Raw genomic sequence first — 57,474 nt, forward strand, 5'->3', positions numbered from 1 at the left:
AAGAACACCTGGCGCGGGGTGGAGCAGTCCGGTAGCTCGTCAGGCTCATAACCTGAAGGTCAGAGGTTCAAATCCTCTCCCCGCAACCAAACTTTAAGGTCGGAAAACAAGCACTTAGCGCCCCAAGGGGCGCCGCTCGCGTTTGAGATATCCGCACTCGGTGCTACACCAGTGCTACGCCACACAGCAAAGTGCAGATACGTCTGTGTAGCGAATCCGAGGTTTGTCGCGCCGAATCTGCCTCACAATGAAGACCTGCCCGGTTCCATCGTCTGCACTGTCAGTGCTGTCAGCACCGCACGTGTTTGGTTCGAGTCTGTCTGGAACCCTAATTGAAAAATGTTAACATCATAGCGAACAGTTACTTTGCAATCACCTACTGGCCGTTCGCCTCGAGGTATCGTTTCCCTCAATGGTATTGAGCAAACTATCCAAACCCAAATCAATCAGTCTATAAACAACGGCATGAAACGAAATTTGATCTAAGACGTCGAAATAAGTCTCTACAGTTTCAAAATCAAACTCTCCTAGAACGATCTCGCGTTCTTGCCCAGTCAGATCGAGGGGGTACTCACTTGCGCTATTTTGTTTTGAGCCATAGCACTCGGCACCTTGGCGAATGATAGTCGAAACTGTATTTTCCAGCGTATCCGATTTGGTTAAACCTTTTAGTTTCTTGATGCTCGACAGAGTTTTGGGCGGCAATAGTAAGGAGACCTTCGGCTTCTTGGGGCGCATCGCAGTTTGCCCTTCCTGAGCTTCAACTAACTGCGCGAGTAAAACCTCTTCGGTCATTGGGCTGGGAAATTCTGCACACTCCATGTACGCCCCGATTAACGAAGCGCCTGAAAAATCCCATTGTCGCAAATCCTTGTAGCGCAGATCGATACCTGCCAGATCGGCGCCCTTCATTGCCGATGACGCTGGAAGGCCAGCCAAAGTCATTAACTCAACAACATCATTGGTTTTGGCGAAGACTATGTCGTCTAGTCGCTCAAACATTTAGCTCTCCCTCGCAATCGCATCTCCCAAGAGGACTTCGGAAAATTCGTCGTCAAACTCAGCTTCTTTCAATCCTATCGCCATTAACTCAGACTTTATGTATTGCTCCACAACCATTTGTCTGGGCCGTGTCAATTTGCTCCAAATGGGATACGACGCACCGACAAATTTTATGTCTTCGATTATCAGGTCTTCTACCAAGCAACGGATTTCCACCAAAAGTTCAGGAACCTCTCCGCGTTTACGATGAGGTTTAGAGTCTTTTATTCTCATCGCCGGTACTTCGATATCGAAACTTTCTCCAACTAATCGATCTCCCAATGAGGGAGATAGAACAAATCGATATCCGTTGTCTGTTTTACTTCTTAATATGTTTATAGGCTGTAACTCTTGTTGCACATCAATCTTCTTGGTGGACATAGTTGATTTTCGTTTCTCTGCCGCGCCAGACAAGTCTAATTTGCGGTCAGACAAGGAAGCCCTTCCGTCCCCCTCAAAGTGACTACCTTTGCTTTCTTCGTCACTTTGCGATGAGCTAATTTCTGGTCTCTTTTGGCGGTAGACTGAAGAGGAGATAATTTTGACCACCTTAGCGTGATCTTGGACTACATATATCTCAGCTTTTTTTAATGATAGCCGAAAGCGAACCGGGTCGTCATGGCGGCCCACTGGCGTTTCAGGATGGAACACAGCGTCTATGTAGAGATTAGCGGTTGCGTGTTGCCCATCAAACTTTGTTCGCCAAACATCCAGCCCAATCGCCTTGGCAAACACTCTTGGATTGTTATCACCTGGAACGTTTCTCATATTTCACATCTTTTCCGTACAACTCTTAAATGAGCTTACAACGGCTACTCATAATTGCGAATGTCTATCGCGTTGACCGAACAATTCTTAGCGAACAATGATTTGCACAATTCATAGTGACAGCCCGTGTTACATTGCGGTCGGATGCCATTAAGCGTTCCCTAATGCATTTCAGCCAAGCTTCGAGTCATCGAAGGATCTCTTTCCCAGCGCTAAATTTTCGCGGTAGGTTTCTTGCGCTTAGAGGGCGAACGCTGAGCGCAGCACAGCTCTGAAATACAACAACAAAAGCGCCCGATCTTAGCAACCGGGCGTCCTTCAAAATTTTGCGAATTCTGGCTTCACCGGTTGGTCAATTCAATCACCCGCATCCCCGCTTTGCCTTCACGGCTGAACGCGACGTTCACACCCTGACGCCGCAATACCGGCTGAACCCTCCGCAGCGCTGCACCAAATCGCGCCTCGGATCGCGGAAAGCTCTGGCTGTCTTCTGTCAGCGCCGGAAAGCGATCTCGCAGAACCTGCTTCAACTCGGTCGCGGTTCCGCTCCAATGTTGCCGCCCCTCCATCAGCGACAGAATTGCCAGCGCCACAGGGTTGGCCTCAACGGCGGCTTGATCGCTACGAGCGCGATTGGCCGCGTAGGAGTCCAGAAACGCCCCCTGCGTCCACCCAAGCGAATCTTCGGCAGCGACCACCCATTTGGCGAAGTCGGCCATTCTAGGGGCTTCTGAGAGGCTCACAAAGTCAATCCGGCCCAAGGCGCAGGATACCGCGTCCAACAGCGCGCCCAGAATGTAGGGTTTGGCCTTGCTAAAATCGCGGTTGAACGCGCCCAAGGTTTTGCGCTTGCCGGGTGGGATCACCGGCAGATGAACCCCAATGGCACGATCCGCCAGATCAGGCCGCGCGGCCAGATCGGGAATACCGTTCAACAGGCAGGGCCGGGTGGCATTGAACAGAACCTCGTCGCTGTCCGTATGTAGTTTCCGAGTGCCAAACCCACCGCCGGTGGCAATCCGGCAGAACGCGTCTGCCATCATCGGGCGGATGGTCGAGAGATTGTCAAAGCTCAGAACATGGTTGTGCATGGCGGCAATTACCAAATCCTGTTCGGAATTGGGCGTGCTGCGGGTGCTGGGGCTGGCAGGGTCGATCAGATCGCGCAAGGTCTGCGCGGTGGTGCTTTTGGCGCTGCCCTGTTCGCCGGACAGGATCAGGATAGGGTAGGGTCCTTTGGGGTGGAAACATCCCAGAACCCACGCCACCAGCATGCGGAAATCATCCTCGCTGTCCACGTTCAGGAAATCGCGCAACAACTCGATGCCCTGTTCGTGCCGTTCCGGTACTGGGAGTGCTTGCATGGCTGGTGAGCGCCGGAACCGGGCGGGCGAGTGGCTGACCACCTGCCAGCCCTCGGACGTGATCGCCACAGCCTGCCAGCCCGCGTCGCCGAGGTCGAGATAGACCGTCCGCCCGATTGAGGTGATGCGGCTGGACACAGGGTAGGTCTCGCCTTCGAACCGTGCCACCCCTTCCAGCATGCGGCGCTTGTCATCCAGCGCGGCATTGGACGGGGCTTTGCCCTCGGCCTTGTAGTGGGCATAGGCCAGATAGTTGCGGAAGGTCGACGATCCGACAGGCCAGTGCTCAAAGTGACCCTTGGCCCGTATCGTTACATAGGGCTCACCCTGCGGCGTGTTCCAAAGCTCAAGCCCATCCACCAGCGCCGCATTCTCGTCCCTACGTATACGTGGCGTTTCTTCCCTATGTATAGGTAACGTATACGGGTCGGGGCTTTCCTTATGATACATAGGGGGATGCGGGTCATTGGCGGCAGGCTGAACACTACTCGTCAGGTAAGCGGCGGTTGCATCCGGCAGATCACCCGCCACGCTGTTTATCAGGGCATCGATCTCACCGCGTCCCCAACCTGCGGCAATGGCATCGGCCACATCCCAACCCCTATGTATAGGTATAGGAATCAGGCCTGCTGTATCATGCGCCTGAACCAGCGCGTCATTGATCGGCAGGATCAGCGGCGTTGCCCCATGTAACGTAACGAGCTCTTCGGCCAGCTTGGCCGCATAGGCCTGCCCCGGTTCATCATGGTCAGGCCAGATAATGACAGTGCGGCCCGCCAGCGGGGAAAGGTCTGTCTTTGCCAGCGCCTTGCTGCCGCCAAAGCTGGTAGAGGCCAGATAGCCAAGGGCGGTTAGCGCATCGGCACACTTCTCTCCTTCGACCCAGATCACCGGCTGATCCGGGTGTGCCTGGGCGATCCTTTCCAGATGATAGACCGGGCGGGATTGAGGCGCTTTCCACGCCTCTTTGGTCACGTCATAGGGCAGGAAGAACTTACCTTTGCCGTTGCCCTCATAGCGATTGGCCACAAGCACAGGCGCACCTGTTTTGCTGCGGTAAATGTACTGGGTGTCAGCCAGTCCGGCTGATGGGTGGCGAAGTTCTTGCAGAGCGTTCATGCCTGCACCCCCAGACGCTGTGCCAGCGCACGGGCGGCCTGTCCTTGCTGCACCCCGTACAGATAAGCAAAGAGGCTGATGGCATCGCCGCCTTTGTCGTCCGTGGCAAAGTCTGCCCAAAGCCCGCTATCGAGATTGATCCGAAACGACCCGCGCGACCGATCTGCGCGGGTGGGGTTGAGCGCGACCCATTCGCGCCCAATGATCCGGCCATCCGGCAACCATTCGGTCAGAAGGCTTTGCAGATTGATCCGAGCCAGTTCCGCAATGGCGGCGAATTCAATGGGCTTCCAGTTACCAGTCATTTGCGACCACCTCCTGAAGACGCGCGATCTCGAATGCTTCCACATCTCCGATGCGATAGCGGACCAAGCGGCCAACTTTGACATAGGCCAGCGGATAGCGCTTTGTGCAGCGCCATGTGGCAAGGGTGGTTGTGGATACGCCAAGGCGGTCCGCGACTTGCTCGGGTTTGAGCAGGGTGTCTGCCTGTTTTGCGATCATGATTTTCTCCATCACATTAGATCAATGAAGAGAAACCTAGAGAGCGGTTGGACATGCTGAAACGCGTGAAGCAGGCCCCGAAAAAACACCTCTTACATAGGAAAATAGGCCAGTTAATTGCCACGCAATGTGGCGAAAATGTGTCTAGATCACCCTCATCACGGTGACGACGCGGGCGCGCGTTAGGCCCGGGTCGAGCTTCCGACCAATCAAGTGAATCGCGTCAACAGCATATGCCTTGTTCTGCTTAGTGGCCGGGTCGTAGCGACCGGCGTTGAAAGGGCGCATGGCGTTGCGCTCCCAGTAAGGTCGAAACGCGCGGGCCAAAGCTGCAATCGGCTGGCTGTCGGTCTTCTTTGGCCTGCGCACCCAGCGGTCCAGATCGGTTCGGTAGTAGCTGCTTGGGCTGTCATTCTCACCGAGAGCAACCGTTTTTGCTGTGGCCTGTTGCAACAGGTCGAGAAACGCCGCGATATGGCCGACAGGATCACCGGGACCAAACGCGCCTTCGATAAGGTTCACTATTCCGGCAGCGCTTGGATCGGCTGATCGTGCCAGTGTTTCCAGCGCATCGGCCAGTTTCCCCGAGCAGTTGGGTGAATCCTGCACCCGAGCAAGGTCTTCCGAAACCGCCTCAAGCTTAGCAGACAATGCGGACAGTCGGCGGTATTCCATCGCACCCGGTTTGCGTCGGCGCATATTACGACGCTCGCGGATGTAAGCCCGCACTGCCGCCTCAACCCCTTTGCTCACGTCTTCCATGTCCGGATTGGGGGCGGCCATCAGCATCTCAAGTTCGAGCATGAACCGCTTATCGTAGAGGCCGTGTAGCTCAGACAGAAAGCCATGACCCGCCATGAGGCGCTGCCAAGGCGCGGTTGATCTTGCTTCGATGTCGGGGAGGGTGTTGTCAGCCTGTTCCATAGTGCTGCTTGTTCAGGAAAAGCAAGCAAAACGCCAGAGGCTGACAGGGCTGACAGTGAAACTTGGAATTGTCCACCTTATCCGCATGCGGACAAAGGGAGGCTAGCTAGTGATCAGCCCTGCCTTAGTTAGCCCCAGCAGAAAGGCAACCAAGCAGACCTTCGCTGCGTTTGCGGCACCGAGCACCACGAACGGCAATAGCGCGTGACAAACTGGACTTTGCAAAGTTTAACGAACGACCCTTTGCGGGCAGTTGCTCGCTGCGGCATCGATCAGCTATGGGCTCGCAGTTGACCGAGGAGGCAGCACAGCATCGACCAAAAATCAGACCACGATATCCTCGTGAACGGCCCATATCCGCTCCCCGCTGCAATACAGAAGTGGCTCGCCGATCCGAAACTGGTCGATTGCGCCTCTTCTTTGATTTTCTGCCGTGACCACCGTAAGCTTACCAATGAGATAAATTGGCTTTTAGGAGCGTGGTTAGGGGGTCTCATGTCGAAAGTTACTATTGCGATTGTACTCCTGTGCACCTTTTTCGCTGGAATCTTGCCCGCAGCAGCGTCGCCAGCAGACGATGAGAATACCTTTTGGGTTGAACGATACTATCTTCACAGAGAACCAGGAACCAAAGGGGCTCGACTTCTTTTGAGGATCAATCAACTTGGCCTTATCGAAGCTTATGTTTCGCAAGAAGAAATCGACAACAACCAAGGTCCGAACAACGGTATGTTTGGTTGGGGTTTGATGCAAAACAACCCCGAATTGATTAACGAACTGATGCCAAAAGTCGGACCGGACGGGGGTAATCGCTCCGGATTGGTTCGGATGCTTCGAGACACTGGTGTCAGTATTTCCGACTTCGATGCCGCAGTTGAGAGCGAGCATACTACGCTTTTTGACGGGGGTTGGGGTTACCTCACGCAAACCGCTGTAGAAGACAAGATTGTGTACATTAGTTTTTGGAAACAAGAAGGAGATATACCGGCGGATGCTGCCGTCGTGGACAATCCTTACTACCGGAAACCATCCGTTGGGTATGTTTTTGTGGATTCGCCAACCGCTCTACAGTTCCGGGACAGCAAAGAATTCGCCAAATGCTCGCAACAAGCGCTCTTGGACGCTGGTTTCGACCCCCAAGGCGTCGATGGTGCACCGGGTAGAGGGGCGCAGGCAGCCCTCACCGCGTGGGCTGAAGCAAATGGTGTTACGGCTCCAATCTGGGACCGAACGAACTCATCCCAGGTTTGCTATCTGCTAACATCGGTTTTGTGGCGTCATGCGGGCCTGCAATCGGCGAGCCGCATTGTGTACCCCGGCATGGCGTCCGCCATGTGGGGTTCGAAGTCAGGCGGGCTTCATGATTTTGAAGGCATAAATCAGGGCATGCTGATGGACGGTGAAGACATCGCTCAAATTAGCTGGCTTGATTTCGGACCAGGTATCACCTTTTTCGCGGACGGTGACCCGAATACGAAAGTTCGAGAACCATTCCCCTTAAGCGGCACCGTTATTTTGCATGGCACCGACAGCGACCGTGCAAGCACACTCTTTAAACTACTAGAGCAAGATCCAACTAAATTGCGGAAGAACATCATCGAAAGCCAAGGGGGCGGTTGGCAGTCTGACACGTTAATCAACCGGCTCCGGAATGGAACGGAAACGATTCTATATACGGTGATAGGTGAAGTTGACGGATCGGAGGTCGTGCTGGCTGAAGCCTTTTCACCAAAATGGCAGGACAACATTCGCGAGGTAATTGTTTTCACCGACGACGGACAAGGAGGCGGACAGTTGCTTTACACTTGGTTTCAAGCAGGTTGGACCAGCGGCATTGTTCCGACTGAATTCGTTGTGGGCAAAATAAAATAGGGGCTAGCAGGCCTTTTGTAGTGCGCGCGCTAACGGACACTGTGTCGGCAGCGCAGTTGCATTTCAGGTGGCGGTGGCAAGCCTGAAGTTGCGGGTTATAGGGAGAATTTTGTGCGTCAAATTTTGGTGGCTTTAACTCTTCTGTTTTTTACTTCATCAGCGCTTTATGCGAACGACAAAGAGACCATCGCTCGCTTGGACGCCGCTTGGACGAATTGGGCAAAAAGTAATGGTATTCGAAAAGGTGCAATCCTCGTAACGCGTAACGGAAAGCCGGTTCACAAAACGGCTATTGGCACTGATCCTAGTGCAACATTCGAAATGGCGAGCCTAAGCAAGGCTGTCACAGCGAGCTGCGTAGATGGATTGGTTCGCGGTGGAAGGATCAAATACAACACTCGGGTGTCCGGCATTCTTGAAGGTCCATTTGGAGACTCTCGCACTGCCGAAGTCACGATTGCGCAACTCATAGCGCATTCGTCAGGAATTGGGCCGGACAGCACTCAGCGATCCATGGGTAACTGGTACGGAAGCGGCCAATCACGCCATGAAACCGTGACACAAACCGCCCTGGGACGCCCAAGGCAGAACGGCACCCCCGGTCGTTACTTCTATAACAACGAGAACTACGCGATCCTTGGCACGATAATTGAGAAAGTGACCAATCAGAAGTACGCGAATGTGTGCGCGCGGTCTGGAATGCAATTGTCACGAAAAACTGGCGGGTTTGCACCTTGGGGGGGATGGTCATCGACGCTCGGTGGCTACGCTGCCTTTCATTCAAAATACTTCGGTTCCCGCAAGCCAAACTCCAAAGCGAAAGTGTCTCTTGGTGGGGGTGCCTACTATGGAATGGGCACCCTTTGGCGGAGTTCGGGTTCCCGGTACAACTACTGGCACTTTGGAAAGCACTGTTTTCCGGGGCGCTTAAACGCAGGCTCGTTTGCCGCAAGTTGGCAGGGAATATGGGGCGTGTTTGTCGCTTACGACATCTGCGCAAGCGACACACAAAATGGTCAACTTGATGCCGCTTTGGCACAAGCTGTCTTTAGATGAAGTTTTTATTCGCATAGGGTGGTACGGCGGTGCTGGAACAGCGTGTCCAAAACGCCCGGAACGAAGGTCCGCTTTGGGCTGCCGACCAGACGAAGGCATCCGCAGCGCTAGACCGTTGTAGCAATGACCGGTCAGGGCTCTTTTTCGCCCTAGGTAGACTTTGAAAACATCAACTCTGTCGCCTTGTCCACACTCTCCCTGACCGGGTCTAGGTTTAACCTTGCGTAGATTGCTGTGGACTGTTGGGACCGATGCCCGAGAGACTTACCAATAATGTATCCATTGGCCCCTGTTGCTGCTTGATAGCTGCCCAGAGTGCGGCGCAAGTCGTGAATGCGCAGGTTTTCGATTCCAGCTTGTTTCAAAATACGACTCCAAGCTTTCTTTGGGTCGGCAAGGTGGCCGCTTTTGCCCGAGCCTTCAAACACATAAGGGCCGTCTGACTTCAGTTTCCGTTCGATCAGTAGCTCAACTGCCTGTTGGGGGAGATGAACTGTCAACGGGTCTGCATTCTTGGTTTCTTCGATCCGCCATGTGGCCGACTGGAAGTTGATATCCTTCCACATCATTGCCAACGTGTTCGACTTTCGCGCCCCTGTCAGCAGGGAAATCATAAAGAAATCCCGTGCGGCTTCGTTTGGTTCATTCGCAAGCGCCTCAAAGAACCGAGGTAACTCGTCAGGTTGTAAAAACCTGTCGCGGCTTTGTTCCCGAAACTTCTTAATGCCGATTGCAGGGTTCACACCCTTCCAACCCCATTCAATCGCCTTGTTGAAAATGGACCGGATACGTTCAAGCAAACGATTGGCCTGATAAAGCCCATTTTCCCTGCCAGTCTTTGCGTGAAGCCGTTCGACCTCGGCCCGCTCAATGCTAGATATCTTTCGGCGGAACCAATGCGACAGATACTTGTTCACTTCCCTTTCGTCATATTTCCACGACTTCTTATGTATCTTGGAATACTTGTCCATGTATTCGGCAAACAGCGCTCCAAAGGTCATCTCATCTCGAACGGCCCTTTTGTCCTTTTGAGGGTTAGCACCTGACGCAATGCCTCCTTTGGCCTTGGCCGCTGCCTTTCGGGCTTGTTCCACCGTCATGTCTGGAAACTTACCCAGCAACAGCCGCTCGGGTCGCCCTTCAATCCGCTTGTATAGGTAGAAGCTCTTCGATCCTGTCGCCGTTACGGCCAATATCAATCCCGCTTCACGTTCGTCATAGTAGTAATCCCGCGATCCTTTCTTGGCGGCTGGTGCTTTCAGAAGAGCGGCTTTGGTAAAGTTCAAACGGTGACTGGCCACGGTGTATCCCTGAGTTGTCTTGGTGCTACCAAAAGTTGACGGTGCTACACTGGTGCTACATCGGGAAGCAAATATGAGCAATCTACATGTACAATGAACTAGAGCTAATTTGCTCTAAAGTACTGAAAAATATGTAAAGAAATACGATCAGCAAGCTACGTCAATAATAAGCCCATGAGGCTCATAACCTGAAGGTCGTAGGTTCAAATCCTCTCCCCGCAACCAAATTCCAAACGCAGCCCGTTCGATCTACAAACAGTCCACCGGACTGTTTGCTTAACGATCAAACCTCGTCAGGCTCATAACCTGAAGGCTGAGGAGGAATAGTGGTCGATCCGGTGGATCAATCACCCGACGAACGCGCCGGACCAAAGGTTCAAATCCTACCCCGTAAACCAAACTTCTAGCTAAGAAATTAATAACTTAACGCCTTCACCGCACAATGTGCCGAACCAAAGGTGAAAAGCGCAAGCTATGGAACAACATACCCAGGCAGGCTCAGTTGGTATGTCGATCCAGTACTCCGACAGGCTCAGAAGCTCCTAGCACTGTGGTTACAAATTCGCGCGATACATAGTCGGCACCTCTGGTTTCCATCAATGCGAAATCGGTTTCCGACGTTTCGCCGATGCGGCGATGGAAGGCTGAGAGACTGGTTTGATTTAGGTACTCCCAAACGGGTCTGCCTTCTTGCAGGTCGACCTCCAAAACCTGCCCGGTTTCAGATACCGATACCAGAGCACGTTGGTTGTCTTCGCTCAATCGGACGACACCTTGTTCTTCGGAAAACAGCGTGTGCTTCGTATCGCCAGCCAATGGGAAAAGTGACGTACCAAAGCCGGAAGCTGGGTCAATTTCGAGTATGCGGGATCCACCTTGCGAGGCGAGGCCGCCAAGATTGTCGAACAAAACGAATGTACCGCGCTGGGTGACGACGGGTGAATGCTGTGCGACCATGGGGCCGACGATGACGCGATGAACAATATCGTCATATCGATCTACGATAATCAGCGAGCTTGAAGACCGCAGTGACATGGCGATATCACCGGCCTCTGCCCCCTCGATCTTGGCGGCGGTCGCTTCATTTAACTCTACAATCCCATTGATGTGGTAGGGATCACATCCTTCGCGCGCAGAGTACGCCAGCCCCATCAACCCATTCTTTAGAAATAAGTCTTCGAAGCGCACTGCACGTATTCTTTCCCCGGCTCGGTCAAGGATTTGGAAGCCTTCTTCGTAAACGGCCCCGTATTCCGAGCAATTGGTGTCGATCCGGGTTGAGCCGATGAACTGCCCCGTGGGCCGTTCCAGCTGTGCCCAGGGCAGCAACGCGTCGCTGTTATCCGCAATATGTGGCCAATGATGTCCGTGATTAATAAAGGACCAAAGAATATTGCTGTCCCGATCAATCCGCATCGAACCGATATGGTAGGGGAACATGTTTTTGGCTTGAAATGTGACAACCAGATCGCCGTTGTCATCTAAATCCACGCCTATCACGTTCACATTGTCCCGTCCGGGTTGTCCGCTGAAGCCTTCAAATTCCTGTCCGTCAAAAAGCTCTGCGCGTGGCACGCTCCAGGTGTGGAACACGTTCCCTTCCCGATCCATGATCCAGGCAACGCAACCCAGTTCGGGGCACAGCTCGGGCTGCTCATCGAAGCCGCCTGTAATCAATAGCAAATCATCGTAGTCTCGCGGCTCGGTAAGCCAGGTTGTCAAATCGTCCCGAGGAACGGAAACGTCCGACACTTTTCCATAGATGGTTTCTTTGGCTTCAAGTTTTCGCCATGCGTCAAACCCGGCCTTGGCCTGTTGCAGAATTGGAATTGGAAACCACTCGAGCTTATAGCTGACCACGCCATAGACATATGCGGCGCTTAGTATTGAGAAGCCGAACAAAATCACGGAAAACTTCTCGGTTAGAAATCGTACCAACTGCATGTGCGTTACCCATCGCAAACTTAACGTTGCAATTAAAAACCATGTCGGTTGAACTTGCGCGGAACGGCTTGTTCACAGTCAATTCACATTGAAAACGTTGAATTTTTGATGGGTTTATGTGACGCCGTGCAATCGGAAAGAATGCCATTAGTGACATAGACCAAGGGTTAGAATGAACGCGGCGTGGCACCCGGATTTTGACGGATGCCACGGGTCCTGCTGCCCAGTTGAAGACGGGGTGTTTGGGGGCAGTTTCAGCGCAAATGGCAAGAGCGGGCGCTCTGAAAGCCGTTGCGCTAGCTTTGACTGGTCTCGCTGCTTACATCAGACGGGGCTTTTTTGCTGCGAAGCAACCGCTTGAGCGGAAACCAGACCAGTCCAACCAGAAGAAAAAGGCCGCCCAGAAGGACAGCGATCGTGACCGCAATAGCGCCCAATCCGGCACCGGGGCCGATATAGGCATGTGCCGGGGTTGCCAGCGTCAGACATGCCAACCCACCAACGAACCACATCGGGACAACTCGGCCCCGCGACCGCGTCTTCATCAACCTTTTCATTGCGTGCATTCCTTCCAATCGGTTTCAAAATAACTCAGCGGATAAAGCTTCGCATTGGTGATCTCGCCTACAAATTCGTCGTCGTACTTGTTGACGAACTCCCAGGTCACATTGCCGGTTCCATCCACTTCCAGAACCCGACCCGCGTCAAACTCGGTGATCAGAACTCCACCGCCGTTCAGAACCTCATGTTGACCCCGAATGACTGACAGCATCTCCTGTCCGGGTTTGCTGCCGAATATGACTTCGGATTCCCGACTGACCGGATCAATGGTCATGATGTTTGTGTCCCGAGGCGCATCAAGCCGCGTTTTGTCGCTGCGGGTGTAAGACGTCAGATATGCATTGTTGTTGAAAACAGAGATTTTGCCATCTGGGCGGAACTCGGGGTCGTGTTGCCGAATCCATGGGCCGGTCTGATGCCACTTCACTTTCCGTGTGGCCGGGTCCACCACGATGACAAGGTTGAGCCCTCGCATCGAAATGATCCAGTCTCCGGCATCGAACAGAGGAAACCTGTCGGCCAGGTTAGATGGCAGTTCATCAATCTTGTTGGCGTGCAGCAATTCGCTACGTGCGACGCCCTTGGTTTCGAAGTCCTGATTGTTGGCTGTTAGCAGCGCGGTCAGGCCACTGTCGATGATCATGTCGGGGATCGATATCCGTTCCAGAACCTGACCCTGCTCATCAAGCCTCAGCACTGTGTCTTCCCAGATCGGCTGGTCTTTGGCCGCGGTGAAAAACGGCGGGAAGCGGTCAGTGACCTCGGCAGCGGTCCAAGTGTCGCGGCCGACGGTCAGATACCCGCCCTGTTCGGAAGCAACCATCGAGTGATGCGAATTTTCGTCAAGCGTCCAGAGCAGGTTGGAACACTGGTCCAGTTTGGCCGCCCCACAGTATTCATAGCTGAACACAAGCTCGCCCTTTGGGGTCAGTAGCGCGCCGTGCACATCCGTCTCAAGGGGGGTGGTAAGGGTGCTGCAGGGGCGGGCCTGAGCGTCTGGGTAGTGGTCGAAGTAGTTCAGCGACCATTTGCGAATCACACTGCCATCGCGTTTAACCAGCCGGGCTTGGTTTTCTCCGTCAAAGAACCCCATCAGCAGGATGGCGTCCTTGCGGTCAGGCGTGTCATTGATCATGACGCCATCCCCTTGCCCGCGTGAGGGCTGAAGGTGCTTTTGATACGCCGCGCCTGTCAGAGATTGATCGACAAATATCGCCCTGTAGGCAATTCGAAACTGCGGAGCCGGTGGCCACTGTTTCATTTGCGCCGTAATCCCGTACAGGACCGATGCGCAAACGATGGTCAGAAACAGGCAGATCCAGAACAGCCGCTCTGGCAGGTTCTCAAGGGAACGCTTCATTCTTCACTCGTTGAACTCTTTAACACAAAACTAAAAACTACCCTTTTGAATTAAGGGTCTAAGTGGAGACTTCTTGCTTGAGACAACTGTTTGTTTTTAAACAGGCTGGCGAGCGCTGCTTCGATAGGAGGGAAGCGGGTTTCATTCGAGTTCGTTATGTCTTGCACCTGGCAGGATGCTGCAGAACTCGATGGTTTTCCTGCTTCCGAACTGTGCCGACGTGTAACCAACGTGGTGGTCTGGTCCATGCCTTTCCCCTTCGGTTTGATCGAACAATAGTCTTCAGATCCGAAATCTCGACGTTCAGTATGCCTCAGGTTGGTTGAATGCTGAGAGAATGCGCCGTTCACATTCGGTTAATGTTGTTGCCTGTCGTCATAAAATGGCCGCCTCAGAACCTGCCGTCGTTGGTAACACGCAGGTTCAACACGGACCGCCTTTCAGGCTTTGAGACAATAAGAGTCCGCTCCCAGAGGGAGCGGACCCACCCGGACCTGAGGGTAGAAACAGGCCGGGTTTGCACCGCCGTAAGTGGTGGCATCGGTGCTCGTAGTCAGTAGAGGCCCAGCATAGCTTTGACGGTCGCTTCAACTTCGTCTGTCACCGGTTTGTTGGCTGCATTCTCCAGCGCCTCACGTTCGGTAAGAGCCTGCTCTTCGACCTGGTCTTCCAGATCGGCGACTTCGGTAACGGTTTCATCGTATTCGACAGCATCGCGCCGTTCATCGGCCAGAGCTTCGGCCTCTTCGACCGAATCCTGCAGATCGGATCGGGCGGCATCCAGTTCAGCCTCGATATCCGGATCAGTCCCGCCGACATTGTCCAGCGCTTCTTCAAGTTCGGTCACACGATCCTGATTGGTCTGAACATCCGACAACGCGGCTTCAAGATCGGCATCGATTTCACTGACAGGCCGGTCCGGCGGATTCAGCCCCTCAAGGCGTTCCTTCGCCTCTTCGAAGTCTTCGCGCAGCGCATCCCCGGCCAGAACAGTGTCGCGATAAGTTGCGATGCGACCGACCCGGGAATTGGGCGACGCATTCTGCAGCGCGGTTTCGCTGGCATTGGCCGCGTTCAGGGCGCCGAGTTCCGAGGGATGCGCCCCCAAAAGTTTTGCGAATTTATTGCCTTTTGCCCGGACCTCAGGCCGAATTGATTCTGTGACCTGAACGGATTTCGTGGTTTTACGCGTCACGCTGCGGGTCTTTTGGCGGGTTTTTGCTGTTTCGGTGCGGGACTTTTTACCCGTAATCAGCTCCTTCAGGGAAAAACCTTTTGTCTTTGAAGACCTGGATTTAGCCTTGTCAGCTTTTGAACCGCTACGGCCCGACGTTCCGACCGATTTCTGGCTGTTGTCCTTGGCAGCGCTTGATCCACCGCCCTTGCTGTTACCTTTGCCGTTCCCGCCGCCATTGCCGTTCCCGCCACCTTTGTCACCGCTGTTGCCTTTTCCGCCCCCGTTGCCACCACCGTTGCCCTTGCCGCCGCCGTTACCCTTGCCTTCTTTCGCGTAGGCGAAATCAGGAAATGCAACTGTTGCGACAAGCGAAGCTGATCCTAGCAGAGCGATAGCGATGGCAGTGGTTTTCAGCAGGCCGGTTCTTTTGGTTTTCATAACATCCTCGCAGATCGGGGGCTGATTTTATTTGAGACTCAGGCATGTTGCCGTGGAATCACAGCGCGTCCCTATTTGATCCGATCTTCGTTGAACTCACACGAAACCGGTTGTTCATCGTCAGTTCACATAGAAATTGATAAACCTATGAAAGGTTTGCAGGGTTCAGAGTGACAAATATGTGGAAGCTTCTGGCGATGGTGGTTCTGACCAGCCTTCTTCTTGTCGAAGAAGGGCAGGCCGCTGCGCGCGAACTTAAGCAATCCGAACTGCGCAAGGCCACGACATCAGGCAGTGCCATTCGACTGAACCGGGTCATCCGGGGTGTGGAAAAGGTGTTTGGCGGCACCCCTGTCGATGCGCGTGCTTTCCAAACCGACAAAGTTTACTACCGGATTTTGGTGAAAAAGCCGAATGGCAAGATCATCAGCGTCATCGTCAATGCTCAGACCGGTGTCGTCGTGCCAAACCGATCCAGTGTCGGCCGCCAGATTACCGAGGCCGCCCGTTCGAAACCGGGCAATTCCGCCAGCGCCAGGTCGCAGGGAAACACCACCAAGGGGAACAGCGCCAACAGCAACCGCGGAGGCAACGCTGGTGGGAACAGCGGCGGCAACGGAAATAGCGGCGGCAATGGTGGTGGCAACGGGAACAGCGGCGGCAATGGTGGTGGCAACGGGAACGGCGGCGGAAACGGTGGCGGCAACGGGGGCGGTGGTGGCAATGGCGGCGGCGGCGGCAATGGTGGCGGCAACGGGAACGGTGGTGGCAATGGGAACGGCGGCGGAAAGGGCGGCGGCAAAAATAAGTGATGAACCAACGCCCGAACGCCGCTAGTTTCAAGCTATGAGAGTCCTGCTGGCAGAAGATGAGCCGCACCTGTGCGAGCAGATCAAAAAACTGTTGAACGCCGAAGGGCGGGTTGTGGATGTTGCCCATAGCGGACTGGATGCCTTGCATCTGGGCTCGACGGAACCTTACGACATGATCATCCTCGATATCGGTCTGCCTGAACGCGACGGCATTTCGGTTCTGCGCGAGTGGCGCAATGCGGGTGTTCAGACCCCGGTGCTGATCCTCACTGCCCGTGACGGTTGGAGCGAGCGGGTCGATGGGCTGGACGCCGGTGCCGATGATTACATGACCAAGCCTTTTCACATGCCGGAACTTGCCGCGCGGGTGCGGGCCATTCTGCGGCGGCAAAGCGGGCAACTGAATCCGGTGATCGAGATGGGGAGTGTCATCCTTGACACCAGAAACGGGCGGGTCACATCCGATGGCGTTCCGGTCGATCTGACCGCCCAGGAAATCGCCGTGCTGACCTATCTGGCCCATAATCCCGGGCGTCTGATCTCGCGTACCGAACTGTCCGACCACATCTACGAATATGACGGCGACCGGGATTCGAACACGATTGCTGTTTTCATAACCCGCCTCCGTAAGAAACTGGGTCCCGATCTGATCACAACGGTTCGGGGTCGCGGATACATGATCGATTCCATCTGATGCTGTCTCTGCGACAACGGGCTTTGCTTGGAGGTATCGCATCCGGAGCTGTGTCCGTGGCGGTCGGTACGCTTGGGGTTTTTTCCTATATCGATTCCCGCGTGTCGGATCAGTTCGACAACACCCTCCGGGACCGTCACACACAGCTTGTCGTCGGGCTAAGCGTCTCCACCGACAACCCCGAAGCGCTGCGCGATCTGATCTTCGACCCGGCCTATGGCGCGCCCTATTCCGGGCGATACTGGCAAGTGACCAACAGTGACGGAGAGCTTTTCACCTCTGCCTCGCTTTTTGACGAAACCCTGGCCGAGCCTTCAGCGGCGCCGGACGTCGCGACGATCTGGAACACCCGGGGCCCGGAAAATGACCAGGTGCGCAGCATCTACCAGAAAATCACCTATGAGGACGGGTCGGTCTGGGGCATCAGCGTGGCTGAAAGCCGGGCGCAGTTGGTCGCCGAACGCCGCGCCGCGCAGCGCAGCCTGTTGCCGGTCTTTGCACTGGTCGGATTGATCGGTGTCGGCGGGTCGCTGCTGTTGATGTCTGCCATTCTGGGCCCCCTGCGGAAGCTGCGAACGGATGTCGCGCATCGGTGGGACCAGGATGAGGATCTGAAACCTGCGGACTACCCGGAAGAGGTATCCCCTCTGGTCGAGGACCTGAACCGGCTTCTAAGCCGCAACCGGGACATCGTCGCCGGTTCGCGCCGGCAAGCGGCTGATCTGGCCCACGCCCTGAAAACGCCGGTCGCGGTTCTGCGAAACGAGTTGGCCAGCCTCGCCGAGGCCGATGCGAAAACCGAGATCGCACAAGACGCTCTGGACCGGATTGATGTGCAGATCAGCCGTTCGCTGGCTCGGATGCGCGCCATGAACACCGCCGAACTGACCCATTCCCGCACGGATTTGTCCAACTCAATTGACCGGCTGGCCCGGCTCTTTTCCAGTATGTCCGAAAGGGAAGGCAAGACCCTGACCGTAGCGCGTGAACCAAATCTGTGGGTCCGGATGGATGCGCAGGATATCGAGGAGGTTCTGGGAAACCTGCTGGACAACGCAATGAAATGGAGCCGTAAATCCGTAAGCCTGACCGCCAGCCTTACGGACGACAAGATTGAAATCCATGTTGAAGATGACGGCCCCGGGGTCCCGGAAGGAGCGCGGTGCGAGGCGCTGCGATCCGGCGGCCGACTGGACACCTCAGTCGCTGGCAGCGGATTGGGGCTGGCGATTGCCGTGGATCTGCTGACAGCCTACGGCGCGGAATTGCATCTGGGCACATCAGATTCACTTGGTGGTTTGAAATGCTGTGTCGAGATTCCGCTCCACCACAACTGATCCTCTGATCGGCCACTGATTGTATTCGTGTCATCTGCGTCGACCCACGGAACGCGATGCGGGTTCAGCGCCCTGGGCTGTATTGGACGGGATGGGCCGATTGAAACGCGTCTTTCAGGCCAGCCCACAACCCACAGCGTTGTTTACACAGACGCAATTCCCTGCGTACGATCCGGTAGAATTCTTCCCATTTTAAGAACCAAGGGTTTGATACCATGTCAGAAACACTGGACCTGCATAAGTACGAACACCTAAGCCCCTTCCAGATCAAAGATGAGCTCATCAAGCTGGCGCAGAAAGAGGCGCGACAGATGGCTTTGCCCTATCTGAACGCGGGGCGCGGCAATCCCAACTGGATCGCTTCAAAGGCGCGCGAGGCGTTTTTTCTGCTGGGCCAGTTCGCGATGACCGAGGCGCAGCGGCATCGCAATGAACCCCAAGTCGGCTTGGCCGGAATGCCGCTGGGTCCGGGGTGTTATGACCGGCTCAAGGCCTATTGTGCGGAGTCGATTGAGAAGAACGGTCCTCCGGGGGCGGACACGCTGGCGGCTGTGGTGGATTTCGCGATTGAGAAGTTTGGGTTCACGCCTGACGATTTCGTGCTGGAACTGACCGACGGCATCGTTGGCGACCACTACCCGATGCCCGACCGTTGCATGGAGCATAACGAGGCGATCGTCCATGAATATGTGATGTGGGCGATGTGCGCCGGGCATCGACCTGATGCGAAGTTCGACATTTACGCGGTTGAGGGCGGAACCGCCGCGATGTGCTATATTTTCAAGGCGCTCAAGAACCAGCGTTTGCTGAATGCGGGCGACACTATCGCGCTGGGGACGCCGATCTTTACGCCCTATCTGGAAATGCCCGTGCTCGAAGACTATGGGCTGAATGTGGTGGATGTATCCTCGGCAGAGGAAGACCATTTCCAGCTGACCGACGATGATCTTGAGCAATTGGCGGACCCGAAAGTCAAAGCTCTGTTCCTGGTCAATCCGGGCAACCCGTCCTCGGTCGCGATCAGCCCCGAGGTCATGACCCGGCTGGTCGAGTTCGTCAAAACCCGCCGCCCCGATCTGATCATTCTGACCGATGATGTCTATGGCACGTTCATTCCGAACTTCCAATCGGTCATGGGGCATCTGCCCGAGAACACGATCGGCGTCTATTCCTATTCCAAGTATTTTGGCTGCACCGGATGGCGTCTGGGGGCCATTCTGGTGGCCGAAAACAACATCTTCGACAATATGATCGCCGAGGCCCCGGACGAAACCAAAGCCCTCGTCAATGCGCGGTACGAGACGCTGACCCCTGATCCGGATTCGTTCAAATTCATCGACCGGATCGTTGCCGACAGCCGGGATGTGGCACTGAACCATACGGCGGGTCTGTCACTGCCGCAGCAGGTGATGATGACCCTGTTTTCGCTGGTCGAACTTATGGACGAGGATAAGGCCTATCAGAAATTCTGCTGGGGCATTCTGAAACACCGCTTTGACGAGTTGGTTGACGGCATGGGCATCGAAGTACCCGACAACCCGCTGTTCGACCGGTACTACGGCATTTTGGATTTTGAGTTCTGGCTGCGCAAATATGTCGGCGAAGAGGTGGTCGCTTGGATCAAGGAAAACGTCCACCCGCTGGATATTTCGTTCAAGCTGGCGCAGGACCATGGGATCGTTCTGCTGAACGGGTCGGGCTTTGATGCACCGGACTGGTCGGCGCGGGTGTCCTTCGCCAATCTGGACGACAGCGCCTATCGCCAGATAGGGCGCGCGGTGCGGGCCGTGGCCGTTGGCTATGTGCAGGCCTATCGCGCCTCGAAAGGCCTGCCGTTGCACGGTTAGGGCACGAAGGCCACGACCAGCGGACCCCAGAGCGTCAGGAAAATGTTGGCCACCGCATAGGTCATGGTGAAGGCGGGTGTTGGGGTCGAGTTGCCCGCCTTTTCCAACAGCGTCGCAAAGCCGGGATTGCCCGAGCGTGAGCCGGTGACGACGGCACAGGCCTCGACCGGGTTCTTGATGCGCAGGACGAAATAGTTGATCGGGAATTGCACGATCATTGGCATCAGCGTTACGAGTATGCCCAGCAGCAGCAGGGTAATTCCGTATTCCTGAATCGCCTGCAGCGCGGGTTGCCCGGCGTTCAGGCCGACAACCCCAACAAAAACCGCCAGACCAAAGCTTTGCAGGAAATTCGCAGCACCCCGGTTGATCCCGCCGATTTTGGGGCGTCTGATCCGCGCATAGCCGATGATGAGACCGGTAACGAGGCATCCAAGCCCCGAGCCAAGCGCCACTTTGGTGCCTGCGATGACAAAGCTGATCTCGCCAATCAGATAACCAATGGCCACACCGATCCCCAAAGCGATGAAATTTGTGATCGAGGCCGAAGGCGGAACGTATCCCGCCTGTTTAGCCACCCGGTTCAGATCGTCCTTGTGGCCGACAATGCTGACCTCATCACCCGCGTGGATCTGAGTGTTTTGCAGGACCGGCACATCATGTCCCATACGCGTGATCTTCGAGATATGGACGCCCCGGCGCTGCTCTGCCGTCAGGGCCTCGCGCAGTTCTGCCAGGGTTTTTCCGGTTAGTTTGCGGTTGGTGATGACCACATTGCGCCGCTCTTCCACGATGGTCAGTTCCGGCGGGTACTCGCCCACCTCACCGCCTGCGGTACCCTCGAACTGCGCCAGTTGTGCGACAAGGCCGGAGACGACGATTACGTCGCCCGCGCCTACAACCGTCTCAGGCGTCGGGTCGACCGGCGCGCCATCCTGAAGCAGCCGTTCCACAATCAGGTCGCCGTCATAGGCCATTTCGATGGCCTTTACGGATTGGCCCGCGACTTTCGCGTCGGGGTTCACCTGATAGGCGCGGGCTTCAAAGCGGTTCATGGGAAGGAACTCTCCTTCCTCAAGCTTGCGGCCACCGCCGCTTAGTTTCTGGGCCAGCTTGATCGCCTCCTGACGCAGGTCGCAGCGCAGGATGATCGGAATGATGCTCACCGCCAGAATGGGGCCGATCGAGCCGAAGATATAGGTGACCGAATACCCCACGGCGATGTTGGTCTTGAGCTTCTCCGCCTCGTCCGAGGCCAGCCCCAGCAGATCAATCGCGTTGCCCGCGGTGCCGATAATGGCCGATTGTGTCAGCCCGCCAGCCGCCAGACCTGCGGCCAGGCCCTTGTCCAGCCCTGCCAGTCTGGCCACGACGATCACGAAGAACAATCCCCACAGGGTCATCATGAATGCGGCCAGCAGCTTGGTCAGCGCGGTTCGGTTCAATGCCGCGAAAAACTGCGGGCCGCCATTGTAGCCGACCATGAAGATAAACAGCGAGAAAAAGACGTTCTGCACGTCGGTGCTCAGGTTGATGCCTCCGATCTGCCCGACAAACACCGCCACCAGCAGGGTTCCGGCGATGCCGCCCAGTTCAAACTTGCCGACCCGGAATTTCCCGACGCCGTATCCCAGCCCCAGACACAGAAAAAGCGCCATGATCGGAAAGCTGCGTAGCTGTTCAGTGATCAGTTCCATCATCAAATCTCCGGGCATCTGCACTGGTCGGTTCTACGCCTGCTATGGTGTCTCATGGCGCTGAAAAATCATAAAGATTCAAGCCTCTGCCAGCGCGCCGATGTCAGGTAATCATCGAGAGCGGATTCTGTCAAATCAAGACGTATCGGGATAGGAGAATGTGGTTTGTCAGGCAGACTCCAATGGCTCGCATTGCAAGGTCAGGCCGCCCCGAGCGAACTTCGGGTCACTATATTTGTCCCCAGTTGAACCGAGCGGCCCGGCACATTCTGTTCGATCATCTCAATCAGCCCGGCGGCGGCCTTGCGGCCCATTTCCCGGTGCGGAACGTGAACCGTGGTCAGGCCGGGCTGGGTCAGTCCGGCCAGTTCGATGTCGTCGAAACCGGTGATCGAGACGTCTTCGGGAACCCTCAGACCCATCTCACGCGCCTGCCGGATGGCCCCGACCGCCAGAACATCGTTACCGCAGAGCACCGCCGTTGGCCGATCCGCGCGCGACATAAGATCGTGAAACGCACGGGCGCCGTTGTCGATGCCATAGGGGGTTTCGATGATCGGCATCTGGTCAGGTGACAACCCGTTGGCGGTCAGAGCATCCCTTACGCCTTCGACCCGCAACCGCGCGCGGTCGTTTCCACTGCGAATGCCCGAAATCACCGCGATGCGGGTGTGCCCCAACGCGATGACCTGTTCTGTCAGGTCCTTCATGGCCTGCCGGTTGTCGAAGCCCACAGCCGGTGCGCGCGCGCCGGGGCTGAAGGACCAGGCTACCAGTGCCGGGACTTTCTGGCGATCCAGATAGTCATAGATCTCGCCGCCCCGGTCATGTCCGATCAGCAGCAGCCCGTCTGCGCCTCGGGCGACCAGGTTTCGGATTTGCTCTTCCTCGGTTTTGGGTTTGTAGGCGGAACTTGCGACCAGCAAGGTGTAGCCGCGCTGGTGGATCTCTTCCTGAAACGCCTGCAGACCGCGTGCAAAGATGGCGTTGTCCATGGTCGGAATGATCGCGCCGATTGTGAAGGACCGCTTGGCCGCCATGACCCGCGCGGCAAAGTTGGGCGTGTAGCCCAGCGCATCCACAGCCGACAGGACCCGCTTGCGCGTTGCCTCGACAACCCGCTGCGGATCGTTCAGGCATCTCGACACTGTTGCGGTCGAAACACCCGCTTTCCGGGCCACGTCATTTAACGTTGGGGCTGACCGAATATTTGGCATTCCTGAACCCAAGTTTCACATTTCCTTAAGACTAAACGCTTCGAAGGGCGGTGAAAAGCAATAATGTAAGCGCTTGCATTTTTGATGTAAGCGCTTACAAATGAGTTAGGGCCGAATCCAAAAGGAGTCCCCAAAAGTGTTTCTTGCAGCCTCAATCCTCGTGTTTGTCATCTATTTTGCGAACGTGGCGCTGGGGGCGTTTGCGGGCAGCGCTTTTCTTGGGGATGTCGGAGAAATGTTGGTTCTGTTCGCGGCGTCGATCCTGTTCGTTGTCGCAATTCTGAAAAAGGAGGCTGACCGCGACGCAGAAAGCGACAGCTGAATTTTTGCTTGGGAGGGCAATCATGAACAACGACAAGACCGAACTGGCGTCTGCAGAACGCCGCAATTTCCTTAAACTCAGCGCCACGGGTGCGTTTACCGCCGCTCTGGTGGCCGGGGCCGGGGGCGTCCTATGGTCGTCCGAGGCGGCGGCGCAAACCGCCAAGGAAGAAAGCGAGCGTGAGAAGGCAGCGGACCACGTGATGACCATCGCGACCGCCTATGTGCTGGGCGCGTCCCGCAGCTATCCGATCATGCAGTTGGACCTGAAAGAGAACATCCAGAACGCCACCAACGGCAAGGTCTATGTCAAGCTGGCCCCGGGCGGCCAGTTGGGGGCTGGCGGCTCGCTTGTGCAGAAGGTGCAGGGCGGCACAATTCAGGCCGCGCAGCACTCGCTGTCAAACTTTGCGCCGTTTGCGTCCACCGTAGACCTGATCAACATGCCGTATCTCTGCGGCTCGAACCAGCGCTTCACCAACCTCGTGCATTCAGACACATGGCAGAAGGAAGTGCATCCCAAGGTCGAGGCTGCCGGGTTCAAAGCGCTGTTCTATGTGGTGATCGACCCGCGTGTTGTTGCCGTGCGTCAGGGCGGCAACGCCATCGTCACACCCGCCGACATGAGCGGCGTGAAGTTCCGCGTGCCGGGCTCAAAGATGCTGCAGCAGTATTACCGCATGGTCGGCGCGAACCCGACGCCTGTGGCATGGGGTGAGACACCCTCGGCCATCAAGCAGGGCGTGGCGGATGCGCTTGATCCTTCCGTGGGCGCGCTGTTCGTCTTTGGCTTCAAGGATATCCTCAGCCACGTGACCTTTACGCAGGCGGTGCCGGACAGTCAGGTCTATTCCTGTAACCTCGAATGGTTCAACTCGATGCCTGCGGATGTGCAGGAAGGCATCATGTGGGGCTCGGAAATGACCAGCCACCAGAACCTTGCCAAAGTGCCCTCGGCCCGCGCCTATGCCATGGCTGAGCTGAACAAGGCGGGTGTGCAGTTCCAGTCCCTGACCGGTGATCAACTGGCCGAGTGGCAGGATGTCGGCGGCTATCAGCGCTCGGAATGGGACCCGTTCAAGACCGAACTGGCCGGGTCGATGGACGCGTTCGAAAAACTGGTCGAGGCCGCCGGAACGCAGGGCAAATACTACGTCCACGACGCCTGATGCCACTTTGGGCACCCAGCCCCGGGTGCCCGGTTTTTTGCACTGACAGTCAGGCCTGAAATGGCCCAAGACAGAAGGCCTGTGCCTGACTGTTCCATCGCCGAGGGACCCGGATGACCATTCTTCAGAACATAGACCGAAACGCCGAACGCTGGCTGCTGCTGGTGTTCTACGTGATGCTGGTCATCACTATGGCCATCGAGGTCCTTCGGCGCGAGATTTTCGCCTTTTCCTCCATCTGGGGCGAGGAGATTGTCCGCTACTCTTTCATCTACCTCGCGTGGATCGGCGCGGCGGCAGCGGTCAAGGAACGTGCGCATATCCGCATCGACGTGATCATGCACTATCTCGGGCCGCGCCCCAAAGCGCTGCTGTATATCTTCGGCGATCTGGTGATGTTCGTCGTCGCTGTCATCGCCTTGTATTGGTCGTATGAGGCCGTGCATGTCTCGGCCAAGTTCGGATCGGTCACGGATGGGCTGCGGGTGTCCAAGGTCTGGTTCCTGATGGCCGTGCCCACCGGATTTGCCCTGATGATCTGGCGTTTGATCCAGTCGTTTATGCGCGACCTGAAATCCCTTCGCGACGGCACCCCCGTCTTCGAAGGCGACAAGCTGTTTGACTGAGGAGAACCCGGATGCTTTGGAATTCCCTCAATCAAACTGTGGAACTGGGCTGGGATTTCTACGTCCCCGTCATCCTCTTTGTCGGCCTGATCGCGCTGGCTGTTCCGGTTTGGGCGGCCATCGGGACAGCCGCCATCGTCATGCTGGTTATGTCCGGCGACCTGCCATTGAGCCTCGTGGGCGAAAGCCTGTTCACCGGCATCGACGCCTTTGCCCTGACCGCCGTGCCTTTGTTCATCCTGACTGGGGACGTACTGGTCCGCACCGGCCTGTCACGCAAATTCCTGGACGTGGCCGAGGCGCTGACCTGTTTTGCCAAGGGCGGTTTTGGTTCGGCCACTGTTCTGGTCTGCGGCATGTTTGCTGCGATCTCGGGCTCGGACGCCGCAGGGGCCGCCGCGGTGGGGCGCATGACCATCAACCGTCTGGTCGAAAGCGGCTACCCGCGCCCCTATGCTTGCGCTTTGGTGGCGGCGGGGGCCTGTACCGGCATCCTGATCCCGCCCTCGATCGCTTATATCATCATCGGTTTGGTGCTTGGCATTTCTGCCTCGACGCTCTTTTTGGCCGCGCTGATCCCGGGTTTGGCCATTCTGGTCTCGATCCTGATCACCAACATCATCATGAACCGCATCTACGCCTATGAAGGCGGCGGGATGATGACCATGGGCGAATGGCTGGCCAATCTGGGCAAGGCGCTGAAATCCGGCTGGTATGCCTTCATCGTGCCGGGGATCATCTTCTACGGCATCTTCTCGGGCCGACTAACGCCCACCGAGGCCGGTGCCACGGCCGTCGTAGTTACCATTATCATGGGCTTCATCCTTCGTACGCTGACACTGGCCGACTTCCCCTCGATGCTGGTCAGTTCCGCCAAGGTCAACGGGGTGATCCTGCCGATCATCGCCTTTTCGGCCCCTTTGGCCGAGGCGCTGGCGATCATGGGTGTGCCGCAGGGGTTCGTGACATCCGTGACCAACCTGACCGACGACCCGTATCTGCTGATCCTGCTGATGATCGGCATCTTGATTGCTGCAGGCTGCGTCATGGAGACGACACCGAACATTGTGATCCTTGCCCCCATCCTGAAGCCGCTGGCGGACAATATCGGAATGAACGAGATTCAGTTCTGCATCATGATGATCACCGCGCTGGGCGTTGGGTTCATCACCCCGCCGCTGGGTCTGAACCTGTTTGTTGTTTCCGGGATAACCGGAGAATCAATTCTAAAAATCGCAGCCCGTGCTGTTCCCTTTGTCTTGACCATGCTGATTGTGGTTCTGTTGATTGCGTATGTACCAGCAGTCTCAACCACATTGCTTCCTGAAATCTACCAATAGGATTTGCTGAAAATGCCGCGTGATTACTTGAAAAAGGCGACTTTGACGGCGCAATCGCATGCGTCCGAGGTGCACGATACGGTCAAAACCATCCTTGCCGATATCGAGGCAGGCGGCGACGCCAAGGCGATGGAATACGCGGCCAAGTTCGACAAGTTCGACGGCAACGTACTGATGACGCAGGCCGAGATCGACGCCGCCATCGCTTTGGTGCCCGAGAAGCTGAAGGCCGATATCCGCTTTGCCCATGACAACGTGCGTCGCTTTGCTGAGGCCCAGAAAGCGACCGTTTCGGATGTCGAGGTTGAGATTGTGCCGGGCGTCATCGCCGGACAAAAGGCGATCCCGGTCGATGCGGCGGGCTGCTACGTACCGGGCGGTCGCTACAGCCATATCGCGAGCGCGATCATGACTGTGACCACAGCCAAGGTCGCCGGATGCCGCCACATCACCGCCTGCTCTCCGCCAAAACCAGGTGAGGGCGTCGCGCCCGCGATTGTCTATGCCGCGCATATCTGTGGCGCGGACAGCATTCTGGCCATGGGCGGAGTGCAGGGCGTGGCCGCAATGACCTACGGCCTGTTCGGCTTGCCGCGCGCGAATATCCTCGTGGGTCCCGGCAACCAGTTCGTAGCAGAGGCCAAGCGCATCCTCTACGGCAAGGTCGGCATCGACATGATCGCGGGCCCGACTGACAGCCTGATCCTGGCTGATGGGACCTCGGATGCGCATGTGGTGGCAACGGATTTGGTCAGTCAGGCCGAGCATGGGTACAATTCGCCCGTCTGGCTTGTGACAGATGACCGGGTGCTGGCGCAGAAGGTTATGGACCTGGTGCCCGCCCTGATCGAAGACCTGCCGGAACTGAACCGCGAAAACGCATCTGCGGCGTGGCGCGACTATGCCGAGGTGATCGTCTGTTCCGACCGCGAAGAAATGGCCACCTGTTCCGACGAATACGCCCCCGAACACCTGACCGTTCAGGCCGAGGATCTGGATTGGTGGCTGGACCGGCTCACCTGCTATGGCTCGTTGTTTTTGGGCGAAGAGACCACCGTGTCCTACGGAGACAAGGCCACCGGCACCAACCACGTACTGCCGACCTCAGGCGCGGCCAGCTATACTGGCGGACTGAGCGTGCACAAATATATGAAGATCGTCACCTGGCAGCGGGCCACGCGCGAAGGATCGAAACCCATCGCCGTGGCAACCGCCCGCATTTCCCGTCTGGAAGGGATGGAGGGGCATGCGCGCGCCGCCGATGTGCGGCTGGCCAAGTATTTCCCTGATGAACAGTTTGACCTGACCGCCGATGGATGACCCCCGCGCGCTATTCGATCTGTCCGGTCGGGTCGCCTGTGTCACCGGAGCAAGCGCGGGTCTTGGGCGGCGTGTGGCGCAGGTGCTGGCTGCTGCCGGGGCAAAGGTCGTGGGCGTGGCGCGCCGTGCGGAGGCACTGAACCAGCTTTGCGACGAGATTGGAGAGCGGTGCGCGGCGGTTGTTGGAGATGTGGCCGACCGGGCGCATACGGGGGCGATGGTCGAAAGCGTTTCCTCTAAATTCGGACCACCCGACATTCTCGTCCACGCCGCCGGGATCAACACGCGCGAGGTGGCGGATGACGTGACTGAAGACGGCTGGGACACGACTCTGGCGCTGAACCTCAGCGCGCCGTTTTTTCTGAGTCAGGCCATGGTGCCCGCGATGAAAGCGCGCGGCTGGGGTCGGATCGTTAACTTCGCTTCGCTGCAGACAACCCGCGCCTTTCCTGGCGGCATTGCCTATGGTGCGACCAAAGCCGGGGTCGGGCAACTGACCCGCGCCATGGCCGAGGCCTGGTCGCCCCACGGCATCACCGCCAACGCCATCGGGCCGGGGTTCTTCCCGACCGAGTTGACGCAGACCGTATTCGACGACCCCGAACGCGCGGCCCGCAATGCGGCGCAAACCTGCATGGACCGCAACGGACGGCTAGAGGATATCGACGGCCCGATCCTGTTCCTGTGCTCGAAAGCCTCAAACTACGTGACAGGCCAGATCCTCATGGTTGACGGGGGGTTCACGGCGAAATGAAAGCTCTGGTTTATGACGGCGTCGAACAACTGACGTTTCGGGAGGTTCCCGATCCAGCCCCCGGCCCGGGTGAGCATCTGGTGCGGGTTGAAACGGTTGGCATTTGCGGCTCGGATATGCACGCCTATCTCGGGCACGACGCGCGGCGGCCCGCGCCGCTGATACTGGGGCATGAGGCTGCGGGCGTGATTGTGGGCGGGCCACAGGACGGCAAACGCGTCACCATTAACCCCCTGATCACCTGTGGAACTTGCCCGGCCTGCACGGCAGGGCGCGAGAATATTTGTGCGAACCGTCAAATCATATCGATGCCGCCACGCGAAGGAGCCTTCGCGCAATTTGTCGCGATGCCCGGGGCCAATCTGATCGAGGTGCCCGATCACGTGCCCTTGTCCAAAGCCGCACTGGCGGAACCTCTGGCGGTCAGTTGGCACACGGTACGGCTGACGGTTGAGGCCTTGCACCCCTCGATGGACAGACAAGCGTTGGTCATCGGCGGCGGCGCGATTGGCCTCGCGGCAGCGCTGGCGCTGCAGGCGATGGGGATTGAGGACATAACCATTTCTGAGCCGCACGATCTGCGGCGCGAGTTCCTTGGCAAACATTGCGCGTTCAATCTTGTGGCCGCGCCCGAGGCCGAGTTCCCGCTGGTGATCGACGCGGTTGGCTATGCGGCGACCCGCGCCACCGCCTCGATCTGTGCGGCACCCGGCGGCGTCATCGCGCATGTGGGTCTGGGCGAGGATACCGGCGGCCTAGACATCCGGCGCATGACCCTGCAAGAGATTTCCTTCATCGGTACCTACACCTACACCGCCGACGATTTCCGGCAAACGGCGCAGGCCATATTCGATGGTAGGCTCGGCCCCGTGGACTGGACCGAAGAACGGGCCTTGTCCGATGGCGGGCAGGCCTTTCGCGAACTGCGCACTGGCGCGGTTGCATCCCCCAAGATTATCCTGAACCCGTGGGACTAAACCTGCAGCAGAGGAGGCAGACATGTATAAGAAAATCCTTGTTCCGATGGCGCTGGACCACGGCATTTCGCAGCACACGCTGGAAGTGGCCCGCGCGCTGTCCGCAGACGGAGCCCAAATCATCGCTCTGCATGTCTATGAGATGCCGCAGGGATCAGTCAGTGCCTATCTCGACAAATCCGTCGTCACCGAAGCCTATGAGCGCGCGCGCAGCCAACTGCTGGACAAGATCGAAGGGCTGGAGGGCGTGACCGCCGATATCGTCAAGGGCCACACCGCCCGCACCATCATCGACTACGCTGCCGAACACGCGGCGGATTGCATTGTCATCGGGTCGCACAAGCCCGACCTGAGCGACTATTTCCTTGGATCGACCGCGTCACGGGTCGTTCGACACGCCCCCTGCGCCGTTCACGTGCATCGCGGGGTCTGACCGTTCAATCGCGCCGCGTGCGCCCCAAACAGGACTGACTGCTGGACATGAATATCGACAAGAAGATCACTGACGATCTGGTGGCGAACGATATCTCGTTCGTGACCACCGTCCCCTGCAAGCAACTGGCTGGCGTCATCGACGAAATAGACCAGCGGGACGGTATCTACCACATCCCCTCGAACAAAGAGGATGAGGGGATGGGCCTGTGCGCAGGCGCTTGGATGGGCGGCAAGCGCCCGGCAATCATCATGCAGAACACCGCCATCGGCGTGACGATCAACACGCTGGCGACTTTGATCCAGTACTACCGGATGCCGCTGCCAATGCTGATCTCGTACAGGGGGGAATTGCGCGAACCCATCGCCTGTCAGGTTGAAATGGCGGTGCACACCAAAGCCCTGTTGGTGCAGTTGAACATCCCGACCTACCACTTCCACCACCAGCAGGATGTCGAGGAACTGGACGCGATCCTGAAATACACCTTCATGTGCAACAAGCCGGTCGCCATCCTGACCGACGCCAACTTCTGGGGAGGCTATGGCGACCAATGATCCGTTCTGAAATCCTGAAAGAAATCGCTCCGATCCTGCGGGATCAGCTTGTAGTCTGCAACATCGGCATCCCCAGTCAGGAGTTGCACGCCATCGACGATCAGCCCACCAATTTCTACATGCTGGGCACGATGGGGTTGGCCTCGTCCATCGGTCTGGGTCTGGCGCTGGCGCAGCCGAAACCGGTGATCGTGATCGACGGCGACGGCTCGATCCTGACCAATCTGGGCACACTGCCGACCATCGCCAACAACGTCGCCGACAATTACATCCTGCTGATCGTGGACAATGGCTCTTACGGCTCGACCGGCGATCAGCCCACCTATGCCGGACAGAAGACCTCACTGTCGAAGATGGCCGAGGCCGCAGGATGTGAGCGCGTGATCGAGTGTCAGGCGGAAGACACGGGCCGGGTGCTGCAAGAGGCGCTGGACGCGAAGCAGATGACCATCATCGTCAGCAAATGCGAAAGCGGTAACGCCAAGATGCCTCCGATCACGATGGACCCGGTGGTAATCCGCGACCGGTTTATGAAGGCCGTTCAGGCCTGATGCCATCCAGCGCCATTCACAGCGCTGAGGACGCCCGCCGCCTCGCGCGGCGGCGTTTGCCGTGGATGGTGTTCGATTATATCGACGGGGCCGCCGGGGCGGAAACCGGCGCGGCCCGCAACCGCGCTGCGCTGGACGCGATGACCTTGCGGCCCCGTATTCTGCGCGATGTCAGCCAACGGTCGCTGAGCAGCGCGATCTTTGGCAAGCCTGCCCAGCGTCCGTTCGGCATCGCCCCGATGGGGATGTGCAACCTGTCCGCGCCGGGTGCAGATCTGATGCTGGCCCGACTGGCCGCGCGCTGGACGGTGCCGCTGGGCGTGTCCACGGTCGCCTCGACCCCGATGGAGGACCTGATTGAAACCGCCGAGGGCAACGCTTGGTTCCAGCTTTACTTCAGCGGCGACGGCTCCGGCACGTTCAAGCTGGTGGACCGTGCCAAGGCGGCAGGCTACGAGACCCTAGTTCTGACCGTGGACGTGCCCGAGGTCGGTCGGCGACCGCGAGAGTTGCGCCACGGGTTTCGAATGCCGTTCCGTATCGGTCCGCGCCAGTTTGTCGATTTTGCCCTGCATCCGCGCTGGTCGCTAAAGACTCTGATCAAGGGCAGGCCGCAAATGGCCAATTTCCTGATGGAGGGGTACGCGTTCGATCGCACCGAAAGCCGTGCAAAGGCGGATTGGGATACGCTGGGCCGGTTGCGCGATCAATGGCAGGGCAAGCTGGTGGTCAAGGGCGTTCTGGACCCGGAAGATGCGGTTGCGCTGAAACAGGCCGGGGTGGATGCGATCCAGGTCTCCAGCCACGGCGCGCGGCAGTTGGACAGCGCTCCTGCGCCGTTCCTGATGCTGCCCGAAATCCGAAAGGCGGTCGGGCAGGATTTCCCCCTTTTCTACGACAGCGGCCTGCGGTCCGGTGAGGATGCGTTAAAAGCGCTGTTGAGCGGTGCCGACTTCGTTTTCTTTGGCCGCATTCTGCAATTCGCAATCGCTGCAGAAGGCAAAAACGGGCTGGACCAGCTCTGGTCCGTTCTGAGCGATGAAATGAGCGTCGCTATGGCACAGATCGGCCTGACTTCGGTTGGCCGAACCTAGCCGCCTGCCGTCTCTGGCCGTTTCGGCTTTCCACCAACCGCTGCGGTGATATCTCGGGCCGCTGCTGCGACCAACGCACCGAACCGGGTCACGGAAGCATCCCGAAACCGCGCGGTGGGGCCGGATACCGAGACACCAGCGAAGGGTTCACCCTGTTCGTTGTAAATCGCGGCCCCGATGCAGGACATGCCCGAATGCCGTTCCTCTTCGTCAAAGGACCAGCCCCGTTCCCGAATGCGGTCGAGATCGGACAACAAGGCCTCGACATCTGCCAGGGTGCGCTGCGTGAAACCTTCGAACCGCGCCCCGGACAGGATTTTGTCCAGCGCCGCGCGCGACATGGCCGCCAGCAACGCTTTGCCCGTACCCGAGGCGTACATCGGCGTTCGTGACCCGGCTGGGAAAAACGCACGGATCGGGTTGCTGGTTTCGATCTGGCTGACAAAGACCACATCAGCACCATCCGGCATCGCCATATTCGCGGTTTCGCCTGTGTCGTGCATCAGCTTGCGCATGATGGGGCGGCCGATTTCGACCACATTGTTGCGTTTCAGAAAGGACGCGCCGGTCCGGTAAGCCTCGATCCCGACCATCCACTCCTGCCGGGTTTCATCGAAGCTTACGAAGCCCCGGTTGGACAATGTGGTCAGTATCCTGTGCGTCGTCGCGGTGGGCACACCAGTTTCGCGGCTCAGATCGCTGAGTGTGCAGCGTTCCAGCTGCGCCACCGCGCTGAGCGTTCCCAGCGCGCGGTCCAGTGATTGCATCGTTCCGGCCGAACTTTCCTTGAACTGCGATTTCGGACGACCCCGCGCGCGTTGCTGAGTTTTCACCGTTGATTCCTTGTTTTTCACACTGGCTCACAGGTGTTTTCGCATATTTTTTCATTAATGAAAAATGTAACCTCAAAAATGAAAAAATATCTGATCCTTCTATTACAAGGCTTTGGGCCAGTTTTTCGCCTGCCAAAAAACATTTTCGAGAAAATTGCAAAACTCCGCGTCGGATAAGATGCTTTTACCAAAGCGGAGGAAGATGCGATGTCCAACCAAAACCCGGTGTTCATACCCGGCCCGACCAATATCCCGGATCGTGTGCGTTTGGCCATGCAGGTTCAGACGCAGGACCACCGCGCGCCGGATTTCGTGGAAACTTTCGCGCCTGTGCTGCAGGACACCAAGAAGGTTTTCGGCACAACCTCGGGTCAGATCGTCACCTTCCCGGCCAGCGGGACCGGCGGGTGGGAGGCGTCGATCACCAACACGCTCAGCCCCGGCGACACGGTTCTGGTCGCGCGCTATGGTATGTTCAGTCACCGCTGGATCGATCTGTGTCAGCGTCACGGGCTGGACGTGCGTATCATTGATTGCCCATGGGGCAGCGGTGCCCCGGCAGACAAGTTCGCGGAGATTCTCGCCAACGATACGGGCCGCCAGATCAGGGCGGTTCTGGTTACCCATAACGAGACAGCCACCGGCGTCCGGTCGGATATCGGCGCAGTGCGCAAGGCAATTGATGCCAGGGACCACCCGGCAATGCTGTTTGTCGATTGCGTCAGTTCGCTGGCCTCGATGCCGTTCGAGTTTGATGCGTGGGGTGTAGATATCGCCGTCTCGGGCTCGCAGAAAGGGTTCATGCTGGCGGCGGGAATGGCCATTCTATGCGTCAGCCCAAAAGCAATTGACGCGATGGAACAGGCAAAGTTGCCGCGCACCTATTTCGACTTCCGCGATATGATGTCGGCGAACGCTTCAGGCGGGTTTCCCTATACACCGCCGCTGCAACTGATCTATGGCATGCGGGAAAGCCTGAAGATGCTGTTCGAAGAAGGCCTCGACAACGTTTATGCGCGCCACTTCCGTCTGGCCGAGGGCGTGCGCAAGGCCATTGCTGCGTGGGGGCTGCAGTTGGTTGCACAGTCGCCGGACCTGTATTCCGACACGGTCAGCGCGATCTATGTGCCCGACGGGTTCGACAGCAACGCTTTGACCGACCACGCGTTCAACGCCTATGGCGTCAGCTTCGGTATCGGTCTGGGTGAGATGAACGGCAAGGCCTTCCGCATCGGCCATCTGGGCAGCCTGACCGACGTTATGGTTCTGTCCGGCCTCGCGACGGTCGAGATGGCGATGGCCGATCTGGACTATCCCATCGCGCTGGGCAGCGGCGTTGCGGCGGCGCAGGAGTTCTTTCGCTCGGGCAGCGCGAACTCTTTGCAATCCGTGGCTTGAGGACAGTTCCGATGCTTGACGACATGACGACAGCCGATTGCCTGACCCTTGCCGATATGCAACAGGCGCATGACCGGATCAGGCCCCATATCAATCGCACTCCGGTTATACGGTCGGCCTTTCTGGACGATGTGACCGGTGCGCAGCTTTTCTTCAAATGCGAGAACCTGCAGGAAGCCGGGGCCTTCAAGGTCCGCGGGGCCTGCAACGCGGTCTTTGGTCTGAACGATGAGGCCGCAGCGCGCGGTGTCTGCACCCATTCTTCCGGCAACCATGCGCTTAGCCTGTCCTATGCGGCGGGTCGGCGGGGTATTCCGTGCAACGTGGTGATGCCGCGCACAGCGCCGCAGGCCAAGAAAGACGCAGTGCGCCGCTATGGCGGGATCATCACCGAATGCGAGCCGTCAACAACCTCGCGCGAGGCGGTGTTTGCCGAGGTCCAGGCCAGCACCGGCGGCGAGTTTGTGCACCCCTATAACGACCCGCGCGTGATTGCGGGGCAGGCGACCTGTTCGGCGGAATTGCTGGAACAGACGGACGGGCTGGATGCGGTGGTCGCGCCGATTGGCGGGGGTGGCATGATTTCGGGCACCTGCCTGACCCTGTCCAACCTTGCGCCCGACGTGAACATCTATGCCGCCGAGCCGGAACAGGCCGATGATGCCTATCGCAGTTTCAAAGCCGGGCACATCATTGCCGATGACGCGCCCGTAACCGTCGCCGATGGGTTGAAGGTGCCGCTAAAGGACAACACTTGGTATTTCGTGTCGAACTTCGTGTGCGATATTCACACGGCCAGCGAGCAAGAGATCATCGACGCGATGAAGATCACCTGGAAGCACCTGCGCATTGTGATGGAGCCCAGCAGCGCCGTGCCGTTGGCCACCATTCTGAAGAACCCGGATGTGTTCCGGGGCCAGCGCGTTGGGGTGATCATAACCGGCGGCAATGTGGATCTGGATAAACTGCCCTGGATCAGGGGCTGAGGAGGAAGTCATGAACAAGCCTGTAAACATAGATCAACTGGACGTTGGCTTCGACATCCCAGCCGCCATCGGCATGGATGAGGCCGAGATTCAAACCCCCGCCCTGGTGCTGGATCTGGACGCGCTTGAGCGTAACATCAAAAAGATGGGCGACTATGCCAAGGCGCACGGGATGCGCCACCGGGTGCATGGCAAGATGCATAAATCTGTGGACATCGCGCAGTTGCAGGTCGATCTGGGCGGGGCCTGCGGGGTCTGTTGCCAGAAAGTGTCCGAGGCCGAGGTTTTTGCCCGAGGCGGCATCAAGGATGTCCTGGTCTCCAATCAGGTGCGCGACCCGGCCAAGATCGACCGTCTGGCACGGATGCCCAAACTGGGCGCGCGGACGATCTGTTGCGTGGACGATATCGACAACGTTGCAGACCTGTCCGAGGCCGCGCAGCGTCATGGCACGGAAATCGAATGTCTGGTGGAAATCGACTGCGGTGCAGGCCGCTGCGGTGTGACGACCACCCCCGAAGTGATTGCCATCGCCAAGGCCATAGATGCCGCGCCGGGGCTGAGGTTTGCGGGCATTCAGGCCTATCAGGGTGCAATGCAGCACATGGACCGCTACGAGGACCGCAAGGCCAAGATCGACATCGCCGTGGCACAGGTGAAAGACGCTGTAGAGGGTCTGAAAGCCGAAGGTCTGGACTGTGACATCGTCGGCGGCGGTGGAACGGGTTCGTACTACTTCGAAAGCACCTCGGGCGTTTACAATGAGCTGCAGTGCGGCTCCTACGCCTTCATGGATGCCGATTATGGCCGCATTCTGGACAAGGATGGTAACCGTATCGACCGGGGAGAATGGGAAAACGCGTTCTTCATCCTCACCAGCGTCATGAGCCACGCCAAGGCGGACAAGGCCATCGTGGATGCGGGCCTCAAGGCGCAGTCGGTGGATAGTGGCCTGCCGGTGATCTTTGGGCGCTCGGATGTGGAATACATCAAATGTTCGGACGAGCATGGCGTTGTTGCCGACCCGGACGGGGTTCTGAAAGTCAACGACAAGCTGCGGTTGGTGCCGGGGCACTGTGACCCGACGGCCAATATGCACGATTGGTATGTGGGTGTGCGGGGTGGCAAGGTTGAAACCCTGTGGCCGGTATCAGCACGCGGCAAGGCGTTTTGAGCCGAGGGGGAGGAGCATGAAGGACATGTCTGAGAAGGGCCTGCTGATCGTCGGAGAAGACCTGTGTCAGCAACTGGTCGGGCGTAAGGATGCGTTCACCGCGGTCGAGGCCGTGTTCGCGGCCATGGCCCGCGGCGATGCCTATAACTTCCCGGTCATTCGAGAGGCCATTGGATATGCCGACGCTTTATACGGCTTCAAATCCGGCTTCGACCGGGCGGGGCAGGTGTTGGGTGTAAAATCCGGCGGGTACTGGCCGGGAAACATGGACAAGGGCCTGACCAACCATCAGTCCACCGTGTTTCTGTTCGACCCCGATACGGGCCAACTGGCCGCGCTGGTTGGCGGTAACTATCTGACGGCTGTGCGGACAGCCGCATCATCTGCGGTGTCGATTGCCCATCTGGCGCGACAGGACGCCAAAGTGCTGGGCATGGTCGGTGCGGGCCACCAATCCGCGTTCCAACTGCGCGCGGCTGCCGAGCAGCGCGATTTCGAGAAAGTGGTCGCCTGGAACCCGCACCCGGATATGCTGCCGCGTCTTCAGGCAGTGGCGGAGGAGATTGGTCTGGAGTTCGAAGCCGTCTCGCAACAGGAACTGGGCGCGCAGGCGGATGTGATTATCACCATCACATCAGCGTTCGAACCGCTGTTGATGCGGGACTGGATCAAGCCCGGCACCCATCTGGCCTGCATGGGCACCGACACCAAAGGCAAGCAAGAAGTCGACCCGACGCTGGTTGCAGCCGCCACAGTGTTCACCGATGAGCCCGCCCAATCCACCACCATCGGCGAGGCGCAGCACGCGATTGCAGACGGATCGTTGACGCCAGATCAGATCACACCGATCGGTGCTGTGATCAATGGCGATCTTCCGGGGCGGAGCAGCGCTGACGAAATCACTCTGTTCGACGGAACCGGTGTCGGTTTGCAAGACCTCGCCGTGGCTTCGGTTGCCGCACGGTTGGCGGAGGAAAAAGGATTGGCGCAGCGGGCAGCCCTCTAGCGTCTGCCCAAAGCTGGGATTCAACAGATCACCGCGACAGCATGCGGCGCTTTTCGGCCATAGCCTCCCGGCGGCTCTGTTCGATCCCCAGCTTGAAGGATTCCTCGACAAAGTCGATGTGATCGGTCGCCGCCTTTTCGGCGCGCGCTTCGTCGCCGTCGATGACTGCCCGGCCCAGTTCCAAGTGCTGCTGCAACAGCTTCTCGCCGGTTCCGTCTATGCTTCGTAGAAAGTCGCGATTGTAGAACACGCCCCGGCGGGTCAGGTCATAGATTGACGCCATCATGTGGATCAGCGTGGCGTTTTGGCTGGCATCCACAATCGCCGAGTGCAGGGCAAAATCCGCCTCTTGCGAAGCTTTCGTATCGCTTTCCCGCCAGGCACGCTCGTTTTCGTCCAGAATCTCGGCAATCCGTTCCTTGTCGGCCTTTGTTGCCCGTCGTGCGGCAAGCCGGGCGGCAAAGCCTTCCTGCTCTCTGCGATATTCGAGATAGTCGAAAAAGGCGGGCTCGTGCCGTTGGTACAGGGCCAAAAGGGCTGGCATCATGGCTTGTCCTGTCAGCGCAGCCACAAACGTGCCTTCGCCATGTTGCGTGGTGACAAGTCCGCGTTCTTCTAGCACCGCTAGCGCTTCACGCAGCTTCGGGCGCGACACGCGCAGCATCTCGGCCAGATCACGCTCTGACGGGAGTTTGCGGCCCTGTTTCAGGATACCCGAGGCGATCAGGTCTTCGATCTGCGATATCACGGCTTCAGCCAGCGATTCGTGTCCGACCGGTTCAAAAATCGCCATGCTGCTCATGTTGGTCCGCCTCTGTTTGATCCGGGCACAGTGCCAGTGGTAAACAAATATAACCATATCTGCAAAAAATTCAAGCGGCTGAATTATTGGATTGAGATCGCTGTAGAGCCCTAAATATAAATGATTTTTAACGACTGACGGCACGACGCAGCATGGTGCGGCGCCGCGCTTTCATCAGAAATTGCGGCACCCAAGCTCGCCTTGGTGGACCTCAGTGGTAAATAAAATTATTGACTGGATGGTGATGGTAAAGTTAGTTTACCACCGGAGAGGCGCTGGAAGAGCCTGCGCCGCTGATCGGGCAAACATCCCGACCAACCCTGGAGGAGATTTCATGAAGAAGACCCTGACGAGCCTCGCTGTGGCCGCCAGCCTAATTGCCGCACCTGCGGTTGCGGCTGACAAGCTGCTGCTGAAAACCCCGATTGCATTCTCGACCGAACTGCCGGGTCTGGGCTCGCCCATTCCGCGCGTTGCCGAACAGCTTGACCTGATGTCGGGCGGCACGCTGAAGATGAAAGTGTACGAGCCGGGCAAACTGGTTCCGCCGTTCGAGATTCTGGATGCCGTTTCCACTGGCAAGATCAACTCGGGTTACACCACCGCTGGTTACTGGGCTGGTAAAATCCCCGCCGCGCCGCTGTTCTCGGCCGTTCCTTTCGGCCCCGAGGCAGGCGAATACATGGCGTGGCTGTATTACGGCAACGGCCTGAAACTGTATCAGGAAATGTATGATCAGGCGGGCTACAATGTGCACGTCATGCCCTGCGCCATCATCGCGCCCGAAACCTCGGGCTGGTTCGCGACCGAGATCAACAGCCCCGAGGACCTGAACGGCCTGAAGATGCGCTTCTTCGGCCTGGGCGGCAAAGTGATGCAGAAGCTGGGCGTTGCAACCTCGCTGCTGCCGGGTGGTGAAATCTTCCCCGCACTGGAAAAAGGTGCCATCGACGCGACCGAGTTCTCGATGCCCGCCATCGACCAGCGTCTGGGCTTCCACAAGCTGGTCAAGTTCAACTACTTCCCCGGCTGGCACCAGCAGGCGACCGTGTTTGAACTGATGATCAACAAGGACGTCTGGAACGAGACCAGCGATCAGCACAAGGCGATCATCGAAACCGCCTGTAAGGCCTCGATGGCAGACAGCTTTGCCGAAGGTGAAGCCATCCAGCACGCCGCGTTGATCGACAACGTCGAAAACAACGGTGTCACCATCAAGCAGTGGTCGCCCGAGATGCTGGACACGTTCCGCGCCACCTGGGAAGAAGTTGCCGCCGAAGAGGCTGCCAATGACGCTTTCTTCGCTCAGGTTCTGGCCGACATGAACGAGTTCCGCGAAGGCTATGACCTGTGGAAGACCAACGCCTTCCTCCCGCGTCAGTAACCTCCTGACTGACGAAACCGGAGCGGCGGCAACCGCTGCTCCGGTCACTTCTTTCCAAACCCGGAATTTCTAACCTTTCACTGCCCGCGCGCCGGGCTGCTGAGTGAGGAATGACCATGTCCACCCAAAAGAACCTTAATGATCCGGTCGAGGCCTATGAAGGCCTTCTGGAACATCCCGAAACCGACCGCCAGAAAATCGCCGTGGCGATCGACACAGGGGTCAAGGCCGTGGGTCATGTGGTCATGTGGGCCAATGTCCTGCTGATCGCCGCGATCTTCACGCAGGTTTCGCTGCGCTATCTGCTCAGCCAGAACTATCCCAAACTGGACGAGATCCAGTGGCATTTCTACGGCATCGTCACGATGATCGGCATCTCGTACGCCCTGATCACCGACAGCCATGTGCGTGTGGACGTGCTGCATATGCAGCTTTCCCGCCGGGCACAGCGGGTGATCGAGGTGATCGGCATTCTGACCCTGCTGACCCCGTTCATCTATCTGATGATCGATCAGGGCTACGACTATTTCTACGAAAGCTTCCGCGTCAACGAACGCTCGGACAGCCCCACCGGCCTGCCTGCGCGCTGGGCGTTCAAGGCGGTCATTCCGATCAGCTTTGTGCTGCTGGCGCTGGCTGCACTGGCCCGATTGATCCATGACGGGCACGCGCTACTCTACGGACCGGCTTCGGAACGAGAGGGCGCGTCGCTGCGCCGCATCCTGCTGGTGCTGGCCGTTTTTGCCGCCGTCTGCGTGGGCCTGACCTTCCTTGTCGAGACGACCGAGGAAAAGTTGGTCATTGCGATGTTCCTGACCTTCATCGCGCTACTCTTCACCGGCTACCCGGTGGCATGGGTTCTGGCAGGTGTTGGTGTGGCTTACTGCGGTCTGGCCTATCTGTTCGACAACGACCTGATGCTGTGGACCGGGCTGGAAAGCACCTTTACCGGGCTGGATTACCTGACCCTTGGCGCCGTGGTGAACCGGGTCTATGCGACCATGTCGAACGCGGTTCTGGTGGCCCTGCCGATGTTCATCTTCATGGGCCTGATGCTGGACGAATCCGGTGTGGCCGAGCGTCTGATGTCCTCGATGCAGCGCCTCTTTGGCACCGTGCGTGGGGGACTGGCGATTACCGTGACCTTGATCGGGATCATTCTGGCGGCCTCAACCGGTATCATCGGAGCCTCCGTGGTTCTGCTGGGCGTGCTGTCGCTGCCATCAATGATGCAGCAGAAGTACCAGCCGACGCTTGCGGCTGGCGTGGTCTCGGCTTCGGGCACGCTGGGTATTCTGATCCCGCCGTCGATCATGCTGGTGATCATGGCCGACCAGATGGCCCTGTCTGTGGGCGACCTGTTCATGGCTGCGGTCTTCCCCGGCGTTATCATTGGTGGCCTGTACCTGACCTACATCTTCATCCTGGCTCTGGTGAAGCGTGACGCGGCCCCCGTGCCCGAGGGTGCCAAGGCCCCCGACTGGGCCGCCGTCAAGGATGTTTTGATCGCCGTCATTCCGACGCTGATGCTGATCCTGGCAGTGCTCGGTTCGATCTTTGCGGGCCTGACCACCCCGACCGAGGCCTCGGGCATCGGTGCGCTGGGTGCCACTCTGCTGGCGCTGGGTTATCGCAAGCTGACTTTCACCAAGCTGTGGAACGTGCTGGTGTCGACCTTCAACACCACCGCCTATATCTTTGCGATCTTCCTTGGTGCGACCGTGTTCTCGTATGTTCTGCGTGAACTGGGCGGGGACGAGCTGATCGAGCATGTGGTGCAATCCACCGGCTTCGGGGCCAACGGCACGGTTCTGTTCATCCTGTTCATCGTCTTCCTGCTGGGCTTTGTGCTGGACTGGATCGAGATCACGCTGATCGTACTGCCCCTGATGCGCCCCATCGTGAACGGGCTGGGCATCGACATCCCCGGCTTCGGCGTTCTGGATGAGCCTGCGCTGGTCTGGTTCGTGATCCTGGTGGCAGTAACGCTGCAAACCAGCTTCCTGACACCGCCGGTGGGCTTCGCCCTGTTCTACCTGAAAGGCGTCTGCCCGCCCGAAATCAAGCTGATGCACATCTACAAGGGCATCATCCCCTTCGTGCTGCTGCAGCTGACCGGTCTGGCGCTGGTCTTCCTGTGGCCGACCCTCGCCACCTGGCTACCTTCGGTCGCCTACTAAGGAGCTGTGCCATGCGTCTGAACCAATGTCATAACTTCCACGACTTCCGGCGGCTGGCCAAACAGCGGCTGCCGGGGCCCATCTTCAACTACATCGACGGTGGTGCGGATGATGAGGTGACGTATCGCGAGAACACCAATTCGTTCGACCGCTGCGATCTGCTGCCCTCGGTCCTGCGCGGGGTGTCAGATGTGGACATGTCTGTCACGGTGATGGGGCAGAAGCTGGACATGCCGATCTACTGCTCGCCCACTGCCTTGCAGCGCCTGTTCCACCATCAGGGGGAACGCGCCGTGGCGGCAGCGGCCGAGAAATACGGCACCATGTTCGGGGTGTCCTCGCTGGGCACCGTGTCGCTGGAGGAACTGCGCCAGAAACACAAGAACCCGCAGGTCTATCAGTTCTACTTCCACAAGGATCGCGGACTGAACGCGGCGATGATGCAGCGCGCGAAAGAGGCCGGGGTCGAGGTGATGATGCTGACCGTGGACAGCATCACCGGCGGCAATCGCGAACGCGACCTGCGCACCGGGTTTTCGATTCCGTTCCGGCTGACGCTGGGTGGCATGATCCAGTTTGCGATCAAGCCGATGTGGGGCATTAACTATGTCACCCATGAAAAATTCCGCCTGCCGCAACTGGAAGAACATGTGGATATGGGCGGCGGTGCCAGCTCGATCGGCGGCTACTTCACCGAGATGCTGGACCCGTCGATGAACTGGGATGACGTGGCGCAGATGGTGCGCGACTGGGACGGCCAGTTCTGCCTGAAGGGCATCATGACGGTCGAGGATGCCAAGCGCGCGGCTGAGATTGGCTGTACCGGCATCATCCTGTCGAACCACGGGGGCCGCCAGTTGGACGGCTCGCGCACGCCTTTTGACCAACTTTCCGAAATCGTTGACGCCGTTGGCGACAAGCTGGACGTGATGATGGACAGCGGCATTCAGCGCGGCACCCATGTGCTGAAAGCGCTGTCGCTGGGCGCCAAGGCTGTCGGCGTCGGGCGTCATTACCTGTACCCGCTGGCCGCCGCCGGTCAGCCCGGTGTCGAACGGGCGCTGGGGCTGATGCGCGCCGAGATTGAGCGCGACATGAAGCTGATGGGCGTCACCAGCATCGACCAACTGAGCCGCGAGAACATCCGCTTTCGCGCCGCATAGACCGTAACGGAGGCTGCCATGACCAATGATGAACTGATTACCCATTTCCGTTCAATTGTTGGTTCGCGCCATGTCCTGACCGGCGAACGGGCCACCGAACGGTTTCGCCGCGGTTTCCGTTCGGGTGAGGGCGAGGCGCTGTGCGTCCTGCGCCCTGGTAGCTTGCTGGAGCAGTGGAAAGTGCTTCAGGCCTGCGTGGCCGCCGACAAGATCGTGATCATGCAGGCGGCCAATACCGGGTTGACCGAAGGCTCGACCCCTTCCGGTAGCTATGATCGCGACGTGGTTCTGATCAACACCCGCCGCATGGATGCGCTGGTGCCGCTGAACGAGGGCGAGCAGGTGGTCAGCTTTCCCGGTGCCACCCTGTTTGCGCTTGAGAAACTTCTGGCCCCTCTGGGGCGCGAGCCGCATTCGGTGATTGGCTCGTCCTGCATTGGCGCCTCGATTGTCGGCGGTGTCTGCAACAATTCCGGCGGCTCTCTGGTCGAGCGGGGGCCGGTCTATACCGAACTCTCGGTCTATGCGCAGATCACCGAGGCCGGTGAGTTGGAGCTGGTCAACCATTTGGGCATCGATCTGGGCGAGACGCCCGAGGAGATCCTGGGCAACCTGGACGCCGGAACTTTCGACCGCGCCCCGGGGGCGACGAATAAAAGGGCCTCGGCCAGTGATTACGCGCAGATCGTGCGGGACGTGGATGCCCAAACGCCGGCCCGGTTCAACGCGGACAAGGCGAAGCTGTTCGAATCCGCAGGCTCGGCCGGGAAGCTGGCGGTCTTTGCGGTGCGGCTGGATACATTCCCCAAGAATGAGGCCGAGAAGGTCTTTTATATCGGCACCAATGACCCGGGCGATCTGGCCGCGCTGCGTCGGCACATCCTGTCCGAGTTCACCTCGCTGCCCGTTTCAGCCGAATACATGCAGCGCGAGGTGTTCGACATCACGGCGCGCTACGGCAAGGACACGGTTGTCATGATTGACAAGCTGGGCACCGACCGGCTGCCGATGTTCTTTGCCCAGAAAGGCGCGGTGGATGCGCGACTGCGCCGTATCCCGGTGCTGCGGAACTTCACCGATCGTTTCATGCAAATGGCGGTGGCGCTGTGGCCTCGGGTCTTGCCCAAACGGATGACCGAGTTCCGCGATCGCTATGAACACCACCTGATCCTGAAAATGAAAGACGGCGGGATTGATGAGGCGGCACAATGGCTCCCCGATTTCCTCGGTGACCGCGACGCCGACTTCTTTGAGTGCACCGCGCGTGAAGCTAAGATCGCGGGTTTGCATCGTTTTGCGGCAGCCGGGGCTGCGGTACGCTACATGGCGATCCACGCCAATGAGGTCGAGGATATCATCGCCCTCGACGTCGCCCTGCGCCGGAACGATCTTGACTGGCTGGAAAAACTACCGCCCGAGATCGAAGATCAACTGGTTCACAAGCTCTATTACGGCCACTTCATGTGCCACGTGATGCATCAGGACTACGTGGTCAAGAAAGGCGCGGACCCCAAGGCGCTGAAGGCTGCGATGCTGGCGCTGTTTGACGAACGCGGCGCGGAATACCCCGCCGAGCACAATGTGGGGCATTTGTATAAGGCCAAGCCCGATCTGGCGGCGCATTACAAATGTTGCGATCCGACCAACTCGTTCAACCCCGGCATCGGGAAAATGTCAAAAGCCCGCAACTACGGTGAAGGGGCCGAAGGTAGCGATCAGACCAGAACACCTGCCGCCTAGACCTTAGGCCGTGATGAACGGCGTGTAGGCTTGCACTATGTCGCCCGCGGCGTTCAGAGCCAGAGTGAGTCTGTGAAGACGCGGTGAACGATGCGTTCGCGCGTCAGGCCGCGCTTCTGCAGTTCCTCGTCGCTCAGTGATTGCAGGTAGTTGACTTTGCGGACGCGCGATTGCGCCTCGGCCAGGCTGACCAGCGCGTTCGTGATCGCTGAGCCGAACTTTGCAATCAGGCCCAGGACAGAGAAACCGGTTTGCGATTGATGTGCTGTATGTGCCATCAGGACCCCCATAGGAATTGGTCCTCCCATCGGTTGTATATGGCGTGGTGTCACCCTTACTGTGAAGGGGGTGTTTGGTCATGGCGGCCTTGCCCATACCGCAACGCAGCCGGGATGCGGGTCGTAAAACCAAGAATAACCCTGCCGCGTTAGCTGTTGTCTTTTGGGCGGTTGTGAAAGGCGCTCACCAGATCCTGGCCGGTTTCAAAAATGAAGCTATCTCCGACCTGTTGGACCAGCCCATATCGCGTCAGTTCCGCGCGCACATCCGGTTCCACCATGGCAAAAACCAGCCTGATACTTCGGGCCTGCAGCTCCTTATGGATGCTGCGCAGCGTGTATCCGGCGGTGAAATCGACCGTGTCGATGGCTGAGGCATCAATGCAGAACCAGTCAATCTCTGGGCCCGAGCCCCGGATAATCCCGATCACATCGTCCGAGAGCCGCTGCATGTTCGCGTAATACATCCCGTGGGAAAAGCGATAGATCACAAGGCCCGGTTCGAACTGGTTCGGAGGCGACAGCGCCTTGGAATGCCAGCCGCCATCGTCGGTCTGAACGATCACCGAGTTCTTGGGCCGGTAGCCCCGGCGCGTATGATCGACCAGCGAAAGGACCATCGCGAAGATGATGCCCTGTTCAACGCCCACCACAACGACAACGGCAGCGGTTGCAACCGCGACCCAGAACTCGGATCGCGCCTGCCTATAAATGGCGGCCAGCCCGCGCAGGTCGATCAGCTTTACGCCGATCAGGAACACGATGGCCGACAGCGCGGCCGTCGGCATAAAGGCCAGAGGTCCGGTCAGAAAAAGGATGACCACCAGTACGATCACCACGGTGGTCAGTTGCGCGATCTGGCTGCGCCCACCGGCGCTGGCGACCATCTCGGTCTTGGTGGGGCTGCCGTTGACTACGAAGGTCCCCGTGACTGCAGCGCCCAGATTGGCAAGGCCCAAGCCGACCAGATCAGTGTTCTCTCTGAACCTCTCGTCATACCGGGCGGCATAAGCGCGCGAGGTTGCAGCGCTTTGGGCCAGAATGACCACAAAGATCGACAGGGCGGTGGGCAGCAGTTGTTTGAACAGCGACCAACTCCACTGCACATCCGGCAGCGAAAACGAGGGTAAACCGCCGGGCACTGTGCCCAGCAGCGCGACGCCGAGCGTATCCAATTGGAACCCCCAGCTGCACAGGATCACAGCGACAACGGCGATCAGCGGCCCCGGTATTTTGCGCGACAGGCGCGTGAGGCCCACAACCGTCGCCAATACGGTCGTGGCAACCGCAAGGGTTGGCCCGTTGATTTGACCGAGGTTCTGAAACACGCCCCGCAGCTTGGTCAGGGTGCCGTGGCCTGCGACTTCGAAGCCCAGCATGCCGGGGATTTCGCCGACGGCGACCTGAACCCCGACGCCGGTCAGAAACCCGACCAGCACGGTTCTGGACAGGAAATCCGCCAAAAACCCCAGCCCGATCAGCCGCGCGGCGATCAGAAGCACTCCGGCCATCAGCGCCAGAAGCGAGGCAAGCGCCAGATACTCCGATGATCCGGAGACCGCCATCCCGGCCAGCGCCGATGCGGTGATTGCAGCCGTGGCGGAATCCGCGCCGACGACCAGATGCCGCGACGATCCGAACAGCGCAAAAAGCGCCATCGGGATCAGGATCGTATACAGCCCGGTGATAACCGGTGTTCCGGCGATTTTGGTGTAGCCCATAACCTCGGGGATCGCGAGGCAGGCAAAGGTGATGCCAGCCAGAATCTCGGTCGGAAGGTGCGCCCGGTCGATGGGCAGAATGCCCTGCAGAACAGGGGAGGAAACCGGCCTTGCGCGTGTGCGATTCGTCCCCATTTCCGTCCTCTTCCCTTCGGTTTGGGGTGTTTTTATGCCCAATTATATCTTTTTTAGCGTCCAAGCGGTGTCTGGACCAAGACTGTAAGTGCAGAAAAACGCTTGCTAATTTTTGGATCAAAATGATCCTTTATGTATGAGTTTATAGCCGTTTTTGTCTTTCTACGGGAAACCCCCAATTTCGCCGCCCAAGGGGATTCGGTAGAAAGAGTACAACCACCCGGTCTGCGATGACCGAACACTTTTCCCCCATGAGGGGCTGGTCCACACCCCCTCGGCCGGCCCCTCAATAATTTTTGGGGGTAGAGTGTTGGATTTCAGGCAGGCTGCCCCGCGATGCGGGTGACGAGCGCGGGCAAATCCGAGGCGCTGCCATAGCTGGCATCATGCGGAATGTCGTCCACGGGTGATTTCCGGTACCCTTCGGTGAACAGCAGAAACGGCACCTGCGCGCGTTTTGCCGTTTCGGCATCCACTTCGCTATCGCCGACAAACAGGCAAGGGCCTTTGGCCGACAGGGCACGGAAGCTCTCCGTCAGATGGGCCGGATCGGGTTTTCGGACGGGCAGGGTATCTCCGCCAAGAACGACCTTGAAATGATGGGCCAGATCGAGCGCTTCCAGCACGTGGCGCGCCGGGGCTTCGGGTTTGTTGGTACAGACCCCAAGAACACAGCCCATGTCCTGCAATTGGGCCAGCGCTTCGGTTATGCCGGGATAGGGCCGGGTCGTTTCGCTGGCGGCGGCATTGTAGTGGTTCAGCGTTGCTCGGGTCAGGTCTGCATGGCGATCTATTGGCAGGTCGCAATGGCGCATGACCCGTTCAACCAGCTTTGGCAGGCCATTGCCCACGAATCCCCGGATCACGTCTTGCGGCAACGGTTCGTGTCCGACTTCTGCCAGCATCCGGTTCGCGGCCCCGGCCAGATCACCGATGCTGTCCACCAGAGTTCCGTCCAGATCAAACACAACTGCTGTGGTCATATGCCCGCCTTCCTGCCTTGTTTGCCAAGACCTAACGCGGGTTTCCCTGCAGCGCAATTGCGCCAATACCGCGCGTCCGGAAAGCCGGGCTTGACATACCTTACTAAAATAATCAGATTAAGGGTAGAAGTCATCAGCCAACCCAGCATTGGGTCAGCCAGACCGATAGAAAAGCGAACAGATCAGGCCGCTGGCCTTAAAACCCCTGGAGTTGTCCGATGAACGCGCAGACCCCGACCGCCACCCAATCCTATGCCGTTTCCATGTTGCCTGCCCACAAGGCCGAAGACCTGACCAAGGGCGGCAATCTGGCCCATATCGAGCTGGGCGATCAGCTTTACACGCTGCGCATCACCCGCGCCGGCAAGCTGATCCTGACGAAATGAGCGCGCCATCTTCGCGAGGCGGGGCGGCTGTTGGCCGCCTGTCAGACCTCGACCCGATCGAAGCGGGCGCGGTAATGTATCTGCGGCTTTGGGCGGACGGGCCCGGCGGGCAGGCCGATGCGGCCAGCGATTTCGATATCGCGCTCGGCACGGATCACGGGCGCACGGCGATGCTGGCGCTGGATCGCTTGTGTTCGCTTTGTGCCCATCACGGGCGTCGTCCGCTGATACGGCATGGTTTGGGGTGCTCGTGTCTGGGCGCGGACGAGAATTGTTTCGCGCAGATGATCACGGCGGCCTCGGAAGGCGCGCGTGAGGATGCGATGATGATGGCCTCGCTCATCGTGCGCCCGGATTTTGCCCCCGCACTGGCCTCGCTGTCCGAGGAGCTGGGTCTGGCCCTGCGCAGAATGACCGCAGCCATACCTTTGCCAACAACCGGTCACAGGACCCCCGCGACCGTCGTTCACTGAGTGGCAAAGCCAGACCCCGGCCCGCGCAGCCGGGGTCATTTTCTAACAACAGCCGCAGCCGTGGTGGTGGTGATCATGGTCGCAGACCGGTTCGGGGGCGTAGTCGCCAACCTCGGCCAGAACCTCGCGCAGCGCCCATAGGATCATGTCCACATCCTCGGCCTCGATGGTCAGGGGCGGGCGGATTTTCAGGATGTTGTCTTTCGGCCCTTCGCTGCCGATCAGAATGCGGTGATCGCGCATCCGGTTTTTAACGTAGCTGCAGATCTCCGTGGCTTCCGAGCCGTCGGGATTGACCAGTTCGACCCCGACGAACAGCCCCATGCCGCGTACGTCGCCGACGCAGCCAAAATCGGCTTCGATCGCGCGCAGCCCCTCCATCAGACGCGCGCCCATCACGCGGGCATTGTCCTGCAGGCCTTCGTCATCGACAATATCCAGAACCTCTTTCCCGATCCGGCAGGACAGGGTTGAGCCGCCGAAGGTCGAGAAAAACTCGATCCCGTTGTCGAAGCTTTTCGCGATCTCTTTGGTTGTCACCAACACGCCCAGCGGATGCCCGTTGCCGATGGGCTTACCCATAACGACGATATCCGGCAGCGCCCCCTGATGTTCGAAGCCGAAATAATACTCACCCAGGCGCCCCAGCCCGGTTTGCACCTCATCGGCGATACAAACGCCCCCTGCCGCGCGGATTTTCTCATAGACCGCAGGCAGATAGCCCTTGGGCGGGATGATCTGGCCCCCGACCGAGGGGAAGGTCTCGGCAATAAAGCCCGCCACGCCGTGGCCCTTGCCCTGCAACGCGGCAATCGCAGGGTCTACCAAATCCGCGAATTTTGTCGCGCGCTCGGGATCGTCGCGCCGGAACGATCCGCGATAGTCATCCGCGACCTCGACCAGTTCAACCCAATCCGCCTGACCAATCCCGCCCGGCTTGTTGAACTTGTAGGCCGAGATCGCAACGGCGGCATTGGTATTCCCGTGATAGCCATGATCTGGCGTCACAATCCCCTTCGCGCCGGTATGCGCACGCGCCAGCCGCAAGGCGAGTTCATTGGCCTCCGTCCCTGAGTTGACGAAGAAGCAGACCTGTAGTTGCTCCGGCAGTTTCGAAAGGATTTTCTCAGCAAATTCAGTCTGCGCAGGATGCAGATAGCGGGTGTTCGAGTTCATCCGCTTCAACTGATCCGCCGCCACCGCCTGAATACGCGGATGCGCATGACCCACATGGGGGACATTGTTGTAGGCGTCCAGATAGGGTCGGCCCCATTCGTCGAACAGGTGATGTTTCCACCCCCGCACCAGCATGACCGGATCGTCATAGGTCAGGCTGAGGTTGCCGCCGAAATGATCGCGCCGATCTTGCAGGATCGCCCGCTTGTCGGTTGGGCGATAGGCCACCTTGTCGTCGGCCAAATTCAGCAGAGCCGCCGGGTTCGGGCAGACCGCGTTCCATAGTTCCAGCTCATCCGGGTCGGCCACGCCAGGCCAGTCGGCCTGCATCCCCTCTGTGGTCAACGCCAGTTGGAAATGCACATGCGGGGCCCAGCCGCCATTCTGCGAAGCGTCGCCAAGGCGGGCAAAGACCGCGCCCTGCGCCACCGGATCGCCGGGTTTCAGGCGATCACAGACTTCGGGGTCCAGATGGCCATACAGCGTATAGAACGGATCGCCCTCGGGCGTTTCGTGGTGCAGGATCACCACGCCGCCATAATCCAGATGCGCGTCCCGGTTTTCCACAGCCTCAACCCGCCCACTCATGGGCGCGTGCAGAACGGTGCCTGCGGGGGCAAAGACATCCACCGCCAGATGCAGCGTGCGCCGGTCCGAGGCTTTCCACGGCCCCTTACGAAACCCCGGCTCGGCATAGATCAGGCGTGGCTCGTTGTAGTACCCCAGCCAGAGGCCTTGGCCGAATTCCTCACCCACGCGGGCGGCTTCTTCCAGGGGCATGTGAAACGGGTTCTGCGGCCAGAGCGAGTTCTCAACCGACAGCGACCCCATCGGCGCATCGCTCAGATCCTGCCCGGACATCTGCGCGAAATGGCCGCGATGATCCTTCAGATAGGCCTGCACCCGTTTGGCGCCATCTGTCACCGGAAACCCGCAGGCCACTCGCAACCGCGCAGGCATCAGATCGCCGTTGACTGAAGCGTTTTTGATAAACCGCCACGCAGGTGCCTGCGAAATAGTCACATAGGGATCCTCCGGGTTCTCGAGTGCCATCAGGGTCGAGTTCACCACCGACACCGCCAGTCGCATGCGCAGCAGCGGCCAGATCAGATCGACCTCTTCGGCCTGCAAGCGGTTGGCGGCGTGATAACCACGAACCAAAGCCGCCAACGCGCGTTCAGGCTTCGGATGGTCCAGCACGATATAGGCCCCGGCGATGGCCAGATCACAGATGCGCGGCGCGGCGCACATGTCGCCCAGATCAATCAGCCCGGACACCGAATGCCGACCCAATTCGCCGTCAACCAGAATGTTGTAGTCGTTGGCATCGTTGTGAATGGCCTGCTTCGGCAACGCCTGCAGCGCACCCGCGATGCGGTCATACCCCGCCGCAATGCCCGCCAGCAGATCGCGCCGGTCCGGATCGGGAATCGCGTGCAATTGATCTCCGATCCACCCAGCCTGCATCAGATCCCATTTGAACGAAGGCCTGTCCAGACCATCATGCGAGAACCCCTGCAGCGCCCGGTCGGTTGCGCCCAGAACGCGGCCCAGCTTCAGGATCAGTTCCTCACTTTCTGGCGCGACCTTGGCGTAGCAGGTTCCCGGCAACCGTTCGAGCAGCCAGACCAGCCGGGCCTCACCCGCTGTATCTTCTACTTCTGGTAAAAGCGCGCCGTTCAGATCGGGAATGACCTTTGGAAACGGCAGACCCGGAGCCTCAGCCGCGATATGTTCCAGCGCCCTGATCTGAAGATCGACCAGATCCGCCTCGCAGCCTGCACGCATGACCTTCAGAACATAGTCCTGCCCGTTTGTGGCCTGCGCCAGAAAGTTCAGGTCATATTCCCCGTCCAGCCGCGTCAGCTTAACGTCGAACCCCCAGCGCCCGCGCACGGCCCCGGCCCAGAATGCAGTCAAATCGCTCATATGTTTCCCAGTCCAGATACCAAATGGATCCCCTTCATCTGTCCAAAAATATCCTCGGGGGGGATCGCGCCGCCTGGCGCGATGGGGGGCAGACAGCCCCCCTCTGCCGTCACCCCAAAGCGACCCACGCCGATAAGTTCCACCGCCCGCCAAGACCAATAAAGTACCATCTGGGGTTTCTCTCTGTTGTTCAGCGGAGACAAAGCAAAGCTGAGATGAAAGGGCAACCCCTAGGCCTTGCCACCCAGATCCTGCAGGATTGGACAATCCGGCCTGTCATCGCCTGCGCAGGCGTCAATGAGGTGGCTCAGCGTATCGCGCATGGCGTTCAGGTCGGCGATTTTGGTCTCGATCTGGGCCAGATGATCCTTTGCTACCTGTTTTACATCTGCGCTGGCGCGGGTCTCGTCTTCGTATAGCGCCAGCAGTGTCCGACAATCCTCGATGGTGAACCCAAGCGCGCGGGCGCGGCCCAGAAAGGTCAGCTTATGCACGTCCTGCTCGCGAAACCGGCGATAGCCGTTGTCGTCGCGCAGAGGTTTGATCAGGTCGATATCCTCATAGTACCGGATGGTTTTGGCGGGCAGGCCGGTGCGGGTGGCGACATCTCCGATATTCATGCGGGGGCCTCCTCGGTTGCGGGCAGGGCGGTCTCGGGCGCGCTGGCACGAACGCGGCGCAGCCGCAGGGCGTTGGTGACGACAAAGACGCTGGACAAGGCCATCGCTCCGGCGGCCAGAGCGGGCGAGAGCAGATGGTCTCCGAATGGATAAAGCACCCCCGCCGCCACCGGGATCAGCAGGGTGTTGTAGCCAAAGGCCCAGCCGAGGTTCTGGCGGATGTTGCGCATGGTCCGGCGGCTGATTTCCACCGCGTTCACCACGCCGCGCAGATCGCCCGACATCAGAACCACATCCGCTGTTTCGATGGCCACATCCGTGCCGGTGCCAATAGCAACGCCAATATCCGCCGCCGCCAGAGCAGGCGCGTCATTGATCCCGTCGCCGACAAAGGCCACCGTTCCGTATTGGGCGCGCAGGGCTTGGATTGCCTCCAACTTACCGTCCGGCAGAACCTCGGCGGTGACGTGGTCGATGCCCAGATCGTCGGCCAGAGCGCGGGCGGTCCGGGCATTGTCGCCGGTGATCATGGCCAGCTTCATTCCCATCTGGTGCAAGGCTGCCAAGGCCGCGCGCGTGCCGGGCTTGACCGGGTCCGAGACGGCAAGGCTCGCCGCCGCCAGACCATTGATGGCCATGAACAGGGGGGTCGCCCCCGCAGTGGCGCGGGCTTCGGCCTCCGACTGCAGATCGGCGATGTCGATCCCCTGCTGCTGCATCAGTTTATGCGAGCCGATCAGAATGCCCTTGCCCTCGACCCGCCCCTGCAGCCCGAGGCCGGTCAACGACTGAACCTGCGACACCGCTGGCAAGTCCGAAGGGCCAGCGCGGGTGATGGCGGTGGCGATGGGGTGCTCGGATCGCGCTTCGAGCGCGGCGGCCAGGCGCAGAACCTCGGCCCGGTCAAAACCGTTCGTCGTGGTCACATGGTCCAGTTCCGGGCGGCCTTGTGTCAGAGTGCCGGTCTTGTCCAGCGCGATGACCTGCGCTTGCTGCAACTGCTGCAGCGCGTCGCCCTTGCGGAACAGAACGCCCAGCTCCGCTGCGCGGCCTGTGCCCACCATGATCGAGGTCGGCGTGGCCAACCCCATAGCACAAGGGCAGGCGATGATCAGGACCGAGACCCCGGCGACCAGCGCCAGCGGCAGGGCGGGGGCTGGCCCAAAGATCAGCCATGCAAGTACGGTCAGGATCGCCACGGCCATCACCGCCGGGACAAAGCGATATGTGATCCGGTCAACAAGTCCCTGAATGGGCAGCTTCGCGCCCTGCGCCTGTTCGACCATCTGGATGACCTGCGCTAGCACGGTATCTGCGCCCACACGGCTGGCCTGCACGCGCAAGGCCCCTGTGCCGTTCACGGTGCCGCCGACCACCTGATCGCCTGTGGACTTGCCAACGGGAACCGGCTCACCGGTGATCATGCTTTCGTCGACATAGGAGGTGCCCTCCAGAACGTCACCGTCCACTGGAACGCGCTCCCCCGGTCGGATTTGCAGGATATCGCCCACTGCGATTTCGGCGATGGGGCGGTCTACGGTTGCGCCATCCTGTTCGACGCGCGCCGTCTTGGGTTGCAGCCCGACCAACTTGCGGATCGCAGCGCCGGTTTTGCCCTTGGCGCGCGCCTCCATCAGCCGTCCCAGAAGGATGAGAACGATGATGACGGCGGCGGCCTCGAAATACACATTCGCCGTACCAGCTGGCAGCAGATGTGGGGCGAAGGTTGCCACGACCGAATACAGATATGCCGCGCCGGTCCCCAAGGCGACCAGCGCATTCATATCGGGCGCGCGCCGCAGCAGTGACGGGATGCCCTTGGCGTAAAACACTCGCCCCGGTCCGATCAGCAGGGCCGAGGTCAACGCGAACTGGATCAATTGGCTGGTCTGTGTGCCGATGGTCGCCTGCACCCAGTGATGAAACGCCGGGATCATGTGTCCGCCCATCTCGAGAATGAAAACCGGCAGGGCCAGCGCGGCGGCCAGCAGCGTTGAGCGAGTCAGGTGGCTGATTTCGTCCGCCTTGGAGCTGGCCTCTGTGCTTGCCGCCCCAGCCGGTTGCGTAGGATAGCCCGACCGGGTCGCAACCTGCGCCAGAGACGCCGGATCGGTCGTGCCCTCGACATACGTCACCGTGGCCGTTTTGGTAGCAAGGTTTGCAGTGGCATCGACCACGCCGGGGCTGGATTTCAACACCCGTTCGATCTTGGCAACGCAAGAGGCGCAGTTCATGCCCTCGACCGCCAGAACGGTTTGTTGCGAGGCAGCCGGATGGCCTGCGGCCTCCAGCGCATCGGTCAGCGCGGATACTGGACCGTCAAACGCAACCTGTGCGGTTTTGGTGGCAAAGTTCACCGCCGCGTTGTCCACGCCCGGAACATCCCGCAATGCGGTTTCGACACGGGCAACGCATGAGGCGCAGTGCATGCCTTCGACCTTAAGGTGATATGTCTGAGGGTCCGCCATTCGACTCGAATCCCGGCAGTTTCTTTGCCCCTCAAATGGGGGTTCCAGTGACGGGAAGGTCAAGAGGGGTGCGTCAAAATTTCCGCAGAGGCTCAGGTCGCCAACTGCTGTTTAAGCCGCTCATTTTCCGCCTGAAGCTGCGCCAGTTGCTGACCAAGGGCATTCAGATGGGGGCGCAGTTCCGCCTCGGTGAAGCGGGGCGTGATGTGGCGGGGGCAGTTCCAGTCCAGCGCCTCGACGCGGATGATTACGGCGCGCTCCGCCGGGGTTTCAGCGCCCTCGGGGTACAGGCTTGCGGCGGCGGCCTCGCCCTCGGTGATCTCGACACGGCCCAGGATCTTGAGGCGGCGCTGGTTGGCGTAGTCCATAAGGATCATCGCAATGCGATCATTGCCGTCCAGATTTCCGCGCGAGATATACTGTTTGTTCCCGGTCAGATCGGCATATCCGATTGTCTGCGGTCCCAGCACCTTCAAGAACCCCGCAGGCCCGCCGCGAAACTGAACATAAGGCCAGCCGGTTTCTGAAACCGTCGCCTGATAGAAACCGTCGCGCGCTTCGATAAAGGCTTTCTCAGGCTCGCCGATCAGATGGCCCTGCTGTGGGCCGCCTTCGATGAACTTGGCATAGGTCTGCGCTGACCCCATCCGGTCCTGATGCGCCCGCACAGCAGGGGTGAAGGTCAGTTCGGAAAAAGCACGCGGCATGGCTGGTCCTTTCACAGGCCCAAGGCTGGGCGTCGTCTGTCAACCTGACAAAGCTGGGCCGTGCGATCAATCGGCCGTGCTTAGGCCAGCGATGCGGCCAGAAGGGCAAGGGTCAGCAGAAAAGGCACGTATTGGGGCGAAAACGGGCTGGCGCGGCGTTGCATTCCTTGGCTCCTTTGGTGGACTGATCGGTAAACTTTTCTCAAGGTGTACCGATCAGTCCGCCTGATCAATGAAAATGTGCAGCAGAGCGGTCCAGCACACGGGAAGGTGAAAAATGTTCCGAAACGGGGCAGGCGGTTATCGCGGCCAGATTGCATTCATGCACCGCGGGAATTATGTGCTAATCAGTACACCTCGGAGGGGTCTATGCGTCCAAACAAACGGGATCAACTGGTTCGAAAAGCGCTGGATGTGTTCTATCGGGACGGGTTTCACGCCACCGGAATGGACAAGCTTGTGGTGGAAACGGGTGTGTCCAAAACCTCGATGTACAAGCATTTCCGCACCAAAGAGGACCTGATCCTTGCTGTGTTGCGCCTGCGGGATGAGAATTTTCGCGACTGGTTCCTGCAACGGGTCGAAGAGATCGCGGACAACCCCGCCGATCAGTTGATTGCCGGGTTTGATGTCATACGAGAATGGTTCGAGGAAGACGGGTTCCGGGGCTGCATCTTCGTCAAGGCGGGTGCGGAATACCAGAACCCCGACCACCCCATCCACATTCAGGCAGCCGAGAACAAGCGCCTGGTTTTGGATTATTTCACCTCTCTGGCGCGCAAGGCCGACGCGCGCGAGCCTGAAAAGCTGGCCCGGCAGGTGCAATTGCTGCAGGAAGGGGCCATCGTGTCTGCGGTGATGTTGAAGAACTGCGATGCGGCCATTGACGGGAAAGAGGCGGCAAGGTCTTTGATCGATGCAGCGCGGGTCTGATCCACGACGGCTGATGCATTGATGGCAAGAAACGTTGCGTAGCACATTGCCCAAAACGCGGCGTCACCCGGATTGGCAGCGGACAAATCCGACGATAGCCTCTTCTGAACAACAGTTTCGGAGAGCCATACATGTCGCTTTTTACCTCCACCGCCGCCTGGGTCACGGATGAACACCGGATGTTTGCCGACATGGCAGGTCGGTTCATGGATGACGAACTGACCCCCAATATAGAGCGCTGGGTCGACAACGGCGTTGTGGATCGCGACTTCTGGACCAAAGCGGGCGAAACCGGGCTTATGGCCGGGGCGATCGCCGAAGAATATGGTGGGGTCGGCGGCGGCATGGGGTTCGACTCGGTCACGATCTACGAACAGGCCGCGCGCGGGGATGCCGGGTGGGGTTACGGAATCCAATCCATCGTAACCCATTACATCACAGCCTATGGCAGCGAGGATCAAAAGCGCAACTGGCTGCCGAAACTGGCCTCGGGTCAGATGGTTGGTGCGCTGGCCATGACCGAACCCGGTACCGGATCAGACGTGCAAGCGGTGCGCACGACGGCGGACCGCGATGGCAACTCCTACCGGCTGAACGGGTCGAAGATTTTTATCACCAACGGTCAATCGGCGGATCTGATCATTGTTGCCGCGAAAACAGACAAGTCCCTGGGTGCGAAAGGCGTGTCTCTGATCGTCGTTGAGGCCGACGGCGCGGACGGGTTTCGCCGGGGGCGGAACCTCAAGAAGCTAGGGATGAAGGGCAACGACACGGCCGAGCTGTTCTTTGAAGACGTTAAAGTGCCGATGACCAACCTGCTGGGCTCC

The 57,474-nt window shown here is 58.8% G+C and carries 51 protein-coding genes and 1 tRNA gene (1 of these 52 only partly in view); 30 read left to right on the plus strand and 22 right to left on the minus strand.

The window, feature by feature from the left end; all coding sequences use genetic code 11:
- The first annotated feature begins 12 nt into the window (after positions 1–12).
- Positions 13–89: transfer RNA gene (locus tag ACR0JN_RS18085), tRNA-Met, on the plus strand.
- Between the two features lie 283 nt (positions 90–372).
- Here the strand turns inward: ACR0JN_RS18085 and ACR0JN_RS18090 are convergent.
- The 6 genes from ACR0JN_RS18090 to ACR0JN_RS18115 all read right to left on the minus strand — a co-directional run bounded on the left by ACR0JN_RS18090 (position 373) and on the right by ACR0JN_RS18115 (position 5,720).
- Positions 373–1,002 carry a pentapeptide repeat-containing protein gene (locus tag ACR0JN_RS18090; protein ID WP_480887727.1) on the minus strand — a complete coding sequence of 210 codons (630 nt, stop codon included), beginning with the start codon at positions 1,000–1,002 and terminating at the stop codon, positions 373–375.
- Positions 1,003–1,809: a hypothetical protein gene (locus ACR0JN_RS18095; RefSeq protein WP_480887731.1), complete on the minus strand. Its 807-nt coding sequence runs from the start codon at positions 1,807–1,809 to the stop codon at positions 1,003–1,005.
- Positions 1,810–2,150: 341 nt separating this feature from the next.
- Positions 2,151–4,292 (minus strand): hypothetical protein, encoded by a 2,142-nt coding sequence (locus ACR0JN_RS18100; protein WP_480887733.1) that lies wholly within the window; start codon positions 4,290–4,292, stop codon positions 2,151–2,153.
- Complete coding sequence (locus tag ACR0JN_RS18105; protein ID WP_480887736.1) at positions 4,289–4,597, minus strand: hypothetical protein; 309 nt, start codon at positions 4,595–4,597, stop codon at positions 4,289–4,291. Before ACR0JN_RS18105 ends, ACR0JN_RS18100 begins: the two co-directional genes overlap by 4 nt.
- A complete protein-coding gene (locus tag ACR0JN_RS18110; RefSeq protein ID WP_480887738.1) occupies positions 4,587–4,796 on the minus strand; it encodes a helix-turn-helix transcriptional regulator in 210 nt (69 codons plus the stop codon). The genes ACR0JN_RS18105 and ACR0JN_RS18110 overlap by 11 nt, the downstream gene beginning before the upstream one ends.
- 144 nt (positions 4,797–4,940) lie before the next feature.
- Positions 4,941–5,720, minus strand: a complete 780-nt coding sequence (locus tag ACR0JN_RS18115) for a hypothetical protein (RefSeq protein ID WP_480887741.1) — start codon at positions 5,718–5,720, stop codon at positions 4,941–4,943.
- A gap of 495 nt (positions 5,721–6,215) precedes the next feature.
- Here ACR0JN_RS18115 and ACR0JN_RS18120 point away from each other — a divergent pair, with 495 nt between their 5' ends.
- Both ACR0JN_RS18120 and ACR0JN_RS18125 read left to right on the plus strand, forming a co-directional pair.
- Complete coding sequence (locus ACR0JN_RS18120) at positions 6,216–7,592, plus strand: hypothetical protein (RefSeq protein WP_480887744.1); 1,377 nt, start codon at positions 6,216–6,218, stop codon at positions 7,590–7,592.
- Positions 7,593–7,703: 111 nt separating this feature from the next.
- A complete protein-coding gene (locus tag ACR0JN_RS18125; protein ID WP_480887748.1) occupies positions 7,704–8,648 on the plus strand; it encodes a serine hydrolase domain-containing protein in 945 nt (314 codons plus the stop codon).
- Positions 8,649–8,797: 149 nt separating this feature from the next.
- On the opposite strand, the gene ACR0JN_RS18130 is transcribed toward ACR0JN_RS18125, so the two are convergent.
- The 5 genes from ACR0JN_RS18130 to ACR0JN_RS18150 all read right to left on the minus strand — a co-directional run bounded on the left by ACR0JN_RS18130 (position 8,798) and on the right by ACR0JN_RS18150 (position 15,429).
- The gene (locus tag ACR0JN_RS18130; protein WP_480887751.1) at positions 8,798–9,949 is read right to left on the minus strand and encodes a tyrosine-type recombinase/integrase; all 1,152 of its coding nucleotides are present in this window, start codon (positions 9,947–9,949) and stop codon (positions 8,798–8,800) included.
- A 498-nt stretch (positions 9,950–10,447) separates the two neighbouring features.
- Positions 10,448–11,893: an arylsulfotransferase family protein gene (locus ACR0JN_RS18135; RefSeq protein WP_480887753.1), complete on the minus strand. Its 1,446-nt coding sequence runs from the start codon at positions 11,891–11,893 to the stop codon at positions 10,448–10,450.
- A 296-nt stretch (positions 11,894–12,189) separates the two neighbouring features.
- The gene (locus ACR0JN_RS18140; RefSeq protein ID WP_480887756.1) at positions 12,190–12,450 is read right to left on the minus strand and encodes a hypothetical protein; all 261 of its coding nucleotides are present in this window, start codon (positions 12,448–12,450) and stop codon (positions 12,190–12,192) included.
- Positions 12,447–13,814: an arylsulfotransferase family protein gene (locus tag ACR0JN_RS18145; protein ID WP_480887758.1), complete on the minus strand. Its 1,368-nt coding sequence runs from the start codon at positions 13,812–13,814 to the stop codon at positions 12,447–12,449. Before ACR0JN_RS18145 ends, ACR0JN_RS18140 begins: the two co-directional genes overlap by 4 nt.
- Positions 13,815–14,367: 553 nt before the next feature.
- Positions 14,368–15,429: a hypothetical protein gene (locus ACR0JN_RS18150; protein WP_480887760.1), complete on the minus strand. Its 1,062-nt coding sequence runs from the start codon at positions 15,427–15,429 to the stop codon at positions 14,368–14,370.
- Positions 15,430–15,626: 197 nt separating this feature from the next.
- Here ACR0JN_RS18150 and ACR0JN_RS18155 point away from each other — a divergent pair, with 197 nt between their 5' ends.
- From ACR0JN_RS18155 to ACR0JN_RS18170, 4 genes are all read left to right on the plus strand, one after another.
- The gene (locus ACR0JN_RS18155) at positions 15,627–16,241 is read left to right on the plus strand and encodes a PepSY domain-containing protein (protein ID WP_480887762.1); all 615 of its coding nucleotides are present in this window, start codon (positions 15,627–15,629) and stop codon (positions 16,239–16,241) included.
- A gap of 34 nt (positions 16,242–16,275) precedes the next feature.
- Complete coding sequence (locus tag ACR0JN_RS18160) at positions 16,276–16,935, plus strand: response regulator transcription factor (RefSeq protein ID WP_480818475.1); 660 nt, start codon at positions 16,276–16,278, stop codon at positions 16,933–16,935.
- Positions 16,936–16,991: 56 nt separating this feature from the next.
- Positions 16,992–18,272: an ATP-binding protein gene (locus tag ACR0JN_RS18165; protein ID WP_480887764.1), complete on the plus strand. Its 1,281-nt coding sequence runs from the start codon at positions 16,992–16,994 to the stop codon at positions 18,270–18,272.
- Between the two features lie 215 nt (positions 18,273–18,487).
- Positions 18,488–20,119, plus strand: coding sequence for a bifunctional aspartate transaminase/aspartate 4-decarboxylase (locus ACR0JN_RS18170; protein ID WP_480887766.1), 1,632 nt, complete (start codon positions 18,488–18,490; stop codon positions 20,117–20,119).
- Here the strand turns inward: ACR0JN_RS18170 and aspT are convergent.
- Complete coding sequence (aspT, locus tag ACR0JN_RS18175) at positions 20,116–21,816, minus strand: aspartate-alanine antiporter (protein ID WP_480887768.1); 1,701 nt, start codon at positions 21,814–21,816, stop codon at positions 20,116–20,118. The genes ACR0JN_RS18170 and aspT overlap by 4 nt on opposite strands.
- Before the next feature lie 200 nt (positions 21,817–22,016).
- Positions 22,017–23,033, minus strand: coding sequence for a LacI family DNA-binding transcriptional regulator (locus ACR0JN_RS18180; protein ID WP_480887770.1), 1,017 nt, complete (start codon positions 23,031–23,033; stop codon positions 22,017–22,019).
- Between the two features lie 136 nt (positions 23,034–23,169).
- On the opposite strand from ACR0JN_RS18180, the gene ACR0JN_RS18185 reads away from it, so the two are divergent.
- From ACR0JN_RS18185 to ACR0JN_RS18235, 11 genes are all read left to right on the plus strand, one after another.
- The gene (locus ACR0JN_RS18185) at positions 23,170–23,355 is read left to right on the plus strand and encodes a hypothetical protein (RefSeq protein ID WP_480818470.1); all 186 of its coding nucleotides are present in this window, start codon (positions 23,170–23,172) and stop codon (positions 23,353–23,355) included.
- A gap of 22 nt (positions 23,356–23,377) precedes the next feature.
- Positions 23,378–24,523 (plus strand): TRAP transporter substrate-binding protein, encoded by a 1,146-nt coding sequence (locus ACR0JN_RS18190; protein WP_480818469.1) that lies wholly within the window; start codon positions 23,378–23,380, stop codon positions 24,521–24,523.
- A 113-nt stretch (positions 24,524–24,636) separates the two neighbouring features.
- The gene (locus ACR0JN_RS18195; RefSeq protein WP_480818468.1) at positions 24,637–25,149 is read left to right on the plus strand and encodes a TRAP transporter small permease; all 513 of its coding nucleotides are present in this window, start codon (positions 24,637–24,639) and stop codon (positions 25,147–25,149) included.
- A gap of 11 nt (positions 25,150–25,160) precedes the next feature.
- Positions 25,161–26,489, plus strand: coding sequence for a TRAP transporter large permease (locus ACR0JN_RS18200; RefSeq protein WP_480818467.1), 1,329 nt, complete (start codon positions 25,161–25,163; stop codon positions 26,487–26,489).
- Between the two features lie 12 nt (positions 26,490–26,501).
- Complete coding sequence (hisD, locus tag ACR0JN_RS18205; RefSeq protein ID WP_480887772.1) at positions 26,502–27,809, plus strand: histidinol dehydrogenase; 1,308 nt, start codon at positions 26,502–26,504, stop codon at positions 27,807–27,809.
- On the plus strand, positions 27,802–28,563 hold the full coding sequence (locus tag ACR0JN_RS18210; protein WP_480887774.1) for an SDR family NAD(P)-dependent oxidoreductase: 762 nt from the start codon (positions 27,802–27,804) through the stop codon (positions 28,561–28,563). Before hisD ends, ACR0JN_RS18210 begins: the two co-directional genes overlap by 8 nt.
- The gene (locus ACR0JN_RS18215) at positions 28,560–29,540 is read left to right on the plus strand and encodes a zinc-dependent alcohol dehydrogenase (RefSeq protein ID WP_480887776.1); all 981 of its coding nucleotides are present in this window, start codon (positions 28,560–28,562) and stop codon (positions 29,538–29,540) included. The genes ACR0JN_RS18210 and ACR0JN_RS18215 overlap by 4 nt, the downstream gene beginning before the upstream one ends.
- Before the next feature lie 22 nt (positions 29,541–29,562).
- On the plus strand, positions 29,563–29,973 hold the full coding sequence (locus tag ACR0JN_RS18220) for a universal stress protein (RefSeq protein ID WP_480818463.1): 411 nt from the start codon (positions 29,563–29,565) through the stop codon (positions 29,971–29,973).
- Positions 29,974–30,020: 47 nt separating this feature from the next.
- Complete coding sequence (locus ACR0JN_RS18225; protein ID WP_480887778.1) at positions 30,021–30,527, plus strand: sulfopyruvate decarboxylase subunit alpha; 507 nt, start codon at positions 30,021–30,023, stop codon at positions 30,525–30,527.
- Complete coding sequence (gene comE / locus ACR0JN_RS18230) at positions 30,524–31,078, plus strand: sulfopyruvate decarboxylase subunit beta (protein ID WP_480887780.1); 555 nt, start codon at positions 30,524–30,526, stop codon at positions 31,076–31,078. The genes ACR0JN_RS18225 and comE overlap by 4 nt, the downstream gene beginning before the upstream one ends.
- Positions 31,078–32,172, plus strand: a complete 1,095-nt coding sequence (locus tag ACR0JN_RS18235; protein ID WP_480887783.1) for an alpha-hydroxy acid oxidase — start codon at positions 31,078–31,080, stop codon at positions 32,170–32,172. The genes comE and ACR0JN_RS18235 overlap by 1 nt, the downstream gene beginning before the upstream one ends.
- On the opposite strand, the gene ACR0JN_RS18240 is transcribed toward ACR0JN_RS18235, so the two are convergent.
- The gene (locus tag ACR0JN_RS18240; RefSeq protein WP_480887785.1) at positions 32,169–33,005 is read right to left on the minus strand and encodes an IclR family transcriptional regulator; all 837 of its coding nucleotides are present in this window, start codon (positions 33,003–33,005) and stop codon (positions 32,169–32,171) included. The genes ACR0JN_RS18235 and ACR0JN_RS18240 overlap by 4 nt on opposite strands.
- A 207-nt stretch (positions 33,006–33,212) precedes the next feature.
- On the opposite strand from ACR0JN_RS18240, the gene bhcA reads away from it, so the two are divergent.
- Genes bhcA through bhcD form a run of 4 tightly spaced genes read left to right on the plus strand, consistent with a single transcriptional unit; the run spans position 33,213 to position 37,569 of the window.
- On the plus strand, positions 33,213–34,403 hold the full coding sequence (gene bhcA, locus ACR0JN_RS18245; protein WP_480887788.1) for an L-aspartate--glyoxylate aminotransferase BhcA: 1,191 nt from the start codon (positions 33,213–33,215) through the stop codon (positions 34,401–34,403).
- An 11-nt stretch (positions 34,404–34,414) separates the two neighbouring features.
- Positions 34,415–35,389 carry a beta-hydroxyaspartate dehydratase BhcB gene (gene bhcB / locus ACR0JN_RS18250; RefSeq protein WP_480887790.1) on the plus strand — a complete coding sequence of 325 codons (975 nt, stop codon included), beginning with the start codon at positions 34,415–34,417 and terminating at the stop codon, positions 35,387–35,389.
- 10 nt (positions 35,390–35,399) lie between these two features.
- Positions 35,400–36,563, plus strand: coding sequence for a 3-hydroxy-D-aspartate aldolase BhcC (gene bhcC, locus ACR0JN_RS18255; RefSeq protein WP_480887792.1), 1,164 nt, complete (start codon positions 35,400–35,402; stop codon positions 36,561–36,563).
- Between the two features lie 16 nt (positions 36,564–36,579).
- Positions 36,580–37,569, plus strand: a complete 990-nt coding sequence (bhcD, locus tag ACR0JN_RS18260) for an iminosuccinate reductase BhcD (RefSeq protein WP_480887795.1) — start codon at positions 36,580–36,582, stop codon at positions 37,567–37,569.
- Positions 37,570–37,597: 28 nt separating this feature from the next.
- Here the strand turns inward: bhcD and ACR0JN_RS18265 are convergent, their stop codons facing one another.
- The gene (locus ACR0JN_RS18265; protein ID WP_480818454.1) at positions 37,598–38,371 is read right to left on the minus strand and encodes a FadR/GntR family transcriptional regulator; all 774 of its coding nucleotides are present in this window, start codon (positions 38,369–38,371) and stop codon (positions 37,598–37,600) included.
- Between the two features lie 334 nt (positions 38,372–38,705).
- On the opposite strand from ACR0JN_RS18265, the gene ACR0JN_RS18270 reads away from it, so the two are divergent.
- The 4 genes from ACR0JN_RS18270 (at position 38,706) to dld (ending at position 44,838) form a co-directional block, all read left to right on the plus strand.
- A complete protein-coding gene (locus ACR0JN_RS18270; protein WP_480887796.1) occupies positions 38,706–39,755 on the plus strand; it encodes a TRAP transporter substrate-binding protein in 1,050 nt (349 codons plus the stop codon).
- A gap of 116 nt (positions 39,756–39,871) precedes the next feature.
- The gene (locus tag ACR0JN_RS18275; protein WP_480887798.1) at positions 39,872–41,935 is read left to right on the plus strand and encodes a TRAP transporter large permease subunit; all 2,064 of its coding nucleotides are present in this window, start codon (positions 39,872–39,874) and stop codon (positions 41,933–41,935) included.
- A gap of 11 nt (positions 41,936–41,946) precedes the next feature.
- Complete coding sequence (locus ACR0JN_RS18280; protein ID WP_480818451.1) at positions 41,947–43,098, plus strand: alpha-hydroxy acid oxidase; 1,152 nt, start codon at positions 41,947–41,949, stop codon at positions 43,096–43,098.
- An 18-nt stretch (positions 43,099–43,116) separates the two neighbouring features.
- Entirely contained in the window at positions 43,117–44,838 is a 1,722-nt protein-coding gene (dld, locus tag ACR0JN_RS18285; protein ID WP_480887800.1) for a D-lactate dehydrogenase, read from the plus strand.
- Positions 44,839–44,891: 53 nt separating this feature from the next.
- Here the strand turns inward: dld and ACR0JN_RS18290 are convergent, their stop codons facing one another.
- The 3 genes from ACR0JN_RS18290 to gph all read right to left on the minus strand — a co-directional run bounded on the left by ACR0JN_RS18290 (position 44,892) and on the right by gph (position 47,955).
- On the minus strand, positions 44,892–45,116 hold the full coding sequence (locus tag ACR0JN_RS18290) for a hypothetical protein (RefSeq protein ID WP_480818449.1): 225 nt from the start codon (positions 45,114–45,116) through the stop codon (positions 44,892–44,894).
- Between the two features lie 149 nt (positions 45,117–45,265).
- Positions 45,266–46,972: a SulP family inorganic anion transporter gene (locus ACR0JN_RS18295; protein WP_480887801.1), complete on the minus strand. Its 1,707-nt coding sequence runs from the start codon at positions 46,970–46,972 to the stop codon at positions 45,266–45,268.
- Between the two features lie 317 nt (positions 46,973–47,289).
- Positions 47,290–47,955 (minus strand): phosphoglycolate phosphatase, encoded by a 666-nt coding sequence (gene gph, locus ACR0JN_RS18300; protein WP_480887803.1) that lies wholly within the window; start codon positions 47,953–47,955, stop codon positions 47,290–47,292.
- A gap of 218 nt (positions 47,956–48,173) precedes the next feature.
- Between gph and hemP the strand changes: the two genes are divergently transcribed.
- Positions 48,174–48,341 (plus strand): hemin uptake protein HemP, encoded by a 168-nt coding sequence (gene hemP, locus ACR0JN_RS18305; protein WP_480616420.1) that lies wholly within the window; start codon positions 48,174–48,176, stop codon positions 48,339–48,341.
- A complete protein-coding gene (locus ACR0JN_RS18310) occupies positions 48,338–48,814 on the plus strand; it encodes a hypothetical protein (protein ID WP_480887804.1) in 477 nt (158 codons plus the stop codon). Before hemP ends, ACR0JN_RS18310 begins: the two co-directional genes overlap by 4 nt.
- 42 nt (positions 48,815–48,856) lie before the next feature.
- Here ACR0JN_RS18310 and ACR0JN_RS18315 read toward each other — a convergent pair whose 3' ends face one another.
- The 4 genes from ACR0JN_RS18315 to ACR0JN_RS18330 all read right to left on the minus strand — a co-directional run bounded on the left by ACR0JN_RS18315 (position 48,857) and on the right by ACR0JN_RS18330 (position 55,714).
- Entirely contained in the window at positions 48,857–51,919 is a 3,063-nt protein-coding gene (locus ACR0JN_RS18315) for an aminotransferase class III-fold pyridoxal phosphate-dependent enzyme (RefSeq protein ID WP_480887805.1), read from the minus strand.
- 230 nt (positions 51,920–52,149) lie between these two features.
- The gene (gene cueR, locus ACR0JN_RS18320) at positions 52,150–52,539 is read right to left on the minus strand and encodes a Cu(I)-responsive transcriptional regulator (RefSeq protein ID WP_480818444.1); all 390 of its coding nucleotides are present in this window, start codon (positions 52,537–52,539) and stop codon (positions 52,150–52,152) included.
- Entirely contained in the window at positions 52,536–55,007 is a 2,472-nt protein-coding gene (locus tag ACR0JN_RS18325) for a heavy metal translocating P-type ATPase (protein WP_480887807.1), read from the minus strand. Before ACR0JN_RS18325 ends, cueR begins: the two co-directional genes overlap by 4 nt.
- 92 nt (positions 55,008–55,099) lie before the next feature.
- Positions 55,100–55,714 carry a pyridoxamine 5'-phosphate oxidase family protein gene (locus ACR0JN_RS18330; protein WP_480887808.1) on the minus strand — a complete coding sequence of 205 codons (615 nt, stop codon included), beginning with the start codon at positions 55,712–55,714 and terminating at the stop codon, positions 55,100–55,102.
- A 369-nt stretch (positions 55,715–56,083) separates the two neighbouring features.
- Between ACR0JN_RS18330 and ACR0JN_RS18335 the strand changes: the two genes are divergently transcribed.
- Together ACR0JN_RS18335 and ACR0JN_RS18340 are read left to right on the plus strand one after the other, a co-directional pair.
- Entirely contained in the window at positions 56,084–56,647 is a 564-nt protein-coding gene (locus ACR0JN_RS18335) for a TetR/AcrR family transcriptional regulator (protein WP_480818441.1), read from the plus strand.
- A gap of 131 nt (positions 56,648–56,778) precedes the next feature.
- On the plus strand, positions 56,779–57,474 hold the 5' portion of the coding sequence (locus ACR0JN_RS18340) for an acyl-CoA dehydrogenase family protein (protein WP_480887809.1). Its footprint extends 462 nt past the window's final position; 696 of the gene's 1,158 nt are visible here — the first part of the coding sequence; the start codon lies at positions 56,779–56,781; its stop codon lies off the right edge, out of view.

The sequence above is a fragment of the Ruegeria sp. G12 genome, assembly GCF_056533565.1.

Bases quoted from the DNA above. Each gene is read 5' to 3' on its own strand.
- ACR0JN_RS18105 (WP_480887736.1), bottom strand. From the start codon at position 4,597: ATGACTGGTAACTGGAAGCCCATTGAATTCGCCGCCATTGCGGAACTG.
- ACR0JN_RS18265 (WP_480818454.1), bottom strand. From the start codon at position 38,371: ATGAGCAGCATGGCGATTTTTGAACCGGTCGGACACGAATCGCTGGCT.
- ACR0JN_RS18120 (WP_480887744.1), top strand. From the start codon at position 6,216: ATGTCGAAAGTTACTATTGCGATTGTACTCCTGTGCACCTTTTTCGCT.
- ACR0JN_RS18160 (WP_480818475.1), top strand. From the start codon at position 16,276: ATGAGAGTCCTGCTGGCAGAAGATGAGCCGCACCTGTGCGAGCAGATC.
- ACR0JN_RS18155 (WP_480887762.1), top strand. From the start codon at position 15,627: ATGGTGGTTCTGACCAGCCTTCTTCTTGTCGAAGAAGGGCAGGCCGCT.
- ACR0JN_RS18100 (WP_480887733.1), bottom strand. From the start codon at position 4,292: ATGAACGCTCTGCAAGAACTTCGCCACCCATCAGCCGGACTGGCTGAC.
- hemP (WP_480616420.1), top strand. From the start codon at position 48,174: ATGAACGCGCAGACCCCGACCGCCACCCAATCCTATGCCGTTTCCATG.
- gph (WP_480887803.1), bottom strand. From the start codon at position 47,955: ATGACCACAGCAGTTGTGTTTGATCTGGACGGAACTCTGGTGGACAGC.
- cueR (WP_480818444.1), bottom strand. From the start codon at position 52,539: ATGAATATCGGAGATGTCGCCACCCGCACCGGCCTGCCCGCCAAAACC.
- ACR0JN_RS18090 (WP_480887727.1), bottom strand. From the start codon at position 1,002: ATGTTTGAGCGACTAGACGACATAGTCTTCGCCAAAACCAATGATGTT.
- ACR0JN_RS18095 (WP_480887731.1), bottom strand. From the start codon at position 1,809: ATGAGAAACGTTCCAGGTGATAACAATCCAAGAGTGTTTGCCAAGGCG.
- ACR0JN_RS18195 (WP_480818468.1), top strand. From the start codon at position 24,637: ATGACCATTCTTCAGAACATAGACCGAAACGCCGAACGCTGGCTGCTG.
- ACR0JN_RS18140 (WP_480887756.1), bottom strand. From the start codon at position 12,450: ATGAAAAGGTTGATGAAGACGCGGTCGCGGGGCCGAGTTGTCCCGATG.
- comE (WP_480887780.1), top strand. From the start codon at position 30,524: ATGATCCGTTCTGAAATCCTGAAAGAAATCGCTCCGATCCTGCGGGAT.
- ACR0JN_RS18225 (WP_480887778.1), top strand. From the start codon at position 30,021: ATGAATATCGACAAGAAGATCACTGACGATCTGGTGGCGAACGATATC.
- ACR0JN_RS18220 (WP_480818463.1), top strand. From the start codon at position 29,563: ATGTATAAGAAAATCCTTGTTCCGATGGCGCTGGACCACGGCATTTCG.
- ACR0JN_RS18280 (WP_480818451.1), top strand. From the start codon at position 41,947: ATGCGTCTGAACCAATGTCATAACTTCCACGACTTCCGGCGGCTGGCC.
- ACR0JN_RS18190 (WP_480818469.1), top strand. From the start codon at position 23,378: ATGAACAACGACAAGACCGAACTGGCGTCTGCAGAACGCCGCAATTTC.
- dld (WP_480887800.1), top strand. From the start codon at position 43,117: ATGACCAATGATGAACTGATTACCCATTTCCGTTCAATTGTTGGTTCG.
- ACR0JN_RS18235 (WP_480887783.1), top strand. From the start codon at position 31,078: ATGCCATCCAGCGCCATTCACAGCGCTGAGGACGCCCGCCGCCTCGCG.
- ACR0JN_RS18215 (WP_480887776.1), top strand. From the start codon at position 28,560: ATGAAAGCTCTGGTTTATGACGGCGTCGAACAACTGACGTTTCGGGAG.
- ACR0JN_RS18315 (WP_480887805.1), bottom strand. From the start codon at position 51,919: ATGAGCGATTTGACTGCATTCTGGGCCGGGGCCGTGCGCGGGCGCTGG.
- ACR0JN_RS18210 (WP_480887774.1), top strand. From the start codon at position 27,802: ATGGATGACCCCCGCGCGCTATTCGATCTGTCCGGTCGGGTCGCCTGT.
- bhcA (WP_480887788.1), top strand. From the start codon at position 33,213: ATGTCCAACCAAAACCCGGTGTTCATACCCGGCCCGACCAATATCCCG.
- bhcB (WP_480887790.1), top strand. From the start codon at position 34,415: ATGCTTGACGACATGACGACAGCCGATTGCCTGACCCTTGCCGATATG.
- ACR0JN_RS18335 (WP_480818441.1), top strand. From the start codon at position 56,084: ATGCGTCCAAACAAACGGGATCAACTGGTTCGAAAAGCGCTGGATGTG.
- ACR0JN_RS18290 (WP_480818449.1), bottom strand. From the start codon at position 45,116: ATGGCACATACAGCACATCAATCGCAAACCGGTTTCTCTGTCCTGGGC.
- ACR0JN_RS18170 (WP_480887766.1), top strand. From the start codon at position 18,488: ATGTCAGAAACACTGGACCTGCATAAGTACGAACACCTAAGCCCCTTC.
- ACR0JN_RS18180 (WP_480887770.1), bottom strand. From the start codon at position 23,033: ATGCCAAATATTCGGTCAGCCCCAACGTTAAATGACGTGGCCCGGAAA.
- ACR0JN_RS18145 (WP_480887758.1), bottom strand. From the start codon at position 13,814: ATGAAGCGTTCCCTTGAGAACCTGCCAGAGCGGCTGTTCTGGATCTGC.
- ACR0JN_RS18270 (WP_480887796.1), top strand. From the start codon at position 38,706: ATGAAGAAGACCCTGACGAGCCTCGCTGTGGCCGCCAGCCTAATTGCC.
- ACR0JN_RS18310 (WP_480887804.1), top strand. From the start codon at position 48,338: ATGAGCGCGCCATCTTCGCGAGGCGGGGCGGCTGTTGGCCGCCTGTCA.
- ACR0JN_RS18295 (WP_480887801.1), bottom strand. From the start codon at position 46,972: ATGGGGACGAATCGCACACGCGCAAGGCCGGTTTCCTCCCCTGTTCTG.
- ACR0JN_RS18200 (WP_480818467.1), top strand. From the start codon at position 25,161: ATGCTTTGGAATTCCCTCAATCAAACTGTGGAACTGGGCTGGGATTTC.
- ACR0JN_RS18325 (WP_480887807.1), bottom strand. From the start codon at position 55,007: ATGGCGGACCCTCAGACATATCACCTTAAGGTCGAAGGCATGCACTGC.
- bhcC (WP_480887792.1), top strand. From the start codon at position 35,400: ATGAACAAGCCTGTAAACATAGATCAACTGGACGTTGGCTTCGACATC.
- ACR0JN_RS18275 (WP_480887798.1), top strand. From the start codon at position 39,872: ATGTCCACCCAAAAGAACCTTAATGATCCGGTCGAGGCCTATGAAGGC.
- ACR0JN_RS18115 (WP_480887741.1), bottom strand. From the start codon at position 5,720: ATGGAACAGGCTGACAACACCCTCCCCGACATCGAAGCAAGATCAACC.
- hisD (WP_480887772.1), top strand. From the start codon at position 26,502: ATGCCGCGTGATTACTTGAAAAAGGCGACTTTGACGGCGCAATCGCAT.
- ACR0JN_RS18110 (WP_480887738.1), bottom strand. From the start codon at position 4,796: ATGATCGCAAAACAGGCAGACACCCTGCTCAAACCCGAGCAAGTCGCG.
- ACR0JN_RS18135 (WP_480887753.1), bottom strand. From the start codon at position 11,893: ATGCAGTTGGTACGATTTCTAACCGAGAAGTTTTCCGTGATTTTGTTC.
- ACR0JN_RS18150 (WP_480887760.1), bottom strand. From the start codon at position 15,429: ATGAAAACCAAAAGAACCGGCCTGCTGAAAACCACTGCCATCGCTATC.
- ACR0JN_RS18330 (WP_480887808.1), bottom strand. From the start codon at position 55,714: ATGCCGCGTGCTTTTTCCGAACTGACCTTCACCCCTGCTGTGCGGGCG.
- bhcD (WP_480887795.1), top strand. From the start codon at position 36,580: ATGAAGGACATGTCTGAGAAGGGCCTGCTGATCGTCGGAGAAGACCTG.
- aspT (WP_480887768.1), bottom strand. From the start codon at position 21,816: ATGGAACTGATCACTGAACAGCTACGCAGCTTTCCGATCATGGCGCTT.